Annotated in this window: 56 protein-coding genes and 2 pseudogenes (1 of these 58 running past the window's edge); 32 read left to right on the plus strand and 26 right to left on the minus strand. The window is 69.4% G+C overall.

Features of this window, described 5'->3' with window-relative positions:
* Window positions 1-75 precede the first annotated feature (75 nt).
* The 3 genes and pseudogenes from AC1DMQ_RS15820 to AC1DMQ_RS15830 all read left to right on the plus strand — a co-directional run.
* Window positions 76-161, plus strand: a pseudogene (locus tag AC1DMQ_RS15820) (hypothetical protein); the annotation flags it as partial.
* 242 nt (window positions 162-403) lie between these two features.
* A complete protein-coding gene (locus AC1DMQ_RS15825) occupies window positions 404-1624 on the plus strand; it encodes a glycosyl hydrolase 53 family protein (RefSeq protein ID WP_477034511.1) in 1221 nt (406 codons plus the stop codon).
* 37 nt (window positions 1625-1661) lie between these two features.
* Window positions 1662-2843 carry a glycoside hydrolase family protein gene (locus tag AC1DMQ_RS15830; RefSeq protein ID WP_477034512.1) on the plus strand — a complete coding sequence of 394 codons (1182 nt, stop codon included), beginning with the start codon at window positions 1662-1664 and terminating at the stop codon, window positions 2841-2843.
* A gap of 15 nt (window positions 2844-2858) precedes the next feature.
* On the opposite strand, the gene AC1DMQ_RS15835 is transcribed toward AC1DMQ_RS15830, so the two are convergent.
* From AC1DMQ_RS15835 to AC1DMQ_RS15845, 3 genes are all read right to left on the minus strand, one after another.
* Window positions 2859-3578 (minus strand): M48 family metallopeptidase, encoded by a 720-nt coding sequence (locus tag AC1DMQ_RS15835; protein WP_477034513.1) that lies wholly within the window; start codon window positions 3576-3578, stop codon window positions 2859-2861.
* Window positions 3579-3639: 61 nt separating this feature from the next.
* The gene (locus AC1DMQ_RS15840) at window positions 3640-4893 is read right to left on the minus strand and encodes a polyhydroxyalkanoate depolymerase (protein WP_477034514.1); all 1254 of its coding nucleotides are present in this window, start codon (window positions 4891-4893) and stop codon (window positions 3640-3642) included.
* 95 nt (window positions 4894-4988) lie between these two features.
* A complete protein-coding gene (locus tag AC1DMQ_RS15845) occupies window positions 4989-5585 on the minus strand; it encodes an SCO family protein (protein WP_477034515.1) in 597 nt (198 codons plus the stop codon).
* Window positions 5586-5640: 55 nt separating this feature from the next.
* On the opposite strand from AC1DMQ_RS15845, the gene AC1DMQ_RS15850 reads away from it, so the two are divergent.
* Both AC1DMQ_RS15850 and AC1DMQ_RS15855 read left to right on the plus strand, forming a co-directional pair.
* On the plus strand, window positions 5641-7050 hold the full coding sequence (locus AC1DMQ_RS15850) for an ActS/PrrB/RegB family redox-sensitive histidine kinase (RefSeq protein ID WP_477034516.1): 1410 nt from the start codon (window positions 5641-5643) through the stop codon (window positions 7048-7050).
* 88 nt (window positions 7051-7138) lie between these two features.
* Window positions 7139-7696 (plus strand): ActR/PrrA/RegA family redox response regulator transcription factor, encoded by a 558-nt coding sequence (locus tag AC1DMQ_RS15855; RefSeq protein ID WP_477034517.1) that lies wholly within the window; start codon window positions 7139-7141, stop codon window positions 7694-7696.
* Window positions 7697-7851: 155 nt separating this feature from the next.
* Here AC1DMQ_RS15855 and AC1DMQ_RS15860 read toward each other — a convergent pair whose 3' ends face one another.
* From AC1DMQ_RS15860 to AC1DMQ_RS15875, 4 genes and pseudogenes are all read right to left on the minus strand, one after another.
* A complete protein-coding gene (locus tag AC1DMQ_RS15860) occupies window positions 7852-8637 on the minus strand; it encodes an SDR family oxidoreductase (protein WP_477034518.1) in 786 nt (261 codons plus the stop codon).
* 24 nt (window positions 8638-8661) lie between these two features.
* Window positions 8662-8819: pseudogene (locus tag AC1DMQ_RS15865) on the minus strand (hypothetical protein); the annotation flags it as partial.
* The gene (locus tag AC1DMQ_RS15870) at window positions 8820-9104 is read right to left on the minus strand and encodes a 4a-hydroxytetrahydrobiopterin dehydratase (RefSeq protein ID WP_477034519.1); all 285 of its coding nucleotides are present in this window, start codon (window positions 9102-9104) and stop codon (window positions 8820-8822) included. It abuts the pseudogene before it with no gap.
* A gap of 28 nt (window positions 9105-9132) precedes the next feature.
* Entirely contained in the window at window positions 9133-9774 is a 642-nt protein-coding gene (locus AC1DMQ_RS15875) for an HAD-IA family hydrolase (protein WP_477034520.1), read from the minus strand.
* 152 nt (window positions 9775-9926) lie between these two features.
* Here AC1DMQ_RS15875 and AC1DMQ_RS15880 point away from each other — a divergent pair, with 152 nt between their 5' ends.
* From AC1DMQ_RS15880 to AC1DMQ_RS15890, 3 genes are all read left to right on the plus strand, one after another.
* A complete protein-coding gene (locus tag AC1DMQ_RS15880) occupies window positions 9927-10301 on the plus strand; it encodes a hypothetical protein (RefSeq protein ID WP_477034521.1) in 375 nt (124 codons plus the stop codon).
* A 346-nt stretch (window positions 10302-10647) separates the two neighbouring features.
* Window positions 10648-12639 (plus strand): AsmA family protein, encoded by a 1992-nt coding sequence (locus tag AC1DMQ_RS15885; RefSeq protein ID WP_477034643.1) that lies wholly within the window; start codon window positions 10648-10650, stop codon window positions 12637-12639.
* Window positions 12640-12964: 325 nt separating this feature from the next.
* The gene (locus AC1DMQ_RS15890; protein WP_477034522.1) at window positions 12965-13240 is read left to right on the plus strand and encodes a YjhX family toxin; all 276 of its coding nucleotides are present in this window, start codon (window positions 12965-12967) and stop codon (window positions 13238-13240) included.
* Here the strand turns inward: AC1DMQ_RS15890 and rsmD are convergent, their stop codons facing one another.
* On the minus strand, window positions 13241-13804 hold the full coding sequence (rsmD, locus tag AC1DMQ_RS15895) for a 16S rRNA (guanine(966)-N(2))-methyltransferase RsmD (RefSeq protein ID WP_477034523.1): 564 nt from the start codon (window positions 13802-13804) through the stop codon (window positions 13241-13243).
* A gap of 2 nt (window positions 13805-13806) precedes the next feature.
* Window positions 13807-14451, minus strand: a complete 645-nt coding sequence (locus AC1DMQ_RS15900; RefSeq protein WP_477034524.1) for a TMEM175 family protein — start codon at window positions 14449-14451, stop codon at window positions 13807-13809.
* A 141-nt stretch (window positions 14452-14592) separates the two neighbouring features.
* Between AC1DMQ_RS15900 and AC1DMQ_RS15905 the strand changes: the two genes are divergently transcribed.
* Window positions 14593-15555, plus strand: a complete 963-nt coding sequence (locus tag AC1DMQ_RS15905) for a lysostaphin resistance A-like protein (protein WP_477034525.1) — start codon at window positions 14593-14595, stop codon at window positions 15553-15555.
* A gap of 4 nt (window positions 15556-15559) precedes the next feature.
* On the opposite strand, the gene AC1DMQ_RS15910 is transcribed toward AC1DMQ_RS15905, so the two are convergent.
* Window positions 15560-16198 carry a lysophospholipid acyltransferase family protein gene (locus AC1DMQ_RS15910; protein WP_477034526.1) on the minus strand — a complete coding sequence of 213 codons (639 nt, stop codon included), beginning with the start codon at window positions 16196-16198 and terminating at the stop codon, window positions 15560-15562.
* 2 nt (window positions 16199-16200) lie between these two features.
* Window positions 16201-17175, minus strand: a complete 975-nt coding sequence (locus AC1DMQ_RS15915) for a phosphatidate cytidylyltransferase (protein ID WP_477034527.1) — start codon at window positions 17173-17175, stop codon at window positions 16201-16203.
* 71 nt (window positions 17176-17246) lie between these two features.
* Between AC1DMQ_RS15915 and AC1DMQ_RS15920 the strand changes: the two genes are divergently transcribed.
* Complete coding sequence (locus AC1DMQ_RS15920; protein ID WP_477034528.1) at window positions 17247-17909, plus strand: CDP-alcohol phosphatidyltransferase family protein; 663 nt, start codon at window positions 17247-17249, stop codon at window positions 17907-17909.
* A gap of 8 nt (window positions 17910-17917) precedes the next feature.
* Here the strand turns inward: AC1DMQ_RS15920 and AC1DMQ_RS15925 are convergent, their stop codons facing one another.
* Window positions 17918-19408, minus strand: a complete 1491-nt coding sequence (locus tag AC1DMQ_RS15925) for a pseudouridine synthase (protein WP_477034529.1) — start codon at window positions 19406-19408, stop codon at window positions 17918-17920.
* Between the two features lie 133 nt (window positions 19409-19541).
* Between AC1DMQ_RS15925 and AC1DMQ_RS15930 the strand changes: the two genes are divergently transcribed.
* Genes AC1DMQ_RS15930 through tadA form a run of 3 tightly spaced genes read left to right on the plus strand, consistent with a single transcriptional unit; the run spans window position 19542 to window position 20954 of the window.
* On the plus strand, window positions 19542-20063 hold the full coding sequence (locus AC1DMQ_RS15930) for a DUF7662 domain-containing protein (RefSeq protein ID WP_477034530.1): 522 nt from the start codon (window positions 19542-19544) through the stop codon (window positions 20061-20063).
* The gene (locus AC1DMQ_RS15935) at window positions 20041-20478 is read left to right on the plus strand and encodes a type II toxin-antitoxin system VapC family toxin (protein ID WP_477034531.1); all 438 of its coding nucleotides are present in this window, start codon (window positions 20041-20043) and stop codon (window positions 20476-20478) included. Before AC1DMQ_RS15930 ends, AC1DMQ_RS15935 begins: the two co-directional genes overlap by 23 nt.
* Complete coding sequence (gene tadA / locus AC1DMQ_RS15940) at window positions 20475-20954, plus strand: tRNA adenosine(34) deaminase TadA (RefSeq protein WP_477034644.1); 480 nt, start codon at window positions 20475-20477, stop codon at window positions 20952-20954. The genes AC1DMQ_RS15935 and tadA overlap by 4 nt, the downstream gene beginning before the upstream one ends.
* A gap of 16 nt (window positions 20955-20970) precedes the next feature.
* Here tadA and AC1DMQ_RS15945 read toward each other — a convergent pair whose 3' ends face one another.
* Complete coding sequence (locus AC1DMQ_RS15945; RefSeq protein ID WP_477034532.1) at window positions 20971-21378, minus strand: hypothetical protein; 408 nt, start codon at window positions 21376-21378, stop codon at window positions 20971-20973.
* Window positions 21379-21506: 128 nt separating this feature from the next.
* Here AC1DMQ_RS15945 and pseB point away from each other — a divergent pair, with 128 nt between their 5' ends.
* From pseB to AC1DMQ_RS15960, 3 genes are read left to right on the plus strand one after another with little or no spacing between them, the layout of a single operon-like run.
* Entirely contained in the window at window positions 21507-22541 is a 1035-nt protein-coding gene (gene pseB, locus AC1DMQ_RS15950; protein WP_477034533.1) for a UDP-N-acetylglucosamine 4,6-dehydratase (inverting), read from the plus strand.
* Window positions 22541-23707, plus strand: coding sequence for a UDP-4-amino-4,6-dideoxy-N-acetyl-beta-L-altrosamine transaminase (gene pseC, locus AC1DMQ_RS15955; RefSeq protein WP_477034534.1), 1167 nt, complete (start codon window positions 22541-22543; stop codon window positions 23705-23707). The genes pseB and pseC overlap by 1 nt, the downstream gene beginning before the upstream one ends.
* On the plus strand, window positions 23708-23920 hold the full coding sequence (locus tag AC1DMQ_RS15960) for a hypothetical protein (RefSeq protein ID WP_477034535.1): 213 nt from the start codon (window positions 23708-23710) through the stop codon (window positions 23918-23920).
* On the opposite strand, the gene AC1DMQ_RS15965 is transcribed toward AC1DMQ_RS15960, so the two are convergent.
* Window positions 23917-25638, minus strand: a complete 1722-nt coding sequence (locus tag AC1DMQ_RS15965; protein ID WP_477034536.1) for a hypothetical protein — start codon at window positions 25636-25638, stop codon at window positions 23917-23919. The two genes, AC1DMQ_RS15960 and AC1DMQ_RS15965, sit on opposite strands and share 4 nt — an antisense overlap.
* Window positions 25639-25868: 230 nt before the next feature.
* Here AC1DMQ_RS15965 and AC1DMQ_RS15970 point away from each other — a divergent pair, with 230 nt between their 5' ends.
* The 5 genes from AC1DMQ_RS15970 (at window position 25869) to AC1DMQ_RS15990 (ending at window position 29479) form a co-directional block, all read left to right on the plus strand.
* Complete coding sequence (locus AC1DMQ_RS15970) at window positions 25869-26576, plus strand: response regulator transcription factor (protein ID WP_165190936.1); 708 nt, start codon at window positions 25869-25871, stop codon at window positions 26574-26576.
* Window positions 26577-26619: 43 nt separating this feature from the next.
* Window positions 26620-28290, plus strand: coding sequence for a sensor histidine kinase (locus AC1DMQ_RS15975; protein ID WP_477034537.1), 1671 nt, complete (start codon window positions 26620-26622; stop codon window positions 28288-28290).
* A complete protein-coding gene (locus AC1DMQ_RS15980) occupies window positions 28287-28721 on the plus strand; it encodes an HPr kinase/phosphorylase (RefSeq protein ID WP_477034538.1) in 435 nt (144 codons plus the stop codon). The genes AC1DMQ_RS15975 and AC1DMQ_RS15980 overlap by 4 nt, the downstream gene beginning before the upstream one ends.
* Window positions 28722-28796: 75 nt before the next feature.
* Window positions 28797-29204: a PTS sugar transporter subunit IIA gene (locus tag AC1DMQ_RS15985; protein WP_029909326.1), complete on the plus strand. Its 408-nt coding sequence runs from the start codon at window positions 28797-28799 to the stop codon at window positions 29202-29204.
* A complete protein-coding gene (locus AC1DMQ_RS15990) occupies window positions 29201-29479 on the plus strand; it encodes an HPr family phosphocarrier protein (protein WP_165190933.1) in 279 nt (92 codons plus the stop codon). Before AC1DMQ_RS15985 ends, AC1DMQ_RS15990 begins: the two co-directional genes overlap by 4 nt.
* Before the next feature lie 16 nt (window positions 29480-29495).
* On the opposite strand, the gene AC1DMQ_RS15995 is transcribed toward AC1DMQ_RS15990, so the two are convergent.
* Together AC1DMQ_RS15995 and AC1DMQ_RS16000 are read right to left on the minus strand one after the other, a co-directional pair.
* A complete protein-coding gene (locus AC1DMQ_RS15995) occupies window positions 29496-30407 on the minus strand; it encodes a diiron oxygenase (protein WP_477034539.1) in 912 nt (303 codons plus the stop codon).
* A gap of 66 nt (window positions 30408-30473) precedes the next feature.
* A complete protein-coding gene (locus AC1DMQ_RS16000; protein ID WP_477034540.1) occupies window positions 30474-30758 on the minus strand; it encodes a DUF4242 domain-containing protein in 285 nt (94 codons plus the stop codon).
* A 107-nt stretch (window positions 30759-30865) separates the two neighbouring features.
* On the opposite strand from AC1DMQ_RS16000, the gene AC1DMQ_RS16005 reads away from it, so the two are divergent.
* On the plus strand, window positions 30866-31801 hold the full coding sequence (locus AC1DMQ_RS16005) for a LysR substrate-binding domain-containing protein (RefSeq protein WP_477034541.1): 936 nt from the start codon (window positions 30866-30868) through the stop codon (window positions 31799-31801).
* A 7-nt stretch (window positions 31802-31808) separates the two neighbouring features.
* Here the strand turns inward: AC1DMQ_RS16005 and bioB are convergent, their stop codons facing one another.
* Complete coding sequence (gene bioB, locus AC1DMQ_RS16010) at window positions 31809-32819, minus strand: biotin synthase BioB (RefSeq protein WP_477034542.1); 1011 nt, start codon at window positions 32817-32819, stop codon at window positions 31809-31811.
* 109 nt (window positions 32820-32928) lie between these two features.
* Between bioB and AC1DMQ_RS16015 the strand changes: the two genes are divergently transcribed.
* The 4 genes from AC1DMQ_RS16015 to AC1DMQ_RS16030 all read left to right on the plus strand — a co-directional run bounded on the left by AC1DMQ_RS16015 (window position 32929) and on the right by AC1DMQ_RS16030 (window position 38033).
* Window positions 32929-34467 carry a CYTH and CHAD domain-containing protein gene (locus AC1DMQ_RS16015; RefSeq protein ID WP_477034543.1) on the plus strand — a complete coding sequence of 513 codons (1539 nt, stop codon included), beginning with the start codon at window positions 32929-32931 and terminating at the stop codon, window positions 34465-34467.
* Window positions 34468-34492: 25 nt separating this feature from the next.
* Window positions 34493-35515 carry a DUF1176 domain-containing protein gene (locus AC1DMQ_RS16020; protein ID WP_477034544.1) on the plus strand — a complete coding sequence of 341 codons (1023 nt, stop codon included), beginning with the start codon at window positions 34493-34495 and terminating at the stop codon, window positions 35513-35515.
* A gap of 100 nt (window positions 35516-35615) precedes the next feature.
* Entirely contained in the window at window positions 35616-37007 is a 1392-nt protein-coding gene (gene ahcY / locus AC1DMQ_RS16025) for an adenosylhomocysteinase (protein WP_477034545.1), read from the plus strand.
* A 177-nt stretch (window positions 37008-37184) separates the two neighbouring features.
* Entirely contained in the window at window positions 37185-38033 is an 849-nt protein-coding gene (locus tag AC1DMQ_RS16030; protein ID WP_477034546.1) for a pyridoxal kinase, read from the plus strand.
* On the opposite strand, the gene AC1DMQ_RS16035 is transcribed toward AC1DMQ_RS16030, so the two are convergent.
* Window positions 38030-38947 carry a 2-hydroxyacid dehydrogenase gene (locus AC1DMQ_RS16035; RefSeq protein WP_477034547.1) on the minus strand — a complete coding sequence of 306 codons (918 nt, stop codon included), beginning with the start codon at window positions 38945-38947 and terminating at the stop codon, window positions 38030-38032. The genes AC1DMQ_RS16030 and AC1DMQ_RS16035 overlap by 4 nt on opposite strands.
* 68 nt (window positions 38948-39015) lie before the next feature.
* Between AC1DMQ_RS16035 and AC1DMQ_RS16040 the strand changes: the two genes are divergently transcribed.
* Window positions 39016-40143, plus strand: a complete 1128-nt coding sequence (locus tag AC1DMQ_RS16040; protein WP_477034548.1) for a serine hydrolase domain-containing protein — start codon at window positions 39016-39018, stop codon at window positions 40141-40143.
* Between the two features lie 17 nt (window positions 40144-40160).
* Window positions 40161-40976, plus strand: coding sequence for a transporter (locus tag AC1DMQ_RS16045; RefSeq protein WP_477034549.1), 816 nt, complete (start codon window positions 40161-40163; stop codon window positions 40974-40976).
* Here AC1DMQ_RS16045 and AC1DMQ_RS16050 read toward each other — a convergent pair.
* From AC1DMQ_RS16050 to AC1DMQ_RS16070, 5 genes are all read right to left on the minus strand, one after another.
* Complete coding sequence (locus AC1DMQ_RS16050) at window positions 40973-42400, minus strand: MFS transporter (protein WP_477034550.1); 1428 nt, start codon at window positions 42398-42400, stop codon at window positions 40973-40975. The genes AC1DMQ_RS16045 and AC1DMQ_RS16050 overlap by 4 nt on opposite strands.
* Before the next feature lie 46 nt (window positions 42401-42446).
* Window positions 42447-43739: a serine hydrolase domain-containing protein gene (locus AC1DMQ_RS16055; protein ID WP_477034551.1), complete on the minus strand. Its 1293-nt coding sequence runs from the start codon at window positions 43737-43739 to the stop codon at window positions 42447-42449.
* An 85-nt stretch (window positions 43740-43824) separates the two neighbouring features.
* Complete coding sequence (rarD, locus tag AC1DMQ_RS16060; protein ID WP_477034552.1) at window positions 43825-44739, minus strand: EamA family transporter RarD; 915 nt, start codon at window positions 44737-44739, stop codon at window positions 43825-43827.
* Window positions 44740-44835: 96 nt separating this feature from the next.
* Complete coding sequence (locus AC1DMQ_RS16065; RefSeq protein ID WP_477034553.1) at window positions 44836-45864, minus strand: aspartate-semialdehyde dehydrogenase; 1029 nt, start codon at window positions 45862-45864, stop codon at window positions 44836-44838.
* Between the two features lie 170 nt (window positions 45865-46034).
* Window positions 46035-46928: a LysR family transcriptional regulator gene (locus AC1DMQ_RS16070; RefSeq protein WP_477034554.1), complete on the minus strand. Its 894-nt coding sequence runs from the start codon at window positions 46926-46928 to the stop codon at window positions 46035-46037.
* Between the two features lie 106 nt (window positions 46929-47034).
* On the opposite strand from AC1DMQ_RS16070, the gene AC1DMQ_RS16075 reads away from it, so the two are divergent.
* The 4 genes from AC1DMQ_RS16075 (at window position 47035) to AC1DMQ_RS16090 (ending at window position 52028) form a co-directional block, all read left to right on the plus strand.
* Window positions 47035-48030 carry an aldo/keto reductase gene (locus tag AC1DMQ_RS16075; protein WP_477034555.1) on the plus strand — a complete coding sequence of 332 codons (996 nt, stop codon included), beginning with the start codon at window positions 47035-47037 and terminating at the stop codon, window positions 48028-48030.
* A gap of 87 nt (window positions 48031-48117) precedes the next feature.
* On the plus strand, window positions 48118-49302 hold the full coding sequence (locus AC1DMQ_RS16080; RefSeq protein WP_477034556.1) for a class I SAM-dependent methyltransferase: 1185 nt from the start codon (window positions 48118-48120) through the stop codon (window positions 49300-49302).
* Between the two features lie 90 nt (window positions 49303-49392).
* Window positions 49393-50445 (plus strand): alpha/beta hydrolase-fold protein, encoded by a 1053-nt coding sequence (locus tag AC1DMQ_RS16085; protein ID WP_477034557.1) that lies wholly within the window; start codon window positions 49393-49395, stop codon window positions 50443-50445.
* 155 nt (window positions 50446-50600) lie between these two features.
* Complete coding sequence (locus AC1DMQ_RS16090) at window positions 50601-52028, plus strand: APC family permease (protein WP_477034558.1); 1428 nt, start codon at window positions 50601-50603, stop codon at window positions 52026-52028.
* Here the strand turns inward: AC1DMQ_RS16090 and AC1DMQ_RS16095 are convergent.
* The 3 genes from AC1DMQ_RS16095 to glmS all read right to left on the minus strand — a co-directional run.
* On the minus strand, window positions 52025-53035 hold the full coding sequence (locus AC1DMQ_RS16095; RefSeq protein ID WP_477034559.1) for a DUF1176 domain-containing protein: 1011 nt from the start codon (window positions 53033-53035) through the stop codon (window positions 52025-52027). The genes AC1DMQ_RS16090 and AC1DMQ_RS16095 overlap by 4 nt on opposite strands.
* The gene (locus AC1DMQ_RS16100; protein WP_477034560.1) at window positions 53032-54006 is read right to left on the minus strand and encodes a DUF1176 domain-containing protein; all 975 of its coding nucleotides are present in this window, start codon (window positions 54004-54006) and stop codon (window positions 53032-53034) included. Before AC1DMQ_RS16100 ends, AC1DMQ_RS16095 begins: the two co-directional genes overlap by 4 nt.
* Window positions 54007-54072: 66 nt before the next feature.
* Window positions 54073-54362: the 3' end of a glutamine--fructose-6-phosphate transaminase (isomerizing) gene (gene glmS, locus AC1DMQ_RS16105; protein WP_477034561.1), read on the minus strand. 1531 nt of this gene lie beyond the right edge of the window; only the last 290 of its 1821 coding nucleotides appear in the window; the start codon falls outside the window, past its right edge; it ends in the stop codon at window positions 54073-54075.

Raw genomic sequence — 54362 nt, forward strand, 5'->3', positions numbered from 1 at the left:
AATACACGCGCTTTGTCCCCGTTCGACGCCGACGGCGGGCGGGGCCTGCAACGCCAGGCTCCCCGGACACGCTGAAGTAACCCCCTCCAGCCCAGTCCCGCTCGATCGCCCCCCGCCGCCGCATCGGTCGCTGGCCTTGCGCCCTTTCCCTGCAACGAGGTGAGATCAGGATACGGGCGCCGCGAAAGGGTGAGGACCAAATCGGGTCGAGAAAGTTCAGAGCGTTGAAATCGCGGGGCTTCATCCGCTGGACGCCGAGCATGGACGCCTCTTGAACCCACCCTCTCCCTATGGAGAAGGGCCAAGGAAGGCGCCGCCACGGGCATCAAATCCCTAGAAAATGGGACCACATCCCATATGATGATTTCCGGCGCCGCGAGAGCGCGATACGGAGGAGACCGTCATGCGCCATGGGATCGATCGACGCGCCCTGGGCGCCGGGTTGCTGGCCCTGCCGCTGGCGGGCGTCGCCCACGCCGCCGTCCCGGCGTCCGGCGCTCGTCCCGGCCCCTTCCTGATCGGCGCGGACATCACCTGGGTCCCGCAGGACGAGGCTGACGGCGCGACCTATTTCGCCGGCGGTCGCCGGCGGGACATCCTGGCCATCCTGGGCCAGGCCGGGTTCAACGCCGTCAAGCTGCGGGTCTTCGTCAATCCGGAGAACGGCTATTCGAAGGGCCGCTCCGACGCCTTCGGCGCGCCCTGGGCCGGCCTGGAGCAGACCGTGCGCATGGCCAGGCGGGTCAAGGCGGCGGGCATGCACCTGACGATCAGCTTCCACTACAGCGACAACTGGGCCGACCCCCAGAAGCAGGCCAGACCGGCGGCCTGGGCGGGCCTGCCCCTGTCCGGCCTGGCCAAGGCCGTGGAGGACCACACCCGCCAGGTGCTGACCGCCCTGAACAAGGCCGGAGCGCCCGCCGACATGGTGATCGTCGGCAACGAGATCACCTTCGGCCTGCTGTGGCCCGACGGCCGCGTGCCCGCGGCCGCCCCGACCGGCAATCCCGCCACCGACGCGGTCCACCTGAACGTTCCCGACGCCGGCGGGTGGGACAATCTGGCGGTGCTGCTGAAGGCGGGGCTGGCCGGCGCCCGCGAGGCCGCGCCCACGGCCAGGACCTCGCTGCACAACCACCTGGGCCGCCACTGGGCGATTGTCGAAGGCTGGATGGACAACCTGCTCAGCCGGGGCCTGATCTTCGACGCCACGGGCTTCTCCTGCTATCAGCAGGCCGCCGAGGGCGACTGGGAACGCACGTTCACGAACTTCGCCCGACGCTATCCGGACCACGGCCTGTTCGCCGCCGAATATTCCAGCCGCAAGCGCTATGTGAACGACCTGGTCCACGCCGTGCCCGGCCGGCGCGGCTGGGGAACCTTCATCTGGGAGCCCACGCGCCACCAGGAGGCCCTGTTCGACCAGGACGGCCATAACGCCGGCGAGGGGCCCAAGCCCAACCTGCTGTCCCAGGGGATCAACGCCGCCGAGGCGCCCGGCGCGACGATCCCCGGCGCGGCGCCCCCGCCGCCCAGGCGCGAGCCCGAGCACCACGGCGGACGCTACGACGCCAACGCGCTGGTGGACCTCTATCCGGCGATGGCCCGGGACTACGGGCGCTAGGCGAGCACAACCCCAGACAGTTCGGTGGAGGAAGCGCATGGCTTCACATTCAAGCAAGTTCGCCGCGGCGGCCGCCCTGTGTCTTCTCTTCCATCAAGCCTTTCCTAGCGAGGCGAAGGCGCAAGGCGCCGCTGTCGCGGTCGCCGGACTCGACGTCGTGCCGACGCTCGGGCCCAAGCCCTTCATCGACTATTTCAAGCCGATGCCGCGCGGCGAACTTTCCACGACGGCCTGGGGAACAAGGGAGGTCGGCCCGCGCGACCAGGGCAATGGTCTCGAAGATACGAAGATGGCTCGGTGGAATTATTGGGACGGCCAGATCCTGAAGGGCCCCGACGGCAAGTACCGGATGTTCGCGAGCCGGTGGGACCAGGCGCTCGGCCACAAGGCCTGGGGGGAATCCCTGGCGGTCAGCGCGGTCAGCGACACGCTGTTCGGACCGTATCGCGACCAAGGTCTGACCTGGCCCGACAATCAGGGCGGCCGGGGCCACAACGTCGTCGCCCTGCGAATGCACGACGGACGGTACGCCGTCGTGGTGAGCGAGACGCGCGGCGGCGACGTCTTCGTTTCGGACTCGATCGACGGACCCTGGCGGCAACTGGGCGCGATCGCCCTTGATCAGAGCCGCTTCCAGCTGGTGAAGACGCCGGGCGACGTCGCCGTGAGGGACGATCCGGCGGCGAAGCCCGCGCGTCCCGCCAATTTCAGCGTCATGCTGCGTCCGGACGGCGCCTATCAGATCGTTCCGCGATCAGGGCAGATCCTGATCAGCAAGAGCGGCGTTCTCGGCCCCTACGCCGTGATGGGAGACAGCGTCTATCGGGGTCTGGGAGGGATGCCCCAGGGCGACATGCGCGCTTTTGAAGATCCCGTCGTGTGGTTCAGCGGAGGCTGGTATCACATCGTCGTCAATCACTGGCGCGAGCGCCGCGCCTACCATCTGATCTCGCGCGATGGGATCACGGGGTGGAAGGTCCAGGGACTGGCCTACGAACCCGGCGCCGATTTCATTCGATATGCCGATGGTGCGCTGAACCACTGGAACAAGCTGGAGCGGCCGGGCGTGGTCATCGACAAGGGCCATGTCGTGGCCATGACGTTCGCCGTGGTCGATACGCCCAAGGACGATCAGACGGGCGACAACGGGCATGGAAGCAAGATCATCGTCGTGCCGTTCGACGGTGCGGCGCTGGATCGGGATCTCGCCAAGTTCTAGGGAAACCTGTGCGCGCTACGCCGAGATCGCGTGCAGCTCCGCCGCGTGGGCCCGCAGCCAGCGCCGGTGCGGCGCGGGATCGCCCGACAGCTTTTCGCACAGGGCCCAGAAGCGAGGGCCGTGATTGGCCTCGATCAGGTGGGCGCATTCGTGGGCGACCACGTAGTCGGCGACGTCGAACGGGGCCAGCACCAGCCGCCAGCTGTAGCGGATCGCCGCCGGATGGCCGGGGCGGGCCGGGCGGCACGAGCCCCAGCGAGCCTTGGGGTCGGCGATGGCCACCGAGGGCATGGGACGGCCCAGGGCGGCGGCGTGGTGGGCGGTGCGCTCGGTCAGGCGGGTCAGGGCCTCGCGCTTGGCCAGGCGGATGATCTTCAGGGACCATGTGCTGTCGTCGGGCGCGATCAGCGCGTCGTCCGTCATCTTGGGCCGGCCGGCGCCGACCTCCAGCCGGTAGGGCTTGCCCAGCAGGCGCAGGATGCCGCCGGGGGCGATGACCTGGCGGTTGGGCAGGGCGGCCAGCTGGCCCGCGATCCACTCGGCCTTCTCGTGGGCGAAGGCGACGGCTTCGGACAGCCGGCGCGGGGTGGGGGCCAGGGCCACCACCTCGGACTTGGCCCGGTCGACCCGCAGCGAGATCCGCCGCGCCCGGCCGTCGACCTTCAGCCGCACCGCGCAGCCGCGCACGTCCAGCCGGTCACCGTCGGCGTAGCGCTGCGGGCGGAAGAGGTTCATGTCCTCTAGATCGCCCTTGGCCGGGAGTCGCGCAAGGTCCTCCCCCCGCGGGGGAGGCGCGCTAGCCGAAGTTCGGGTCGCTCTTGAGGATGAAGTCGCGGACCCGCGGATAGATCTCCTCGCGGAACCGGCGGCCGTTGAACACCCCGTAATGGCCGACGTTCGGCTGGACGTAGTCTTCCTTCATCGCCTCGGGGATGGCCGAGCACAGGCCGTGGGCGGCCTGGGTCTGGCCGATGCCGGAGATGTCGTCGTTCTCGCCCTCCACCGTCATCAGGCCGATGTCGGTGATCAGGTCGGGTCGCACCAACTGGCCGCGATGGGTCAGCTCGCCCTTGGGCAGCAGGTGCTGCTGGAAGACGATGTCGATGGTCTGGAGGTAGAATTCCTCGGTCAGGTCCAGCACCGACAGGTACTCGTCGTAGAACTCCAGGTGCTTGTCGGCGCTGTCGCCGTCGCCCTTCACCAGGTCCTGGAAGTAGCGCTGGTGCGCGTCCTGGTGCTTCTGGGCGTTCATGCTCATGAAGCTGGCCAGCTGGACGAAGCCCGGATAGACGCGCCGGCCCATGCCCGGATAGGGCGGGGGCACGGTGTAGATCATGTTCGACTGGAACCAGGCGAAGGGCTTTTCCTCGGCCAGGTTGTTGGTCACGGTCGGCGACAGGCGCGCGTCGATCGGCGAGCCCATGAAGGTCATGCTGGCGGGACGCGACGGGTCGCCGTCTTCGGCCATCAGGGCGGCGGCGGCCAGGACCGGCGGGCCGGGCTGGCAGACGGCCACCACGTTGGGACGCGGACCCAGCACCCGCAGCATGTCGCGGATGTGGTCGATATAGTCGTGGAAATCGAAGCGGCCCTGCAGGACCGAGACCTCGCGGGCGTTGATCCAGTCGACGACGAACACGGCGTGGTCGGGCAGGAAGGCCTCGACCGTGCCGCGCAGCAGGGTCGCGTAGTGACCCGAAAGGGGCGCGACGATCAGCACGGCGGGATCCAGCTGGAACTTGCCGGCCCGGCGCATGTCGGCCATGTCGCGGTCGAACTGGATCAGCCGCGCCCACGGGCTTTCCCAGACCACGGTCGGGCGCACCCGCACGTCGACCTGGCCGACCTTGACCGTGTCGATGCGCCAGTCCGGCTTGCCGTAGCGGCGGGTGACGTTCGAGAACAGGTCGGCGCCGGCGTGGATGCGTCGGCCAAGATCGCTCTCGGCCGCCGGATTCAGGGGCGAGCCCCAGAAGTCGCGGGCCGCGCGGGCGGCGAGGCGCAGGGGGGTCGAGGCGTAAAAGCTTGCCTCATGCAGGGCGTACAGCATGGCGCATCCAGTATGTTGCGATGCAGCATAACACGCCAAGCCCTAACAAGGTACAGACTTCCGGTAGCGGTGCAGCGTCGCGGCCGCCCCTCCGCCTAGCGCCGGCCTTCCATCGAATCCTTGATCTGCCGGGCGATCTCCTCGGGCGGCAGGTTGTAGGCGATGACCTTGTCGAACCGGCCCTTGGGATCCATCAGATAGATCGCCGTCGAGTGGTCGACGCTGTAGTCCGGCCCGTCGCCGACCTGCTTGTAATAGGCCCGGTAGGACTTGGCGGCGGCCGCCACCTGCTGCGGCGTGCCGGTCAGGCCGACGATGTTCTTGGGCAGGGTCGGGCCCGACAGGAAGGTCTTCAGCTGTTCGGGATTGTCGCGGCCGGGGTCGACCGAGATGAAGACGATCTTCAGATCCTTGGCCTTGGGACCAAGCTGGTCGCTGGCGGCGGCCAGGGCCTGCAGCGTGCCGGGGCAGACGTCAGGGCAATAGGTGAAGCCGAAGAACACCGCGTTCCACTGGCCCTTCAGCGTCGCCTCGGTGGTCGGCTTGCCGTTCTGGTCGACCAGCTGGAAGGGTCCGCCCACCAGGGACGGCGGCGGGGCCTTGTCGAAGACCCCCGCCCTGAAGATCAGCACGCCGGCCACCAGCACGGCCAGGATACCGGCCAGAATCGCGAACAACCGATGACGCGGCATGGGCGTTGAACCTTTCGCTCTCGCCAGGGGGGAATTTCTGGCCTTAAGGTGCGACATGGCTGACGCGTCTCTGAAGAATGCGCCGCATAGTTCGCCTCGAACGGGGCTCGATAAGCCTGACGTCGAGGCGGCGCAAGACGAGGACTGGTCCTGGGCGGGTCCCGGGCTGCGTCGCGGACGCTTAAGGGTTCGCACCCTGATCGCCCAGCGCTGGCTGATGGTGGTCGGCCAGACGGTCGCCGTGCTGGTCGCCGGCCTGGTCCTGGACCTGAAGATTCCCTACGCCCTGTGCTTTTCCCTGATCGCCATGTCGGCGTGGCTGAACGTGTTGATCGGCCTGGCGTTCGGCGGGCAGCGGATGGCGCGCGAGGGCGAGGCCACGGCCCAGATCGCCTTCGACACCCTGCAGCTGGCGGGGATGCTCTACCTGACCGGCGGGATCATCAACCCGTTCTCCCTGCTGCTGATCGCCCCCGTCACCCTGGCCGCCGCCACCCTGCCCGCCCGGTTCGCCGCGGGGATCGGGGCCCTGGCCGTGGCGGCCTGCCTGGTCCTGGCCTTCTTCAACCTGCCCTTGCCCTACCGGCTGTCGGCGGGACCGGGGCCCGTGCCCGGCGGCCTGACCCTGATGACGATCATCCTGTCGCGGGTGCTGGGCATCGCCCTGACCGGCGCCTACGCCTGGCAGGCGGCGACGGAATCGGCGCGGATGGAGCTGGCGCTGAACGTCACCGAGACGGTGCTGGCCCGCGAGCAGCGGCTCTCGGCCCTGGGCGCCCTGGCCGCCGCCGCCGCCCACGAGCTGGGCACGCCCCTGGCCACCATCTCGGTCGTGGCCCGCGAGATGGTCCGCAACGCCCCCGACGAGCAGACCCGCGAGGACGCCGAGCTGATGATCGGCCAGGCGGCGCGCTGCCGCGAGATCCTGGCCCGGCTGACCGAGATGCCCGAGGCCAAGGACGCGGTGCACGAGCGCATCAGCCTGGTGCAGCTGGTCCACGAGGTCATCGAGCCGCACATGATCCACGGCGTCCGGGTCGAGGCGGTGGTCAACGGTCCGCCCGGCGATTCCGCGCCCGACATCTGGCGGCGGGCCGAGATCCTCCACGCCCTGACGACGATCGTCGAGAACGCCGTCGACTTCGCCCGCGCCGAGGTGATCGTCGTCGCCCGCTTCGACACCCGCGCCGTGGTGATCGAGGTCCGGGACGACGGGCCGGGCTTCTCGCCCGAGATCCTGGCCAAGCTGGGCGAGCCCTATGTCACCTCGCGTCCGGGGGCAGAGGGCTCCAGGACGGGCCACATCGGCATGGGCCTGGGCTTCTTCATCGCCAAGACCCTGTTGGAACGGACTGGGGCCACGGTGGATTTCAGGAACGGACGGCGTGGCGGCGCGGTGGTCGCGGCGCGCTGGCCGAGGTCGGCGCTGGAGGCGCCGGCCATCATCGGAGCAAGCGAGCTGTAATGAAACACTTGCGACACTCGGCAATTGGGCAACAAGATGGCTCGCTCGTGGCCCGGTTGAGTGTCGGCGTTGGGAGGCGCTGAATTTCATGGCGGATATCGGTGAAATGGTCGCGGCCTTGCCCGACAAATCCCTGCTGCTTCTCGACGACGACGCGCCCTTGCGCACGCGCCTGGGTCGAGCGCTCGAACAGCGCGGATTTGCGGTGACGCTCTGCGCCTCGGTCGCCGAGGCGATGAGCGCCCTGCGAACCTCAGCCCCCGCCCACGCCGTGCTGGACATGCGGCTGGAGGACGGCACCGGCCTGAAGGTCGTCGAGGCCGTGCGCGACGTCCGACCGGACGCCAAGGTCATCATGCTGACCGGCTACGGCAACATCGCCACCGCCGTCGCGGCGGTGAAGGCCGGGGTGATCGACTATCTCTCCAAGCCGGCCGACGCCGACGACGTGGCCCGCGCCCTGCTGGCCGCCAAGGGCGACGCCCCGACCCCGCCCGAAAATCCGATGAGCGCCGACCGGGTCCGCTGGGAGCATATCCAGCGGGTCTACGAGATGTGCGGCCACAACGTGTCCGAGACGGCCCGGCGGCTGAACATGCACCGGCGGACCCTGCAGCGGATCCTGGCCAAGCGCGCGCCGCGGTAGACGCACAGGCCCTCCCCCTGTGGGGGAGGCGATCGCGAAGCGATCGGTGGGGGGAGTCTTAGGATCGTCGATCCTGGAGCTGGCCGCCCGCCGATCAGTCCCCCCACCGTCGGCCTGCGGCCGCCACCTCCCCCACGGGGGGAGGTCGGCTCGTTTCACATCGCCGAAATGCCGCCGTCCAGCTTCAGCTCCGCGCCGGTCATGAACTTGCTCTCGTCGCTGGCGAGGTACAGCACGGCGTTGGCGATGTCGTTGGGTTCGCCGATGTGGCCCAGCGGGATCTGGCGGCCCAGCTTGGCGTGGGCCTCCTCCTTGCCCAGGCGCTGGCTCAGCGGGTCGAGGATCGGCGTGTCGATGAAGGTCGGGTGGATCGAGTTGGAGCGGATATCCAGCCCCATCTTGGCGCAGTACAGCGCGATGTTCTTGCTCAGCAGCCAGACGCCGGCCTTGGAGGCGTTGTAGGCCGGCGAATTGTGGTTGGCGATCAGGCCGGCGATCGAGCTGATGTTGACGATCGAGCCCGGCTGGTGGGCTCGCATGTATTTCAGCGCGTGCTTGGCCCCCAGGAAGACGCTGTCGACATTGATCGACATGATCTTCTTCCAGAGGTCGAACTCCATCTGCTCCAGCGGCCTGTCGCCCGCCACGCCGGCGTTGTTGAGCAGGACCGAGATGCCGCCCATGGCCGCGTCGGCCTTTTCCAGCGCCTCGATCCACTGGTCTTCCTGGGTGACGTCCAGGGCGAAGGCGAAGGCCGTGCCCGCACCGTGGGCGGCGTTGATCTCGTCGGCCACGGCCTGGGCCCCGGCGACGTTGATGTCGGCCAGGCTGACCTTGGCGCCTTCCTCGGCCAGCCGCCGCGCGGCCGCCGCGCCCAGGCCCTGGGCCCCGCCGGTGATGAAAGCCTTCTTGCCGGCGACCCGGCCCGTGCTCTGCGCCATTTGCGGCGTCCTCCCGATTATAATTCAAACGATAGTTTGAACCGGAAGGGCGGCGGGCGGAAGGGGGAAACGCCGTGCGTCCTTCGAGGCCCGCTGTGCGGGCGCCTCAGGATGAGGAGATCAGTGCTGAATTCCTCATCCTGAGGCGCGAGGCGGAGCCGAGCCTCGAAGGACGCACGGCGCTAGGCGATCTCGTCCATGAACTTCGCCATCTCCACGTCCAGCGCGCTGACCCCGTCCGCGTCATGCGTCGTCAGCACCACCTCGACCCGGTTGTAGACGTTGAACCACTCCGGATGGTGGTCGAGCTTGTCGGCCTTCAGGGCCACGCGGGTCATGAAGCCGAAGGCGGCGTTGAAGTCGGCGAACTTGAAGGTCTTGCCGATCGCGTCCTTCTCGGACACGGCGGCCCAGCCTTCGAGTTGCGAGAGGGCGGCGACGGCGCCGATCTTGGCGGGGCGGGACATGGACGGCTCCTGCGAGGGATTTCCCCAGTCAGAACGCCAAACCGGTCGCCGCCGCAAGGTCCTCCAGCGCCTGGTCCTCGGTGGCGACCTTGATGGCGGTCATGCCCAGGGCCGCGGCCGGCTTGCAGTTGACCCCCAGGTCGTCGAGGTAGACGCAGTTCTCCGGGGCGACCGCCAGCAGCTCGCACATCATCTGGTAGATGCGCGGATCGGGCTTGCGGACCCCGGCCTTGGAGCTTTCGAGCACCGCCTCGAACTGGGCGAAGATGTCGGCGATCGCCTCGGCCTTCTCCGCCGAGCCGGCCATGCCCGTGCCGTGGCCGGTGACGACGTTGTTGGTGATGCAGCCGACCTTGAACCGCGCCTTGCAGGCCTTCAGCGCCGCCACCACGCGGGGCCGCACGTCGCCCGACAGCAGGGGCAGCACCTCGGCGCCGCGCAGCGGATGTCCTAGCCGGGTCGCCTCCTCCAGGAACATCGCGTCGAAGGCCGCCGCGTCGATCTCGTTGCGCTCGAACAGCGCCCAGGCGTTGGCGTCGGGATCGGCGGCGTTGACCCGGCGGATGAAGTCCTGGGGCAGGCCGCGCTGGGCCTCGAACCGCCGGAAGGCCTCGAACGGCGAGGTGGTGAACACCCCGCCGAAATCCCAGATCACCGCCTCGATCGCCATGTCCGCCTCAAACAACTGTTTGATCGAGGCTAGGCGGCGGGCGCGATCCTGGCAATCGCCTGATGAATCTTCATGGCCAAGCTCGCGTTGAAGATGAAAGCGGGCGAAACCGTGCGGGGGCTCTGGTTTGTTAACCTTCTGGAGTTCTCGCCATGATCCGCCGTCTGTTTCCGCTGCTCGTCCTGGCCGCCGTCGCGTGCGGCGCGGGAACCGCGTCGGCCCAAGCCTGGCCGGGCGAGTGCGTGACGCGACGGGTCACCGGCCCGGGCGGCGCCTATCGTTGGGACCGCGTCGAATGCGAAGCGGTGACCGGCTGGAGCCACGACCCCAGGGCGCTGGAGGTGGTGGACGGCCCGTTTCGCGGCGATCGCTACGGCGGCTGGAGCGTTGCCATTTCGAACCCAGGCTACTCGGGCCGCGACGCGGGGCCGTCCCAGGACGGCCCGCACGGCGCGCCCTATCCGGCTTATCGCGTAGCGGGTCGCGACGCGGGCGGCTTCCTGGTTTGGCCAGGCAAGCTGCCGTAACGACTCATGTTTTGGCCCGAGGATTGCGTCTGGGGGGACCGTACGCATCATTTCGGGACGGGGGACTTTCACTATGCGCCAACCGAGCAAACCGCTCTTCAAGACCTATGAGATCGTGGCGATCGTCGCTTTCGTCGTCGCCGCGATCGGCGTCGGCAGCCTGCGGCTGGTCTACTAGCCGCCCCGCCCCTCGGGGCGAACTGACCGACTTCGGAACATAAGGACCCCGTCCGCGCGTTGTGGACGGGTATCCGGAGGTTCCACCCTGACGACGCTCGCGCCTAATCCGCCCCCCAGCCTCGCCGCGCGCCTGCGCGGCCTGCCGCCGCGCGCGCGTTGGGGGATCATTGGGGCGATCCTGCTGACGGTCGCCATCGTCGTCTTCCTGGTCCTGTTCGACTGGAACTGGTTCCGCGGTCCGCTGGGCCGGTTCGCCTCGGCGCGCCTGGACCGCGAGGTGGTGATCACCGGCGACCTGCGCGTCCATCCCTGGTCGTTCTCGCCGAAGGTTGAGGCCTATGGCATCCGGGTCGCCCAGCCGGACTGGGCCGCCAAGGCCGATCCCAAGGGCTCGCCGGCCGGTTCTCCGATGGCCAAGGTCGATCGCATCGCGGTGCAGATCAAGCTCCTGCCCCTGCTGAAGGGCGACGTGATCCTGCCGCTGCTGGCCGTGGACCGTCCCGACGTGCGCCTGCTGCGCGAAGGCTCGGGCCGCGCCAACTGGACGTTCGGCGACCCCAACGCGCCCAAGAAGCCGCTGAAGCTGCCGGCCATCCAGCACTTCGTCATCAATGACGGCCAACTTCGCTACGCCGACCAGCAGCGCGACATCTTCTTCCTGGGCACGGTCAGTTCCAACGAACACGCCAGCAGCGACGGTCGCGGCAAGTTCGTGCTGGAGGGCAAGGGCCAGCTGAACCGGTCGCCGTTCACCGCCCTGGTCACCGGCGGTCCGCTGCTGAACATCTCGCCCAACCGGCCCTATCCGTTCGACGCCCGCGTCGACGCCGGCTCGACCCACGTGACGGCCAAGGGCGACATCACCAAGCCGTTCGACCTGGGCCGGTTCGAGACCCAGGTCAACGTGTCGGGCACGGACCTGAACCGGCTCTACGCCCTGACCGGCCTGACCCTGCCCAACACCCCGCTCTACAAGATCAGCGGCCATCTGAGCCGCCGGGGCGAGCGGTTCGACTTCAAGAAGCTGAGCGGCCGGATCGGCGACAGCGACGTCTCGGGCGACCTGTTCGTGCTGGCCCGCGAGCGGCCCTATCTGGAGGCCGACCTGCAGTCCAAGCGCCTGGACTTCGACGACCTGGGCAGCATCTTCGGCGCGGCGCCGGCCACCGGCAGGGGCGAGACCGCCTCGGCCGGCCAGAAGGTCGAGGCCGCCCAGCGCGACGCCACCAAGCGCCTGCTGCCCGACGCCACCCTGCAGGTCGAGCGCGTCAAGGCGATGGACGCCAAGGTCAAGTACCGCGCCCTGACGGTCAACGCGCCCAACCTGCCGCTGCGGAAGGTCCGCGCCGACCTGGTCCTGGAAAAGGGCGTGCTGACCGTCGATCCGCTGGCCTTCACCTTCTCGCGTGGCGAGCTGGCTGGAAAGGTGCGGCTGGACGCCAACCCCAAGGTTCCGCGCACCGACCTCGACATGCGCCTGACCAACGCCAAGCTGGAAGACTTCATCTCGATCAAGAACAGCAATGGCCAGCCGGCCATCGAAGGCGGCGTGATGGCCCGGGCCAAGCTGACCGGCTACGGCAACTCGGTGCACCGCGCCGCTTCCAGCGCCAACGGCCAGGTGACGCTGGTCTCGCCCAAGGGGCAGATCCGCCAGGCCTTCGCCGAACTGCTGGGCGTCAACGCCTCCAAGGGCCTGTTGCTGCTGATGAGCAAGGACAACCGCGAGACCAGCGTCCGCTGCGCCGTGGCCGACTTCACCGTCAAGGACGGGATCATGACGTCCAACCAGATCGTCGCCGACACGGGCGTGGTGCTGGCCAAGGGCAAGGGCACGATCGATCTGCAGAACGAGCGCATGAACCTGCGCATCGACGGCGACAGCAAGAAGCCGCGCCTGGTGCGCCTGTTCATCCCGATCACCATCAAGGGCCCGTTCATGGCGCCGAAGGTCGGGCTGGACGCCAGCGGCGCGGTGGCCCAGGGCGGCATCGCCGCGGCGCTGGGCGCCTTCGTCACGCCCCTGGCCGCCATCCTGCCCTTCGTCACCGGCGGCGAGGCCAAGGACGCCGACTGCGCCGGCATCGTCGCCGACGCGCGCAAGGACGGCGCGCCGGTCAAGGTGGCCCAGACGACTCCCGCCAAGCCCAAGAAGTAGCAACCCTCCCCCTGTGGGGAGGTGTCGGCGAAGCCGACGGAGGGGGGAGTGATCGGACGTCGACCGTCCAGCCAATCCCCCCACCGATCGCTATGCGATCGCCTCCCCCACAGGGGGAGGGCCTAACGCGACAAGAAGGATGACGGCCCGGCGTGAGGTGCGCTAGGCTCAGCGCATCCGAAACCCAGTGTGGTTCATGTCCGAGATTGTATTCGAGGCCCGGGCCTAAGGCTCCGAACCTCCGTTCGTAAGCTGATCAGGCCCCGATCCGTCCGCTCGCCCGTGACGGCGAGCGTGTTCACGCCTCGATCCTCGGACCACTTCCTTGAACATTTCCAAGCCGCAGCAACGCACGCTGCACGCGCTGGCGCAGGGCGCCCGCATCGAACTCCTGCGCGACGACAACGGCCGCGTCGTCGACGCCGACTGCATCACCGGCGAGGGCTGGCGCCTGAGCGACTGCACGCTGGGGGTCTTCAAGACCCTCAAGCGGCGCCGCTTCATCGCCAGCGCCGACGGCGGTCCCTACCGGATCACCCGTCTTGGCGCGGTGAACTTGCGCAGCCAGCTGGACAACCGCGTCACGGCGCGGGGCTGGTAGCTAGGTGAGTCGATAGAAGAAGACGCGCGCGGCGCCGTAGTCGCGCGCGTCGAGCCGCTCGAACCCGGCCGGGGCTGGATCGGGCTCGTCGCGGCCGCGCTCGAACATCACGATCGCGCCCGGGGCAAGCCAGTCGCCGGCCACCAGCGCGTCCAGGGCCTTTTCGCCCAGGCCCCTGGCGTAGGGCGGGTCGAGGAAGGCGATGTCGAACGGCGCGCCGATGCTGCCGGGGCGCGTGCCCGGATCGGTGGCGTCGCGCCGATGCACCCGGGCCTGGCCGAACAGGCCGAAGGCTTCCATGTTCTCGCGGATCGCGCCGCGCGCCGTGTCGTCGGTCTCGACGAACAGGCAGAAGGCGGCCCCGCGCGACATCGCCTCCAGGCCCAGGGCCCCCGAGCCGGCGAACACGTCGATCACGCGGGCCCCATGCAGCTCCGGCGCCCAAGCGGCATGCTCGAGGATGTTGAACACGGCCTGCCGGGCCCGGTCGGACGTGGGGCGGGTGGTGTCGCCCGGCGGGGTGACGATGGCCTTGCCGCGATACTGGCCCGAGACGATGCGCATGCTCAGGCCGCCTCTGGCTCTGGCTCTGGCTCTGGCTCCGGCTTGGGCTGCAGGCGACGGCCGACGACGCTCAGGCCCGCCGCGATCGCGCCGATGGCGACGAAGCCCCAGGGCGTATGGGTCAGCACGCTGACGAACGACAGGCCGCAGAACAGGCCCGGCAACAGCGAGACCCGCGCCAGGATGAACAGCCGCGTCGGCAGGTCGATCGGCTCGGCCAGCTTGCCGATGAAGGCCGCATAGCCCCAGGCCAGGCCCTGGGCGACCCCGACGCCGGCCACCAGGCCGACATAGATGACCAGCGCGCCCATGCTGTTGGCTTCCCACAGCAGCTCGGTGCCCAGGGGCAGCAGCGCCACCAGGCCCAGCATCAGGAAGTTCAGCACGTCCAGCACGCCGTCGGCTTTCCGCAGGCGGGAAAAGGTGCGGCGGTGGCTGATCCACAGCACGCCGATCGCGGCGAAGCTGACGGCGTAGGCGATCAGCTTGTTGGCCATCAGGTGGAAAAACGACCCCACGTCGCCATGCCAGCCCTCGGGCGGATGGATCTCGATGGCCAGCAGGGTGATGGCGATCGCGAACACCGCGTCCGAGAACAGGATCAGGCGATGAAGGTGTTGTGCTTCCTTGTCGGTGATGTCGGTCATGCGCGCCCCGCTCTTGCCCTGCCCCGTTTCTGCCCCGATGTGTGCCGCGCGCCGGCCATCGCGGCAAGTCGCGTGTCGCGCGGCTTGCGTCGCGCGCGGCGAACGCCTAGCGATGATCCAGGGCCAGGATCGGAAACAGTGGTGCTAGCGGAACTTCGACGGTCGCCGTTTCTGGACGATCTGACGCCGAACGACCGGCGCGTCGTCCCGCTCCTGCTGACCCTGCCGATCGGCACGATCGCGGCCTTGCTGGCGGCGATCATCTGCGGCATCGCGGTCTTCCTGGCCTTCGCGGCCGGCGGCGGCGGGGTCGAGGCGGCCGAGCGGCTGATGACCATGATCGGCGGCGGTGAAACGCCGGCCGGCCTAACGCAGACCGCCTTCGTCCTCAACCTGCTGGCCTGGGTGAACGGCGGCATGGCCCTGGCCTTCGTGAGCGTCGCGGCGCTCCTGCAGCGCCGCCGGCTGGCCTCCTATTTCACGGCCGCGTCACCGTTCCGCTGGCGGCTGATGCTGCTGGGCCTGGGTCTGTTCGCGGTGACGATCGGACCCTTGCTGCTGGCGTCGGCGGCGCTGGACGCCAAGGCGCCGGCCATGCCGATCCTGACGGTCAGCCCGGACCTCGCCGGCCGGCTGATCTACGCGGTCATGGTCGTGTCGCTGCTGGTGATCGCCGCCGCCGCCGAGGAGCTTGTCTTCCGGGGCTGGCTGATCAAGGTGGTCGGCGCCTGGTTTCCCGACCCGCGGGTGGTGCTGGTGCTCAGCGGTCTGCTGTTCTCGGCCATCCACTTCGATCCCAATCTCGACGCCTTCCTGATGCGGTTGGCCATGGGCGTGGGTCTGGCTTGGATGGCCCTGCGGCTGGGCGGGATCGAGTTCGCCATCGGAGCCCACGCGGCCAACAACATCATGATCCTGCTGTTCATCCAGCCCATGACTCTGAAGCCCGAGGGGCCGCACGCCTTTCCGCCCGAAATCCTGCTGATCGCGCCCTTGATGCTGGCCGGCTACGTGGCCCTGGCCGAGTTCGCCGCCCGGTGGTCGCCGCTGCGGCGGTGGGTGCGGATCCCGGTCGGCGCGGATCCCCTGACGGTTTTCGACTAGGTCGTCACGACCAGCGCAAGGGCGGCGCCTCGGCCTTCAGGGCCAGCAGCGCCGCGCGCAGCCGCGCCATGAAGGCGTGCCGGTCGCCGTTCCAGCTCAAGGACTCGCCGACCAGCACCGCGCAGTTCAGCGGGGCGGGGATCGCCTCGCCCTTGGGCAGGACCCGGCCGGCCCCCTGGATCCAGACCGGCGTCACCGGCGCCTCCGGGAAGGCCTCGGCCAGGCGGGCGACACCGCTTTTCAGCTGGCCCAGCTCGTCGCCGTCGCCGCGCGTGCCCTCGGGAAAGACCACCACGATCTCGCCGGCCGCCAGGGCCGCGCGGGCCGGCGCCAGGACGTCCTCGCCAGCGCCGGCCTTCAGCCGCGCCACCGGCACGATGCCGATCACGTGGCGCGAGAACCAGCCGATCACCGGATCCTTCAGGAAGTAGTCGGCCGCCGCCACCGGCCGCACGCGGCCCACGGCGCGCGACGGGAAGATCGCCAGGAGCAGCAGGGTGTCGACATGGCTGGAATGGTTGGCCGCGACGATGGCCGGCCCTTTCAGGGGCAGGCGTTCGCGGCCGGTGACGTCGGCCCCGGTCAGGAACAGGGCCATGGGCCGGGCCACCAGCACCAGCAGCAGGAAGCGCAGCCAGCCCACGGTCAGAACTTCTGGAGCGCGAACAGCGCCAGCAGGTGGAAATAGAGCGGGGCGGTGAAGGTCAGGCTGTCGGCGCGGTCCAGCACCCCGCCGTGGCCGGGAATGGCGTGCGAGGTGTCCTTGACCCCGATGTCGCGCTTGACCGCGCTCATGGTCACGTCGCCGGCGAAACCCGCCACGGGCAGGGCCAGGGCGACGACCAGCAGGCCGTGGCCGGCCAGCGGCGTGAACACCGGTCCCGCGAACCAGATCAGCAGGCCCGTCGCCAGCCAGCCGCCCAGGAAGCCCTCCCAGGTCTTGTTGGGGCTGACGGTGGGCGCGATCTTGTGACGGCCCAGCAGCTTGCCGAACACGTACTGGGCCACGTCGTTGAACTCGGTGACCAGCAGCAGGAAGAACACCAGTCCCGCCGCCCCGGCCGGCAGGCGGTCGGTGTCCGGCGTCCGCATCAGGAAGGCCGCGAAACCCAGGTTGTAGACGCAGGTCACCAGCCCCCAATGGAAGGTGGCGGCGGTCGTGAGGAAGCCGCGCGTCTGGCCCAGCATCGCCATCAGGAACGGCAGGCCCAGGAACGTCCAGACCGGGATGAACACCAGATAGAACATGTAGCGGTCGGCGGCGATGAAGCCGTAGGCGGCCAGCAGGATCAGATAGGCCGCCAGGATCGCGGGGCGATCCTCCTTGCGGATCGGAGCCAGGGAGAGGAACTCGCGCAGGGCCATGAACGAGATCAGGGCGAAGACGAGCACCGTCGCCTGCCAGCCCAGCAGCAGGGCCCCGGCCAGCAGGGCCACCATCACCCACCAGCTGGCGATCCGCTGGCGCAGCTCGCGATAGGCGTCGCCCGGCTTGAGCGCCGTCAGCACCGTGGCGATCGCCCCGGCCACGCTCAGCAGGGCTGTCACCCCGGCCAGGCCGATCAGCAGGACCGGCGGCTGGGCGGCGAAGAAGGCGCGAACGGTCGAGACGATGTCCATGCGGCTCCCGCCAAACACCCCTGGAGGTGAACCGGTTTAGCTATAGCCTAGTTCTCGACTTGGAGGAGCACATGACCCAGGACCTGGACAACCGCCGCCCGTTGAAGGTCCGCGACGCCGCCTTTGCCCGGCGGATGGCCCAGCGCCTGGCCGAGGCCAAGGTCAGTCCCGACGCCGTGTCGGCGGCCGGCGTCGCCTTCGCCGCCCTGGGCGGATCGCTGCTGATGACCGCCGGCGGGCTGGAAGGCTGGCTCGCGCGGGCGGTGGTCCTGGTGCTGGCGGCGGTCTCCATCCAGGCGCGGCTGCTGTGCAACCTGCTGGACGGCCTGGTGGCGGTCGAGCACGGAAGGGGCGGAACCGCCGGGCCGATCTGGAACGAGCTGCCCGACCGGATCGCCGACGTCCTGCTGCTGGCCGGGGCCGGCTATGGCGTCCAGACGGCGGGCCTGGACGGCGGCGCGGCGGTCGGCTGGATCGCGGCGGTGCTGGCGGTGCTGACGGCCTACATCCGCGAACTGGGCCGGGGGCTGGGACAGCCCGCCGACTTCTCCGGCCCGATGGCCAAGCCACAGCGCATGGCCGTTCTGACCGCGTTCTGCCTGATCTCGGTGTTCGAACCGCTATGGCGCGGCCACGGCCAGATGCTGCTGTGCGGCCTGCTGGTGATCGCGGCGGGAACGCTGATCACCGTGGTGAGGCGGACCAGGAACTTGGCGCGGGGGCTGCGCGGTTAGCGGCGTCGCTAGCGCTTACCGCGCGGCGCGGCCGACCCGCCCGGACGCGGCCCGCTCGGTTTGCCGCCCGCGCGCGGCGGACCCTTGGGGCCGTCCGGTCGAGCGCCGGCCTTGGCCATCCCCGGCTTGGACCACACCTTGCCGGCTTCGCCAGGCTTGCCCGCGCCGGTCGCCTTGACCGCGCTGGGCTTGCCGCCCGGACGCGCGCCGCCGGGCTTTCCGCCGGTCTTGGCCGGACCGTCGCCCAGAGGCTTGTAGCCATTGGCCCGCAGCGCGCCGAGCTTGGGTTTGGACGACTCCTGGCCGCCGGTCTTGGCCGGCCGCGCATCCTTGCCCTGGGCCGCGCGCTTGTCCGCCGCGTTCTTCTCGGCCATCTCCCTGTCGCGGATCCGCTTGGCGGCGGCGTCGCGGTAGGTCAGCGGCTTGGGGCCGATCATCTTGCTCTCGATCGACTTCTTGGCGTGCGCGACCGGCGCGCGGCCAGCGATCGCCGGCTTCTTCTTCGGCTTGGCCCAGCCTGGCTTGCGGACGAACTTCTCTTCCTCGACCCTTTCGTCGGGGATCAGGATCGAGGTCTGGACCGCCTTGTTGGTGCGCGGCACGCCGCGCCGCTGCATGTCGCCGCCGCCCGCGGTGCCCACCGCCTTCAGAGGGTCGGCCACGCCGATGAACTGCGGCTTGTCGCCCTTGGGCATGTTCTCTTCGGCGACGATGCCTTCCAGCAGCTCGCGGATCACCCGGGGGCCGACCTCCTCGACCTGGCCCGGCAGCAGGGTGCCCAGGGCGAACGGGCCGTAAGACAGGCGGATCAGGCGGTTGACCTTCAGGCCGATGGACTCCAGCACCCGCCGCACTTCGCGGTTCTTGCCTTCGCTCAGCGACAGGGTGATCCAGATGTTCTTGCCGCCGCCGGCCTTTTCCTGGGCCTTGTCCAGGCGCGCCTCGATCGGGCCGTAGCGGACCCCCTCGACCGTGCAGCCGTCCTTCAGCCGATCCAGCTTGGCCTGGGTGGTGTCGCCGAAGGCGCGGGCGCGGTAGCGGCGGACCCAGGCGTTGTTCGGCATTTCCAACGCGCGCGACAGGGCGCCGTCGTTGGTCAGCAGCAGCAGGCCCTCGGAGTTGAGGTCCAGACGTCCGACCGAGATCAGGCGCGGCAGGTCGCGCGGCAGGGCCGAGAACACCGTCGGGCGCTGCTTGGGATCGTTGTGGGTGGTCATCAGCCCGGTGGGCTTGTGATAGCGGAAGACCCGCGTCGCCTCGGGCGCGTCGATCATCTTGCCGTCGACGGTCAGGATGTCGTCGGGGCGGACCTTGATGGCGGGGGTGGTCAGGACTTCGCCGTTCAGGGCGACCCGGCCGTCCTCGATCAGCCGCTCGACCGCCCGCCGCGAGGCCACGCCGGCCCGGGCCAGCATCTTGGCGACCCGCGCGCCGTCTCCGTCGTCGTCTTGACCCGGAATGGCGTTGTCATGCAGGTGGGGCTGGTATTTGTCGGTCACGGCGTCGGTCCTTCAAGGGCTGGGCGCATCTCACGATGGGCGGTTTTCTAATGCGCACCGAACTGGGCGGGGATCAAGGTGGACGCCATTCAGAAATAGTATATACTAAGTATGTCATACCATGGAGCGCGCGATGAAGTACGAGCCGCTGAAGCGTCATCTCGACGGCATGTTCCAGCACGGCGAAGTGCGCCTCGGCTTCGCGGAGATCGAGCGGATCCTGGGGTTTGACCTGCCGCGCTCGGCCTACGACCACCCGGCTTGGTGGTCGAACACGCGCGCTGGGCATTCGCATGCCGCAGCCTGGCTGGACGCCGGTTGGAAGACGGTCGCGCTCGATCGCGAGGCGCGGGAGGTCGGTTTCATCAAGGCGGGCGGCCCCGCCAGGGGCGTCGCCGAGGAGCGCACGCCGTTCCTGCGAGACGAGCCGTCCGTCGTGGCCTTTCCGCTGGACGCGCTCGGCGAGCGCGCCGTGCGGATGCTTGATGGACATGTGAAGGCTCACGGCGGCGACCGGACCAGCGCCTGCATCGCTCTGCTCGACCAGTTGGCCAATGATCGGCTGGCGGCGATGGTCGATTGGTTCCAGAAGGCTTCGCCGCCATCCACCGTGGACGCTGTCGATTTGATCCGTGAAGACCGCGATGCGCGATGAGGTCGTCCTGGACGCTTCGGTGGCGACCGATTGGCTTCTTCCAGGACCACGTTCCACGACGGCGCCGGCGTCAGTGCGATCCGGCGCGCGGAGGATCGCGCCGGATCTGATCTTTGCCGAGTTTGTCTCCGTCGCCGCCAGGTTCGTCAGGCGCGGCATAGTCTCGAAGTGGGTCGCGCGTGAAGCGGTCGAGCAGCTTCCTCAGTTGATCGACGAGGTCGCGCCGTTGAGCGAGTTGGCCGGACCCGCCTACGATCTGGCGACGGACCATGGGTTCTCCGCCTACGACTCCGTCTATCTGGCCTTGGCTCGACAACGTGGGGCGCCGCTGGTCACGGCGGATGCAAAGCTTGTTAGAAGGGCCATCGACATCGGCATGGCCAACCATGTCCGCCTATTGATCCCGGAGTCCTGATCATCGCCGCCGCCCCGCTCACCGACGAAGCCGCCATGGCCCTGGCCCTGGACGAGGCTCGCGCCGCCGCCGAGGCGGGCGAGACGCCGGTCGGGGCGGTGATCCTCGATCCGGCGACCGGCGAGGTGATCGCCCGGGCCGGCAACGGGCCGATCGGCGCCCATGACCCGACGGCCCACGCCGAGATCGCCGCCATGCGGATCGCCGCCGCCAAGCTAGGGAACTACCGGCTGACCGACCTGACCCTGGTGGTGACGCTGGAGCCCTGCGCCATGTGTGCGGGGGCGATCAGCCATGCGCGGATCGGGCGGGTGGTGTTCGGCGCCGAGGATCCCAAGGGCGGGGCGGTGATGCACGGCCCGAAGTTCTTCGCCCAGCCCACCTGTCATTGGCGACCGGAAGTCACGGGCGGAGTGATGGCCCAGGAGAGCGCCGACCTGCTGCGGGGGTTCTTCCGCGAGCGGCGGAAAAAGTAGCCCAAACGCCCGAGGGCTAGTTCACCATCGCCGAGCCGAGCAGCACCTTGGAGCCCTTGCGGCCCAGCACCTTGTCGGCGGCTTCCTGCATCTTGCCCCCCAGATAGTTCAGGTCCGGCGCCGAACCGCGCGGCATGCCGGCGGTGTAGGTCATCAGCACCTGGGCGAAGGCGGCGCGCAGGCGGGGCTCCGACTGCTGGGCGCGCTCCATCAGGGCCGGATCCAGCGCCTGCACCCCGGCCTCCAGGGTCATGACCCCCCGGCGGCCGTCGCGGCGGATCGTGGTCGCCGTCAGCGGCTGCAGGGCGAAATAGGTCACGGGCGCCTTCTTCTCCTCCTTGCCGTGGCCGGCGAAGGCGGGCGGGGCGGCCAGGCTGGCGGCGGCCAGCAGCGACAGGACGGAGAGGGCGAGAGCGCGACGCATGAGGCCTTGTGACACGACGTGGTTGACGTCCTCTTTACGTCTGACGGGCACAAAGGGGCGTTAACCATGAATCGTCCCGCGCGCGGCGGATCACGTGCAGTTCGCGGCGGGGACGTAGGAGACTGAAATTGGGGCGCTTTTCACCGAAAAAGCTCGATCTGGACGGCAAGGTCATCCTGGTGACCGGCGGCACCGGTTCGTTTGGCCGTCGCTTCATCGAAACCGTCCTGCGACGTTCGGACCCGCGGAAGGTGATCGTCTATTCCCGCGACGAATTGAAGCAGAGCGACATGCAGCTGGAGCTGCGCGAGCAGTTCGACGAGGCGACCTACGGAAAGATGCGCTTCTTCCTGGGTGACGTGCGCGACCGTGAGCGCCTGACCCTGGCCCTGCGCGGCGTCGACATCGTCATCCACGCCGCGGCGCTGAAGCAGGTGCCGGCCGCCGAGTACAACCCCTCGGAATGCATCCACACTAACATCATGGGCGCCGAGAACGTGGTCTGGGCCAGCCTCAACAACCACGTCAAGCAGGTGGTGGCCCTGTCGACCGACAAGGCTTGCAACCCGATCAACCTGTACGGCGCGACCAAGCTGGCCTCGGACAAGACCTTCGTGGCCGCCAACAACCTGTCGGGCGACATCGGCACGCGCTTCGCGGTGGTCCGCTACGGCAACGTCGTGGGCTCGCGCGGCAGCGTGGTGCCGCTCTACAAGCGCCTGCTGAGCCAGGGCGCGACCGAGCTGCCGGTCACCGACGCGCGGATGACCCGCTTCTGGATCACGCTGAACGAAGGCGTGGAGTTCGTGCTGTCGTCGCTGGAGATCATGCGCGGCGGCGAGATCTTCGTGCCCAAGATCCCGTCGATGACCATGCCCGACCTGGTCAAGGCCATGTCGCCGGACGTCGGCATGAAGATCGTCGGCATCCGCCCGGGCGAGAAGCTGCACGAGATGATGATCAGCGCCGACGACGCCCGCGCGACCGTCGAACTGGACGACCGCTACGTGATCGAGCCGACCTTCGTGGAGTATCCGCGCAAGCCGTTCCGGGGCGAGGCGAAGGCCAAGGACGTGGCCGAGGGCTTCAGCTACAGCAGCGACAACAACGACGACTGGCTCAGCGAGGACGGCCTGAACGCCATGCTGGCCGAGAAGGCCTGATGAGCAACCCGCTGTTCCTGCCGTACGGCCGTCAGACCATCGAGGACGACGACGTGGCGGCGGTGGCGGCGGCCCTGCGCGCCGATTTCCTGACGACGGGGCCGACCGTCGAGGCCTTCGAGAGCGCCTTCAAGGCCAAGGTCGGGGCCGAGCACGCCATCGCCGTGGCCAACGGCACCGCCACCCTGCACCTGGCGATGCTGGCTCTGGGCGTCGGCGAGGGCGACGTCTGCATCGCGCCCTCGGTCACCTTCCTGGCGACGGCCAACTGCGCCCGCTACGTGGGGGCCGAGGTGGTGTTCGCCGACGTCGATCCCGACAGCGGCCTGATGACGCCCGAAACCCTGGCAGAAGCTCTGACCCGCGCGCCTGGTCGCCGGGTGAAGGCCGTCCTGCCAGTGCATCTGCGCGGCGACGTCTGCGACCTGCCGGTGCTGCGCGAACTGGCGGCCGGAGCCGGCGCGGCGCTGGTCGAGGACGCGCCCCACGCCCTGGGCTCGGTCGCCACCTTCGATGGCGTCGCCCATCCCGTCGGCGACGGCGCCTATTCGGCCTTCGCCAGCTTCTCGTTCCACCCGGTCAAGACCCTTGCCACGGGCGAAGGCGGCATGCTGACCACCAACGACGCCGCCCTGGCGGCGCGCGCCCGCAGTCTGCGCGGCCACGGCATGGTCCGCCCGGCCGGCGCCGAGCCTTGGGTCTACGAGATGCCGGAGCTGGGCTTCAACTACCGCATCCCCGACGTGCTCTGCGCCCTGGGGATCTCGCAGCTGTCCAAGCTCGACCGCTTCGTCGCCCGTCGCCGGACCCTGGCCGCGCTCTACGCCGAAAAGCTGGCCGCCCTGGCCCCGACCGTGCGCTTGGCCGAGAGCCCCGCCTGGTCAGACCCGGCCCTGCACCTGCTGACCGTGCTGATCGATTTCGAAGCCGCCGGAACCACCCGCCGCGCGGTGGTCGAGGCGCTAAAGGCGCAAGGCGTCGGCAGCCAGGTCCACTACATCCCGGTGCACACCCAGCCCTACTACCAGGCCCGCTACGGCGCCCTGGACCTGCCCGGCGCCGATGCCTGGTACGCCCGCTGCCTGACCCTGCCGCTGTATCCGACGATGGAAGACGGCGATGTCGATCGGGTGGTCGAGGCGCTGGCGGCGGCGCTGGGGTGCTAGATGCCCAAGTACCGCCACCGGTATCACTTCCCGGAGCGGACGATCGACGGTTTGGGCGTCCTGACCTACGCCGATGACGACGCGGCGATCCACGCGCTGGCGGCGCTCGACACTGAACGTGTTCCGGTTGAACTCTGGCGTCAGGAGCGAAAGCCGAGGCTTCTGGCGACCAAGGCCGAGGACGGCTCGGTCACCCGCGCCTCAGTGGCCTAGGCCGCCGCCTTCTGCTGAACCATGCCCTTGAGCAGGTCCATCGTCTCCGGAGAAGCCGCCAGTTCCTCGCGGGCTTCGGGGGCGCGGGCCAGTTTCATGACCTCGACCTTGGCCTTGTCGGCGACGGGGCCCGTGGGTCCGGCCTCGCCCATGGCCAGCTTGATCAGCACCGACATCTTCTGAGCCAGGGGCGCGGGCGCGCGGACCAGCATGGTGACCAGGCGGGCGTCGACCTCGATCATGCCGCCGACCTCGCCCAGCCGGGCGCACAGCGGTTCGTAGTCCTCGACCACCAGGCCCGAACGGACCAGGGCGCGTTGCAGGCCGGCCAGGGCGGCCAGCTTGGCGGCCGCCGAGTCGGGTCCCTGGCGCAGTTCGCGTTCGAAGCGCAGGGCCAGGACGTTGGCCGACAGCCAGCGGGCGGCGGTGCGCTTGTTGACCGCGCCCATGACGTTCTCGGCCAGGCGGATCAGCATCTGCACCTCCTCGCGCGACGAGCGGTCGCGGCCGAGCAGGGCTTCGATGAACTCGCCGTTCAGCAGGGTCTTGGAGCGGGTGGTGAAGGCGCTGGTGATGTCTTCCGGCGGCAGGATGCGGCCCGCGGCGGCCGTCAGGCTCATGGCCAGGGCGCGCAGGAACTCGATCTCGGCCTCGGCGTCGGCGGGCTTGAGGCGACGCACGCCGTTCAGCTCCTTGAGCACCCGCTGGGCGATCGACATGCGCACGGCGGGAAATTCCTCGCCGCTGAGCCATTCGCACAGGCGCTTGGCCGTGCCGTTCAGCTCGGGCATGCAGTTGCGCACCCCGGCCTCGACGCGGATCAGGCCTTCGACCTGGGCGCCGCCCGCCAGGCGGGTCATGGCCGCCAGGGTGGTGCCGAGGTCGGCTTCGCCGCCCTCCTTGTTGCTGCCCAGCAGGTCGGCCATGCCGGCCTTGGAGCCGATGATCTCGGCCAGGGGCGTCTCGATGGCGGCCAGCGCGGCGGCGCGGGCCTTGGGATCGGTGGGCGCGGCGTCGGCCAGGTCGAGCAGGCGGGCCAGCTTCTCGGACCAGTTCTTGCCGGGCGCGATCGAGGCGGCGACGCCGGCCCCCAGCAGGAAGGCGCGGTCGGGATCGATGGCCAGCCGCTCGGCGGCGCGGGCGAAGCCTTCCTTGTCCAGGTCGGGCAGGTCGCCCTTCTTGAACGCCTTCATCAGGTTGGCGACGGTGCGTTCGACCAGGCCCTGGAAGGTGCGGATCAGTTCGTGGACCGACATGCCCCGGGCTTCGGCCTCGGGAATGGCGATCTTCTGCAGGGCGTGCTGCAGGTCGGTGCCGGAGGCTTCCAGCTTCTCGACCAGGTCGGGACGGTGCAGCAGCTCGAACGGCGTGGCGTGGTGACGCTCCAGGAAGCCTTCCAGCAGCCGGCCGATGCGGTCGCGCGCGTGGGCGGTGTAGAGGTCGGACGGCTGGACGCAGAGCGGTTCCAGGTCCTCCTGCACCTTCTTGGGCTTGCCGCCGTCGACCTGGCCCTTGGTGAAGATCGAGATCGACTTGTATTCGCGGGTGTCGGGGTCGAGGGTTTCCTTGCTGACGCGCACGGCGACGGCCCGGCCCTGCTCCAGCGCCTCCTCGGCGGTCTGCAGGGCGTGGGTCCGGATCTCGGTCGCCATGTCGAGCGTCCACTGCGCGCCGACCTTGCGGCGCACGAACAGCTCGTAATGGACTTGGTCGCTCATCAGCAAAAGGCTCCCCGAGACTCCGTTATGGGATACAAGACCTTAAGGTGAGGTTGCCGCCCGAAACGCCTTGTGCGCGGCCCGCCAGGCCCCTTCGGGACGTACGCGCCGTAATCGCGCCACGCTGGGGCCGCAAAAGACCGGGAAAGCTTAGCCGCTCCGCGCGTTGTAGCGGGCGACGCCGATCGATAGTATCGGCAGGAAATCCGCGAAAGGACCCATAGGGCTCGATGGCCGATATTACTCTTATCGACGATGACGAGAACATCGTCGCCTCGGTTTCGCTGGCGCTGGAAAGCCATGGCCACGTGGTGAAGGCTTATTACGACGGCGCGTCGGGGCTCGACGCGGTCGAGAGCCAGGCGCCCGACCTGGTGATCCTGGACGTCAAGATGCCGCGCATGGACGGCATGGAAGTGCTGCGCCGCCTGCGCCAGACCACCGAAATCCCGGTGATCATGCTGACCTCCAAGGACGACGAGATCGACGAGATCCTCGGCTTCAACCTCGGGGCCGACGACTACATCCACAAGCCGTTCAGCCAGCGCCTGCTGCTGGAGCGGGTCAAGGCCGTGCTGCGCCGGGCCCGTCCCGAAGAGGACGAGCCCGGCGTCGCGCCGGGCGCGGCCAATTCCAAGATCATGAAGCGCGGCAAGCTGACGCTGGACTCCGCGCGTCACGACAGCCTGTGGGACGGCCGGCCGGTGCGCCTGACGGTCACCGAGTTCCTGCTGCTGCAGTCGCTGGCCCAGCGCCCGGGCTTCGTGAAGAGCCGCGACAACCTGATGGACGCCGCCTACGACGATCAGGTCTATGTCGACGACCGCACCATCGACAGCCACATCAAGCGGATGCGCAAGAAGTTCCGCCAGGTCGATCCGGAATTCGATTCCATCGAGACCCTGTACGGCGTCGGCTACCGCTATCGCGAATCCTGATCCCGCCGTGGGATCGGAGGCCGCAGCCAAGCCGAAACGGCGGATGACCTGGCCCAGACCGGCTTGGCCCAAGCTTGCCTGGCCCCCTAAACTCGCCTGGCCCAGGGGTTCGCGCCTGGGCCGGCTGATCATCGGGCTCAACCTGCTGGCCTTGGCCGTGCTGCTGGGCGGGGCGCTGGTGCTGAACGAGCTGCGCAGCGGCCTGATCAACACCCGCATCGACAGCCTGACCACCCAGGGCGAGCTGATCGCCAACGTGATCGACCTGGCCGCGACCGTCGGCGATCCGGAACCGCGCCTGGTGCCCGACCAGGCCAGCGACATCCTGCAGAGCCTGTTCATCCCGCGCTCGCAGCGCGCGCGGCTGTTCGACGCCCAGGGCAACCAGCTGGCCGATTCCTACGTGGTCGCCGACCGGGTGGAGTCCAAGGTCCTGCCGCCGGCCCGCAAGCCCGGCCAGCCGGCGTTCGGCCTGCCCGCCCAGGACACCGACGCCAAGCCGGAGGTGGCGCGCGCGGCGCGGGCCGCCCTGGCCGCGGAGATCGCCCAGGCCAAGCTGGGCGAGCCGGTGGCCGGCACCCGCATCGACGAGATGGGCGAGCGCGTGGTGTCGGTGTCGATCCCGATCCAGCACGTGCGCGCCGTCTTGGGCGTGCTGACCCTGGAAGCCGGCGACATCGACCAGATCATCGCCGCCGAGCGCAAGGCCCTGCTGCCCTTCGCCCTGATCGCCATCGCCACCACCCTGATCTCGTCGTTCCTGCTCAACCGCCTGATCGCCCAGCCGGTGCTGCGCATGGCCAGCGCCGCCGACCGCGTGCGGCTGGACGGGGCCCGGGCCATCTCGCTGCCCGACATCTCCGACCGCAAGGACGAGCTGGGCGACCTGTCGCGGGCCCTGGAGGAGATGACCGACTCGATGTCGGAGCGGATGGACGCCATCGAGCGCTTCGCCGCCGACGTCGCCCACGAGATCAAGAACCCCCTGACCTCGATCCGCTCGGCGATCGAGACCCTGGACCTGGTCACCGACCCGGCGGCCCGGGCCCGGCTGCTGGGCATACTGCAGCAGGACGTCACCCGCCTGGACCGGCTGGTCACCGACATCTCCAACGCCTCCAGGCTGGACGCGGAGCTGTCGCGCGAGGCGCCGCGGGCCTTCGAGCTGAACCTGCTGCTAGCCGAGGTGATCCATCTGTACGAGGCGCAGCTGCGTCCGGGCGAGGCGCCGGGCAGCGTGCGGGTGACCTTCGACGCCAAGGCCGCCCCGCAGCACGCCCGGATCGTGGCGCGCGAGACCCCGATGGGCCAGGTGTTCCGCAACCTGATCGACAACGCCCGCTCGTTCAGCGCCGCCGACGGCGAGGTGCGGGTGACGCTGAAGCGCGATCCGGGACTGCGCGATCATCACAACCGCTTGATCGTCACGGTCGACGACGACGGTCCCGGCATTCCGCCCGACAACCTCGAGACCATCTTCGAGCGGTTCTACACCTCGCGGCCGAAGGGCAAGGCGTTCGGCGGCAATTCGGGCCTGGGCCTGTCGATCGCCCGCCAGATCGTCGAGGCGCACGGCGGGACCATGCGGGCCGAGAACCGCAAGACCGCCGAGGGCAAGGTGATCGGCGCGCGGTTCCGGGTCGACCTGCCCGAGGCCGGCGCCCACAACGCCCACCATCACGGCGGCTCGCGCGACGGGGGTTCGCGCGAATGATCCGCCATGCGGGGCTGATCGCCCGCCGGATCGCCGGCGAATGGCGCGGCGCGCTGATCGAAGGCCCATCGGGCGTCGGCAAGAGCGACCTGGCGCTGCGGGCCCTGGACCAGGGCTTCGTGCTGGTCGCCGACGACCGCACCCTGGTGTTCGCTTCCGGCGGCAAGCTCTATGGCCGCGCGCCCGACGCCCTGGCCGGACTGATCGAGGCGCGAGGCCTGGGCGTGCTGCCCCAGCCCTATCGGCCGTTCTGCCGGATCGATCTTCTGGTGCGCTGCGTGGATCGGCCGCAGGCGGTCGAGCGGCTGCCCGATCCCGCGTTCGAGGCCGTCGAAGGCGTTTCCACGCGGGTTCTGCACCTGTGGCCTCTGGAACCCGCCGCGCCGGGGAAAATCCGACGGATGTTTGAGCATCTTGGAGTCCCCGACTAACAAGCGTATCAAGGCGGCCCGCGCGGCCCTCCCTGGCCGCCACGGGTTATGGGGATCCCGTTTGAGAGATCAGGCATGATCGGGCTCGTGATAGTCACGCACGGGCGGCTGGCGGAGGAGTTCGTCTCCGCCATGGAGCATGTGGTCGGACCGCAGAGCGCGGTGAAGGCCATCTGCATCGGCCCGGAAGACGACATGGAGCGTCGCCGGTCGGACATTCTGAAGGCGTGCGCCGCTGTCGACCAGGACGGCGACGGCGTGATTCTGCTGACCGACATGTTCGGCGGCACGCCGTCGAATCTGGCCATCTCGGTGATGGAGCAGACCAAGGCCGAGGTGATCGCCGGTCTGAACCTGCCGATGCTGATCAAGCTGGCCAGCGTGCGCCAGCGCGAAAACCTGCAGGCCTGCGTCGCCCACGCCCAAGAGGCTGGACGCAAATATATCTCCGTGGCCTCCTACGTGCTCGCTGGGGAAAAGTGAGTCGCATGGCGGCGCGCACGGTCGAGATCGTCAACGAGCGGGGCCTGCACGCCCGCGCCTCGGCCAAGTTCGTCAAGCTGGCCTCGGGTTTCGACGCCGAGGTCACGGTCGCCCGCGACGGGACCAGCGTCGACGCCCGCTCGATCATGGGCCTGATGATGCTGGCCGCCGGCATCGGCTCGACCATCGACATCGAGGCCGAGGGCCCCGAGGCCGACGCGGCCGTCGAGGCCCTCACCGAGCTGGTGTCCAACCGCTTCGACGAGGAGCGGTAGGGCTCAGCAGAGGGGCTCAGCAGAAGATTGGCGCGACGCTCTCCAGACGGGCGCGGGCGGCCGGGCTGACCTCGCCGACGGTCTTCAGGAACCCTTCGTTGCGCAGCGCCGAGCCGATGAAGGTCCAGCGCATCGCCTGGTGCTGGACCTCGCCGAAGGTCTTCTTCTCGGCGTCCGACAGCGAACGGCCCGTGGCGGCCTCCAGCGCCGAGCGGTCCAGCTCGACCTGCTGGGCCAGGCCGCCGTCGATGAAGGCGCCGATGTCCAGGAAGTCGTCGACCGCCTTGTCGACCTGTTCCGGTGTGGCCCGGGCGGCCAGTTCGAGGAAGACCAGGGCGTCCAGCTTGGCGTGCTGGGACTCCTCGATCCAGTGGTGCTTGAGCAGGCTCTTGAACTGCGGGTCGAGATCCTGGTCGTCCTGGACGCTTTCGACATAGTGGCGCTGGGTCGCCCATTCGATGCCGAGGACGAACAGCGCCAGCCCAAGGCGGCTATGGTCGCGGACCGCCGCGCCGATCGCATCGGCCGGCCCGATGAAGCCGCAGGGCGTGTCGAAACCGTCCTCGAACGCCTGCCGGAAACGGACGAACAGCTCGATATGCTTGGCCTCCTCGACCGCGAACTGGGTCAGGGCCGGCGTCCGGTGCGGATCCTGGCCCGGCTTGGACGGGGCCAGGTCCTCGATCAGCGGCAGGATGCAGCGCTCCACCAGCTCGAACATCGCCAGATAGACGAAGCCGCGGATCTGGTTGAGCTTCAGGCGTTCGGCCGGGCTCAGGAAGTCGAGCGCCGCCGTGCGGGCGAAGGTCTCCGGCATGAACGGCTTGGAAAAGTCCATCGGCTTGTCGAGGCCGATGATGTCCTCGATGCGCCAGTTCACGCGCTTGGAGGTTTCGAGCAGGCGCTCGTAGTTCAGGTCCTGGATCATGGGTCGTCTCCTCGCGCGGCGAGGCGCCCCCTCGGGCGCATGCCGCGACGGTGAGCTCGCCGCCGGCTAGTTGTTGGCGGTGGTCGGGTCGATGATCTGCGGGATCTCGGTGATCGAGGTCACCGGAAAGCCGCTCAGCTCGGCATGGGCGTGGATCACGTCCTCGCCGTCCGCGAGATAGATGCAGAAGGTCCGATCACCAGCGACATAGCTGTGCTGCCACTGGATGTTCCGGCCTATCTTTTCGATCGCCTGGTTCGAGGCGCGAGCAGCCCCACAGAGCTCGATGATCGACATGCCGCCGATCCCGGGGATTTCGCGTTCGACCAGGTAACGCTTGAGATGGCCCATGGCGCCGCCCCGCATCACCCTTGGAATGACCACAGCATCGCGCCGTCGCGCGCCGGGCACAATCCAAACCTTGTGGCGCTGGCTAAAGGTTTTGCTTATGATACGGCATGCCGGCGCCCCCTTATCTCCGATCCCTGCAGGCGTTGGAGCTGGCCGTGCGCCACGGCTCCTTCGTCGGGGCCGCCGTCGATCTGGGCGTCACCCCCGCCGCGGTGGGCCAGAGGGTGAAGGCGCTGGAGGACTATCTGGGCGTCGAGCTGCTGGTCCGAGGACGCGCGGGCGTCAGCGCGACCCCGGCCCTGAGCTCGGCCTTGCCGCGTTTGCGCGAAGCGTTCCAGGCGCTGGAGGCGGCGGCCGAGGAACTGGAGCTGCAGCGCGGCCGTGAACTGCACATCGCCGCGGCGTCCGACGTCGCGGAGCTCTGGCTCAAGCCCCGCCTCGAGCGCTTCCGGGCCCTGCATCCCAACATCCTTTTCACCGTCAACGGCGAGGGCGACGCGCCGCGACGGCTGGGGCGGGTCGACTGCGAGATCAGCTTCGCAAGCGCCGGCGAGGATCCCACGCGGCGGCTGCTGTTCCGGGACTACGTGGTTCCGGTGGCCTCGCCCGAAAACGTCGCCCGCACCGCGCATATCGACCTGAAGACCCGGCTCGAGGGCTTCCCGATCCTGCACCTGGACTTCTACAAGGACGATCCGGCCGGTCTTTCCTGGCCGGACTGGGTCGCGGCCAACGGCGTTTCACGGGCCTTTCCGGAGCGCGGGATGCGCTTCCAGCGCATCGGCTCGGCCCTCGACGCGGTGGCGGCCAATGCGGGGGTGACCCTTTGCGGCCTGGCCCTGATCACCGAGCAACTGGACGCCGGCGTCGTCGCCCTGCCGTTCCCGATCGAGACCGGACGCTGGAGCGAGCACGGTTTCGTGGCCCGTTTCAGGTCGGACCTCGCGGGTCAGAGACACGTCGAGCGCTTCCGCGCCTGGCTGCTCGAGGAGGCGCGGCTCACCGCCGACAGGCTGGCCGCGATCGTCGACAGCCGGCTCTAGCGGACGGCTACTCCGCCGCCACGCTTTCCAGCGCGACGGTCTTCACGCCCATCGGACGCAGGTCCAGGTCCCGGAACAGCGCGCTGTCCTCGTCCTGGCCGGGCAGGGGCGTGGTCAGCAGCTTGCCGCCGACGAAGATCGAGTTGGCGCCGGCCAGGAAGCACAGGGCCTGCAGCTCGCGGTTCATCTCGTCGCGGCCGGCCGACAGGCGGACCATCGATTTGGGGCAGACGATGCGGGCCACGGCGACCGTGCGGACGAACTCGATCGAGTCGATCTGGCCTTCCTTCAGCACCTTGTCGCCCAGCGGCGTGCCGCTGACCGGCACCAGGCCGTTGATCGGCAGGCTGTCGGGGTGGGCCGGCAGGGTGGCCAGCTGGTGCAGCAGGCTGGCGCGGTCGCGGCGGGTCTCGCCCATGCCGACGATGCCGCCGCAGCAGGTGCTCATGCCCGCGTCGCGCACATAGGCCAGGGTGTCGAGGCGCTCCTGGTAGGTGCGGGTCGAGACCACGTCGCCATAGTACTCGGGGCCGGTGTCGAGGTTGTGGTTGTAGTAGTCCAGGCCGGCGTCCTTGAGCTCCTTGGCCTGCTGCGGCGTCAGCATGCCCAGGGTCGCGCAGGTCTCCAGGCCCAGCGCCTTCACGCCGCCGATCATCGCCGCCAGCTTGGGCAGGTCGCGGTCCTTCAGCTCGCGCCAGGCCGCGCCCATGCAGAAGCGTTGGGCTCCGCCGTCGCGCGCCTCGCGGGCCTTGGCGATCACGACCTCGGCGTCCATCAGCTTCTCGGCCTTCAGGCCGGTCTTGAAGTGGGCCGACTGGCTGCAATAGCCGCAGTTCTCGGCGCAGCCGCCGGTCTTGACCGACAGCAGCTGCGACAGCTGCACTTCCGACGGATCGAACCATGCCCGGTGCACGGTCGCGGCCTGGAACATCAGCTCCATGAACGGCTGGTCGAACAGGGCCTGGACCTGGTCGAGGGTCCAATCGTGACGGGGCTGGGCGGCGTTGATCTGGCTCATGGCGCGCAGGTTTGGACTCGGTCACTTCGATTGGCAAGCACGTCCCGCGTGCGAAGGCTGGTAATAGCCCGATGCAGCCAAAGTCGGTTCGCGAGGTTATAAGGTGCGCATGGATCACGAAATCGAGCTGAAGTTCCTGATCGCACCAGAGGCTTCGAACGCGGTCCTGGCCCGGCTCGAGGGGCGGGAAGCGGTTCGGCAGCTCGACGCCACCTATTTCGACACCATCGACCACGCCCTGCGCAAGGCGGGCTTCGGTCTGCGCATCCGCGACGGCGAGAACGGCCGCAAGCAGACCCTGAAGTCGGCCTCGTCGGGCGGGGTGTTCGCCCGCGGCGAATGGGAGAGCGCCGTGGAGGGAGCCGAGCCCGACCGCGACCTGCTGGCCAAGACCCCGGCCGCCAAGGCAATCAACGGCGACACTCTGGTTGCGGTGTTCACCACCAACGTCAAGCGCGTGACCCGGCTGATCGAACGCGACGGCGCGACCATCGAGGCGGCCCTCGACCAGGGCGAACTGCTGGCCGACGACCGCCGCGCGGCGGTCAGCGAGCTCGAGCTGGAACTGAAGACCGGCGCGCCGAGCGTGCTGTTCGACCTGGCGCGCGACCTGGCCGCCCACGCGCCGCTGCGGCTGTCGCTGGTCAGCAAGGCCGAGCGTGGCTACGCCCTGGCGCTCAACGAAACGGACGGACCCCGCCCCGACGCGCCGCTGGATCCCGGCGCGACGACCGGAGAGGCGTTGCAGGCGCTCGGCCGGACGGCCCTGTGCCGCCTGTGCGCCGCCGCCGAAGCCCTGCACGCCCGCCCCGGTCCCGAACGGGTGCACAAGCTGCGGGTGGCGGCGCGACGGTTCCGGGCCCTGCTGTCGACCTTCAAGGCCCTGGCCGGCGCTCCGGACGCCGCTCACGTCAAGGCCGAGCTGAAATGGCTGGCCGACGAACTGGGCGAGGCGCGGAACCTGGACGTGTTCATCGCCGACGTCTGGCGGCCGGCCGCCGAAAGCCAGGCTGCGGGGGATCCGGCCGCGCAGGACCAGCCCGACGCGGCGGCCCAGGAGGAGGCGCAGGCCCTGGCGGCGTTCGGCAAGGCGCTGCTGTCGGCCCAGACCGACGCCTACGCCAAGGCCGACGCGGCCGTGGACAGCGCTCGCTTCCGCGCCCTGGCCATCGACGCCGCCGCCTGGCTGGAGGCCGGGGCCTGGACCACCGACAAGGCTCTCGAGAAGCGCCGCGACAAGCCCGCCGCCGACTTCGCCGCCAAGGCGTTGGACAAGCGCCGCCGCCGCATCCGCAACGACGGCCGCGACCTGGCCGCCCTCGGCCCCGAGAACCGTCACCACCTGCGCATTCGCGGCAAGAAGCTGCGCTACGCGGTCGAGGACCTAGGCGGGTTGTTCCCCGACCATCCCAAGCGCCTGGCCCGCTTCGTCGAGGCGACCAAGGATCTGCAGGACGTCCTGGGCGTGCTCAACGACCTGGCCGCCCGCGAGGCCCTGGCCCGTGAGGTGGCGCTGTCCTGCGAGGACCCCCAGGCCGCCTTCGCCGCCGGTCGCCTGACGGCGGGCCGAGCCGAGCGCGAGGCCGAGCTGTTGGCCGAGGCCCAGGGCGCCTACGTCACCTTCGCCGAAGCCAAGCGGTTCTGGTGACCGCCCCTCATTCCGGAAGCGCCGCATGAAAGTCGAGATCTCGATCCTGACCTTGGCGGCCGTCCTCGCCCTCGTGCCCGGCGTGGCCGGAGCCGACGGCGTGAGCAGCTTCAAGGACTGGACGGTGGTCTGCGACAACCTGCGAAACTGCCAGGTCGCCGGCTTCTCGGCTGACGACAGCGAACTGCCCGCGGTGCTGCGCCTGAGCCGAGCGGGCGGGGCGGGCGCGCCGGCCAAGGTCGAGATCGACCTGCTGGGCGAGACCGGCTTCGAGGGCAAGACCCCGACCCTGGCCGTCGACGGACGGGTCGTGATGACGGGCAAGACGGTGACTTCGCGCGACAGCGCGGACTTCACGGTCGTGCTCGACGACGCCCAGGTGGGACCGCTGCTGGGCGCGGCCCGCAACGGGACGCTTCTGTCGATCCGGTCCGGCGACAAGGACCTGGGGCAGGTGTCCCTGGCCGGCATGGTCGCGGCCCTGCGCTACGCCGACGACCAGCAGAAGCGGGTCGGCACGGTGACGGCCATGGTCGCCAAGGGCGCGGCGCCGGCCTCCAGCGTCCCCCCGCCGCCGCCCGCGCCGCTCCTGCACGCCGCTCCGGCGGTCGCCCAGACCGGCCTGCCGACCAGGCCGCCGGCGGCGACCAAGGCGCTGGTCGGCAAGGCCGAATGCGATGTCGAGCCGGGCTCCGAGGGCGAACCCGAAGCCTGGCGGCTGTCGGCCGACAAGGTGCTCTGGCGAATGCCCTGCGGCGGCGGGGCCTATAATTTCAGCGGCCTGTTCGTGGTGGTCGACAAGGCTGGCCGCGCCAGCCTGGCGCCGCTGGAAGGCGTCGACGACGGCCTTGCCACCAATGCCGGCTACGATCCCAAGACCCGCATCCTGTCGTCCTACGACAAGGGGCGCGGGGTCGGCGATTGCGGCGGCTCGAGCGAGTGGGTGTGGACCGGCGAGGTCTTCGCCCTGTCCCAGGCGGCGACCATGCCGGTCTGCCGGGGTTATGGCGGCGATTGGCCGATCGTGTTCCGCGCCGAGGTCCGGTAGCGGGGCGGCATATAAAGAAATCCTTATGCCTTAATTGCGAGAACTGGCGGGGCGCGGTATAGACCGCGCAAGACCATCCCCCGACCGCAGGAGCCCGACCGTGGCCGACTACATCGTCAAGGACATCTCGCTCGCCGATTACGGCCGCAAGGAAATCGCCATCGCCGAGACCGAAATGCCCGGTCTGATGGCCACCCGCGCCGAATACGGCCCGGCCCAGGTCCTGAAGGGCGCCCGCATCGCCGGCAGCCTGCACATGACCATCCAGACCGCCGTTCTGATCGAGACCCTCACCGCTCTGGGCGCCGACGTCCGCTGGGCCTCGTGCAACATCTTCTCGACCCAGGACCACGCCGCGGCCGCCATCGCCGCCGCCGGCGTCCCGGTGTTCGCCTTCAAGGGCGAGAACCTGGTCGAGTACTGGGAATACGCCCACAAGATCTTCGAATGGTCGGACGGCGGCTATCCGAACCTGATCCTCGACGACGGCGGCGACGCGACCCTGCTCTGCGTGCTGGGTCCGAAGGCCGAGAAGGATCCCTCGATCCTCAACAACCCGACCAACGAGGAAGAAGAAGCGCTCTACACCGTGATGAAGCGCTACCTGGCCGAAAAGCCGGGCTTCTACTCGGCGATCCGCGACGCCATCGGCGGCGTGTCGGAAGAAACCACCACGGGCGTGCACCGCCTGTACCAGATGGCTCAGAAGGGCGAACTGCCGTTCCCCGCCATCAACGTCAACGACAGCGTCACCAAGAGCAAGTTCGACAACCTGTACGGCTGCCGGGAATCGCTGGTCGACGCCATCCGTCGCGGCACCGACGTCATGCTCTCGGGCAAGGTCGCGGTGGTCTGCGGCTACGGCGACGTGGGCAAGGGCTCGGCGGCTTCGCTGCGTCAGGGCGGCGCCCGCGTGATCGTCACCGAAATCGATCCGATCTGCGCCCTGCAGGCGGCGATGGAAGGCTATGAAGTCCAGACCCTGGACGACTGCGCCGGCCGCGCCGACATCTTCGTCACCGCCACGGGCAACAAGGACGTCATCACCGTCGATCACATGCGGCAGATGCGCAACAACGCCATCGTCTGCAACATCGGCCACTTCGACTCGGAAATTCAGGTCGCCGGCCTGAAGAACTTCAAGTGGGACGAGATCAAGCCGCAGGTCCACCACATCGAGTTCCCGGACGGCAAGAAGATCATCCTGCTGTCGGAAGGCCGCCTGGTGAACCTGGGCAACGCCACCGGCCACCCGAGCTTCGTGATGTCGGCTTCGTTCACCAACCAGACGCTGGCCCAGATCGAACTGTGGACCAACAAGACGGCCTACAAGAACGACGTCTACACCCTGCCCAAGCACCTGGACGAAAAGGTCGCCCTGCTCCACCTGGAGAAGCTGGGCGCCAAGCTGTCGACCCTGCGCAAGGACCAGGCCGACTACATCGGCGTACCGGAAAAGGGCCCGTTCAAGCCGGACCACTACCGCTACTAGGCCTGGCTCCAAGCCAAGCCGGAAGGGCCCGTCGCGGAAACGCGGCGGGCTTTTTATTGGACGCTGAAGCAATTTTGGCATGCTCGTCGCGCGGATAACGATGTTCGATGACGTATGCGCCACTCATGGCCGTGCTTGCCCTATTCAAGTCCGCAATGCTCGGCTAAGCCGCTTGTCATGCCGCTTGCTCTGATCATCTCCAGCCATGTCGCCGGCAGCCGGGTCGGCGCGTCGGCCCAGGCCGCCGCCCTCGTGCAGTTCCGCATCGACTCGATGATCGTGCCGACCGTGCTGTACGGCCGCCATCCCGGCTGGGGCATTCCCGGGGGCGCGCCGGCCCCCATCGAGGTGATGGAAGGCATGCTCGACGGCATCGAGGCCAACGGCCTGTTCGGCCTGACCGACGTGGTCATCACCGGCTATTTCGCCAGCGCCGCCCAGGTGCGCGCCGCGGCCCGCACCATCGACGCCGTGCGCGCCGCGCCGCGCGACGGCGCCGCCGCCCGCAAGCCGACCGTGATCATCGACCCGACCATGGGCGACGCCGGCAAGGGCCTGTACGTCCCGGCCGAGGTGGCCGAGGCCATCGCCGCCGACCTGATCCCCCGCGCCGACATCGTGGCCTGCAACGCCTGGGAGCTTCAACGCCTGACCGGCACGGACTCGCGCGATCCGCAAGCCGCTGTGCGGGCGGGGCGTCTGCTGAACAAGCCGACCCTGGTGTCGTCCGTGCAGAGAGGGAACGAGATCGGCGTCGTCTATGTCGACCGCAAGGAAGCCTGGCTGGCGGCCCACGCCAAGGCCGAGCGCTCGCCCAGCGGCACCGGCGACCTGCTGACCGCCCTCTACGCCGCCTCGATCCTGGAAGGCCAGACCATCTCGTACGGCCTGGCCCGCGCCGTCGGCGGCGTGGCCGAGACGGTGACGGCGGCCAACATCTGGAACGCCCCCGAACTGCCGATCGTGGCCATGGCCGCGCGCATCAAGCAGACCTCGCCGACCGTGCGGATCGAGCGGCTGGCTTAATCGCCGAAGTGCGCCGCTAGGTTCGTCAGCACCAGGTCTGCCATGGCCTTGCGGCCCTCTATCGTCGCGCTGCCGGTGTGGGGTTGCAGCACCACGTCGTCGCGATCCAACAAGGCGGCGGGAACGTGCGGCTCGTCCGCGAAGACGTCCAGCGCCGCTCCGGCGATGACGCCGGCTGCCAGCGCCGCGATCAGGGCCGCCTCGTCGACCACCGAACCCCGTGAGACATTGATCAGCAGGCCGCGCGGACCCAGGGCTTCCAGCACGGCGGCGTCGACAAGGGCCTGCGTGCCCGACCCGCCGGCGGTGGCCACGAACAGCACCTCGACGTCGCGCGCCAGGTCCAGCGGGCTGGCGGCATAGGCGTAGGGCGCGTCGTCCACGGGCCGACGGCTGTGATAGGCGACCTGGGCGGCGAAGGGCGCGACGCGCGCGGCGATGGCCCGGCCGATCTGGCCCAGCCCCAGCACCCCGACGCGCCGGCCGCTGGCGCGCGAGGCCAGGGGCGGGTTCGCACCCGGCGTCCATTGGCCCGCGCGCACGAAGCGGTCCCCGACCATCATCCGCCGCGACAGGGCCAGCCACAGGCCGACGGCCAGGTCGGCGACGTCGTCGGTGAGCACGCCGGGCGTGGTCGTCACCGCCACCCCGCGCGCGGCGGCGATGTCGAGGTCGACGGCGTCCAGGCCGACGCCGTTGACCGCCACGATCTCCAGCGCCGGCAGCCGGGCCCAGAGATCGGCCGGAACGCCGGTTCCGCCGCCGGTGACGACCCCGCGCACCTTGGGGCCGACCGACTCAAGCAGGGCCTCGGGATCGGCGGCGCGGTGCAGACGGTGGACGGCGTAGCGGGCGTCCAGGCCGGCTTCCAGAGTTTCCGAGAACGACTGCAGCGACAGCAGGTCGACGGCCATGGGCGGACTCCGGGCGGGACGTTATCCTCCGATGGCAAACCCGGCCGGCCTGGGCTAGACGAAATCGCATGACCGTCGACATCACCGGCTTCTGCCCCGACCGCTTTTCCGCCGTCCGCGACGCGTTCGCGGCCAATTTCGAGAACGCGGGCGAGCTGGGCGCGCGGTTCAGCCTGGCCATCCATGGCGAGGTCGTCGTCGACCTGATGGGCGGCTTCGCGGACCGCAAGCGCGAGGTCGCGTTCGGGCCCGACACGCTGACGCCGCTGTTCTCGACCACCAAGGCCGTCGCGGCCCTGCTGATCGCTCGGCTCGTCGACCAGGGCAAGCTGACCTACGACCAGACGGTGGCCTCGGTCTGGCCGGAGTTCGCGCAGAACGGCAAGCAGGACGTCACGGTCGGCCAGGTGATGTCGCACCAGGACGGGCTGTCGGGCTTCCCGGACGAGACCGACCCGTCGATCTGGTTCGACTGGCAGGCCACGACCGCCAAGCTGGCCGCCATGGCCCCGCTGTGGCCGGTCGGCTCGGCCAGCGGCTACCACCCGGTGACCTTCGGCTTCACGGCCGGCGAAATCTTCCGCCGGGTCGACGGCCGGACCATGGGGACCGCCCTGCGCGAGGACCTGGCCGAACCTCTGGACCTGGACATCTGGATCGGCCTGCCCGACAGCGAGCACGCCCGCTGCGCCGAACTGATGCGGCCCACGGCGCTGCCGAAGTTCGGCGAGATCAACGAGGCGGTGAAGGCCGCCTTCATGACCAAGTGGGCGGCGCCCGGCGGACGCGGCACGGCGGACTGGCGGCGGGCCGAAATCCCGTCGGCCAACGGCCACGCCACCGCCCCGGCCCTGGCCCGTCTGATGGGCGCCCTGGCGTCCGGCGGCGAGCTGGACGGCGTCCAGGTGCTGTCGCCGGCCCTGATCGCCCAGGCGAGCGCCGAGCGGATCGTCGGCCAGGACCTGGTCCTGCCCTATGTGATCAGCTGGGGCGCCGGCTTCATGCGCAACACGCCCAACTTCTTCTACGGTCCGAATCCGGACGCCTTCGGCCACAGCGGCTGGGGCGGCTCGTGCGCCTTCGCCGATCCGGCGCGCGGCGTGTCGGGGGCCTATGTGATGAACAAGCAGGGGACCGAGCTGATCGGCGACCCGCGCGCCGTGCGTCTGATCCAGGCGGCCTACACCGCGCTCTAACGGCTTCGGAGACCAGCATGGGCAAGGCCGGGATCGCGAGCGTCGTCGGACTGGCCGGCCTGGGCTGGATTTCTACCGCCCACGCCCAGGACGCCGCCCGCGACTTCTGCGCCGACCGGCCGGGCAAGGGCTCGCCGCCCTGCGTGCTCGACGCCGGACGCTTCCAGGCCGAGCTGGGCGTGGCCGACGGGGCCTGGAGCCGGGGCGGCGGGGTCTCGACCGACGACGAAACCTACGGGGCGCTCGAGCTGCGGCTGGGCCTGACCCCGATGCTGGAAGGCCAGCTGGCCTGGAGCGCCCACGAACGGGTTCGCCAAGAGGATCGGGCCACGGGCGAGGCTTCCACGGCGAAGGGGGAGGGCGACCTGACCCTCAGCCTGCGCTGGTCGCTGCGCAATCCCGGCGGCGACGGCGTCTCGGTCGCCTTGCAGCCCTTCGTCTCCGCCCCGACGGGAACGGGCGGGATCGGCGATCGCGTATGGCTGGGCGGGGTGATCGCGCCCGTCTCGCTGCCGCTGAACGCCGACTGGTCGCTGGCCCTGTCGCCCGAGCTGAGCGCGCGGCCGGACGCCGACGGTTCGGGACGTCACGCCGGGTTCGGCGGCGCGGTCGGGGTGGGGCGTTCGTTCGGTCCGCTGGCCCTGGGCGCCGAGCTGTGGGCCGACCGCGACGAGGATCCGTCGGGCGGCGTCACCTCGGCCAGCTTCGACCTGACGGCCGCCTGGACCCTGCGGTCGGTCAAGGACCTGCAACTGGACGCCTCGGCCTATGTCGGGCTGAACCGCGCCACGCCGGACCTCGAACTGGCGGTGGGCGTGGCCAAGCGGTTCTAGGTTTCGGCGCGCGGCTTGGGCGCGATCATCAGCCACCCCACGACGCCGGCCGCCACGGCCATCGTGGCGCTGATCGCCATCACCCACGGATAGCCGTGGGGGCCCGGCGCGAAATAGATCAGGCCCAGCACGGCCACGGCCAGCAGGCCGGCGATGCGGGCGACGGCGTTGTTGACGCCCGAGGCGACGCCGGCGTGGCTGGCGGCCACCGCGCTCATCACCGTGTTGGTCAGGGGCGCCACCGCGACGGTCATGCCCAGGGCGACCACCAGCAGGCCGGGCAGGACGCCGGTCCAGAAGCCCGAGGCGATCCACGGCGCGCCCAGCAGGCCGAAGCCGATCCCGGCCAGGATCGGCCCGACCGTCAGCATCGGCCGCGCCCCGAACCGGTCGGCCAGCCGGCCCGCCAGGCCTGACAGGCTGCCCATGATCAGCGAGAACGGCAGCAGGGTCGCCCCGGCCTTGGCGGCCGAATAGCCGTGGCGGGCGATCAGCTCGTAGGGCAGGAAGAACAGGGCGCCGGTCAGGCCGAAATACAGCGCCAGGGTCAGCAGGTTGGCGCCGCTGAAGGTCCGCGAGCGATAGAGCGCCAGCGGCATCATCGGGTGTTTCTCGCGTGCCTGGCTGACCAGGAAGCCCGCCAGCAGGGCCGCGCCGGCCGCCAGCGCGGCCCACACCGCGCCGCTGGTCCAGCCGCGTTCGCCCGCCGCCGTCAGGCCCCAGGTCACCGCGCCCAGGCCGGCGGCGGCCAGGACCGCGCCGCGCCAGTCCAGGTGCTCGACCTCCGGGTCGCGGCTCTCGCGCACCGCCGCCAGGGCCAGGCCGATGGTGGCGGCGGCCAGTGGGATGTTGATCAGGAAGATGGCGCGCCACGAGACGTGGTCGACCAGCCAGCCGCCCAGCACCGGGCCGATCGCCGTGGTCACGGCCCCGAACCCGGCCCAGGCCCCGATCGCCGCGCCGCGCTCGTCGTCGTCGAAGGTCGAGCCCAGGATCGCCAGACTGGCGGGCACCAGCATGGCCGCGGCGATCCCCTGCACGGCGCGGGCGGCGATCAGCCAGCCGGCGTCGGGGGCCAGGGCGCAGCCCAGCGAAGCCGCCGCGAACAGCAGGACGCCGATCACGAACACCCGTCGTCGCCCGAAGCGGTCGCCGGCCGAGCCGCCGATCAGCACCAAGGCGCCCAGCAGCAGCAGGTAGGCGTTGACGATCCACTGCACCTGGGCGGCGTCGGCCTTCAAGGCGGTCCGCATGGCGGGCAGGGCGACATTGACCACCGAGCCGTCGATGAAGGCCATGCTCGAGCCCAGCACCGTGGCCGCCAGGGCAAGGCGCTTGCGGGGCGTCGAGCCGTCTGGACTGGCGGCGCGGATGACGCCTTCGTCGCAGGGAGAATGTTGCGGACCGGCCATGGGCGCGAGCATGGCCCAAGGCCGCCCCCCGCGCCAAGTCTTGACCCGAGGACTGCTGTCAGGCTCTGGCCAGCAACGCGGCCATCGCTTCTTCCTGGCGGGTCAGCATCGAGCGGCCCTTGTTGCGCTTCAGCGGCGCGGCCTGGCCGGTCAGCAGATAGGCCAGGCCCCGGCCGCTCGTTGGATTGACCCATAGGCCCGAGGTCAGGCCGTAGGCGTCTCCGGCGTGGCCGATCCAGCCCTCGCAGCCGTCGAACGGATTGTCGAAGCCCTCGACCCCGGTCAGGGTCTGGACGCCCAGGCCGTAGGCGCGGATCAGGCCGCCATAGCCTTCGCCGTTGGGGTGGGCCGGGTCGAACCGCCAGGTCGGCGTGCTCATGGCTTCGAAGGTCTCGGGCTTCAGGATCGGGGCGCCGCGCCGGGCCAGCAGTCGGCCGATCGCATCCAGGTCGTTGATCGAGGCCCGCAGGCCGCCCTGCGGCGCGAACACGAAGCCGTTCTCGCCGGGGACGTAGTCGTCGAGCGAACGCCCCGCCGCCTCGGCGCCGACGCGGACGGCGGCCTGGGGCGCGGGCGGCAGGGTCTGGTCCAACTGGGCGACCCAGGGTCCGGCGGCGTCCCACGGCCCGTCGTCGGACGGAGCCTTGCGATAGAGCACGGCGCGCCGGTCACGGACCGCCTGCGAGACCCCGCTCCAGTTGAAGCCGCCCTTCAGGTCCAGAGGCTCCAACACCCGGGCGGCCATGAACCGGTCGAAGCGTTGGCCCGACAGGCGCTCGATCAGCTGGGCGACCACGGCGTAGTTGACGTCGGCATAGGCGAACCAGTCGCCCGGCGCTTCTTCGGCCGGACCGAACCAGGCGCCGTCGTCCCACTGGACGCCGCCGGGCGTCAGGGCCGCGCTCAGCGGGCGGCCGAAGACCACCGGATAGCTGGGGCCGTTGCGCAGGCCGCTGGTGTGCGACATCAGCCGGCGCGGGGTGATCGCCGCCTGGGGGAAGCGCGGATGGCGCAGGGACCAGCCGAGGATGTCGGAGACGTCGTCGTCCAGTCCGACCTTTCCGGCCTCGACCAGGGTCATGAAGCCGATCGCCGTGACCAGCTTGGAGATCGAGGCGATGCGGGCCGGCGACTCCTCGGTCATGGCGCGGCCGGTCGCGATGTCGGCCAGGCCGCGCGTGACGGCGACCGTGGCGGGCCTCGGCGGACCGCTGAAGCGGGCGCCCGCCAGGCCGGGAAMGGCGGCCAGCGGGTCGCCCGCGCCGGTCAGCAGGTCGTCGAACGGGTCGCGCGCCGCGCCGGTCATGGCCAGGGCGCCGGCGGCGGCGAGCAGGGAGCGTCGGGTCGGCATGCGGCGGCTCTCGTGAGAGGGCCAGCCTAGCCGTTGTTCGAAACCGTCGTCATCCCCCGAAGGGCACGAGGGATGACGCGGCTCGTCAGGCGACCGCCACAGCCCGCGCGCGCTTCCACGCCCCGTAGGCGAACACCGCCACGCCCAGCCAGATGAACACGAACGACAGGGCCCGCATCGGCGTGAACGCCTCGCCCAGGACGACGCCGATCAGGAACTGGATGGTCGGGGCGATGAACTGCAGGAAGCCCATGGCGCTGAGCGGCATGCGGCGCGCCGACCAGGCGAACAGGGCCAGGGGCACGACCGTGGCCGGTCCGGCGATCAGTAGCAGGGTGGTGACCCCGGCCCCCGTCGCGAAGTGGCCGACGCCGGTCGCCTGCAGGTGCAGCACGTACAGCAGGCCCGGCACGGCCAGATAGGCGCATTCGATGAACAGGCCCGTCTGGGCGTCGGCCTTCACCTGCTTCCGCAGGATGGCGTAGGCGCAGAAGCTGAAGGCCACGCCCAGCGAGATGATCGGCAGGTGGCCCAGGGCTGCGGTCTGGATCGCCACGCCGATCACGGCCAGGCCGATGGCGATCGCGCCCTCGCGGCTGATCCGCTCACGGAACAGGATGGCCCCGGCCGCCATGTTCATCAGCGGGTTGATGTAATAGCCCAGGCTGGTCTCGATCACGTGGCCGGCGTTGACCGCGAACACGTAGATCGACCAGTTGGTGAAGATCGCGGCCGTCGAACAGGCCAGCACCAGCATGGTCTTGGGCTGGCGCAGCACGGCCATCACCTGCCCGCCCTGCCGGGCCAGCAGGACGGCCAGGAACGCCCAGGGCGCGGCCCACAGGGTGCGGTGGGCGATCATTTCCCAGGAGCCGACGCCCAGATTGGCCAGCAGGTGGAAGTACAGCGGCAGGAAGCCCCACAGCAGGTAGCAGCCCACCCCGGCGATCAATGCGGTCCGGGCTTCGTCCGGGCTCTTGGTCGTCAAGTCCGCCGACATGGCGTCGTCCCCTCGAATCGGAAAAGAAAAGGGCTCCCGGGACCTTAAGTCCCGGGAGCCCCTGAAATCGTCCACCCGCTTGTTGCGGAGGGCGGTTTAGGCCGGGAGTTTCTGCTTGATGAGACCCTTCTCATGCAGCAGCTGCGCGATCTGCACGGCGTTCAGCGCCGCGCCCTTGCGCAGGTTGTCGGCCACGCACCAGAGCGCGATGCCGTTCTCCACGGTCGGGTCGGTGCGGATGCGCGAGACATAGACCGGGAACTCGCCGGCCGATTCCTTCGGCGTCATGTAGCCGCCGTCCTCGCGCTTATCGACCACCTGCACGCCGTCGGCGTCGCGCAGGATCTCGCGGACGTCGTCCTCGTCCAGCGGGGTCTCGAACTCGATGTTCACGGACTCGGCGTGGCCGACCATGACCGGCACGCGCACGCAGGTGGCGGTCAGCTTGATGGACGGATCCAAGATCTTCTTGGTCTCCATCATCATCTTCCACTCTTCCTTGGTGAAGCCGTCTTCCATGAAGACGTCGATGTGGGGGATGACGTTGAAGGCGATCTGCTTGGTGAACTTCTTGGGGGCCGGGGCGCCCAGGACGAACACGCCCTTGGTCTGCTCCCACAGCTCGTCCATGCCTTCCTTGCCCGCGCCCGAGACCGACTGGTAGGTCGAGACGACCACCCGCTTGATCTTGGCTTCGGCGTGCAGGGGCGCCAGCACCACCACCAGCTGCGCGGTCGAGCAGTTCGGATTGGCGATGATGTTCTTGGGCAGCTTGTTGACGGCGTCGGGGTTCACTTCCGGCACCACCAGCGGCACGTCCGGATCCATCCGGAAGTGGGAGCTGTTGTCGATGACGATCGGACCGGCCGCGCCGATCTTCTCGCCCCAGGCCTTGGAGATGGCGCCGCCGGCGCTCATCAGCACGATGTCGACCTTGGAGAAGTCGAATTGCTCCAGGTCTTCGCAGTGCAGGGTCTGGCTGCCGAACGAGACTTCCACGCCGATGGATTTGCGCGAGGCGATGGCATGCATCTTGTCCACGGGGAACTTCAGTTCCTCGAGGATATTGAACATCTCACGGCCCACATTGCCCGTGGCGCCGACCACGGCGACCCGGTAACCCATCGCAGCCTCCAATTCGTATCTGAAACCCGCCAGGCGCGGCGGGAGCGGACCCGTTACGCCCCGGAAGGCGAGGAAGCAAGAACAGGCTTTCTAATGCGACGCTTAGCGCAGGGCGTCGGGGGAAGATTTCACCCCGCCTGCGTGGATTCTGCATCGGGTAGGGGAAAAGGCTACCGCTTCTCCGCCTTCAGGAAGTCCACGAACGCCCGCAGCGGCGCGGGCATGTGGCGGCGGCTGGGATAGTAGAGATACGGCCCGCTGAACGGCGGCAGCCAGTCGTCCAGCACGGTCTCCAGTCGCCCGGCGGCGATGGAATAGGCGACGAAGCCCTCGAAGGTGGCCAGCAGGCCCAGTCCCGCCTCGACGGCGGCCAGTTCCAGCTCGCCGCTGTTGGTGATCAGCGGTCCGTCGGGCTGGACCTTGATCACTTCGCCGTCCTTCTCGAACTCCCAGGCGTAGCTGGACCCGCTGGGGAAGCGGTGGCGGATGCAGGGGTGGTTCAGCACCTCGCGCGGATGGGTCGGGCGGCCGTGCTTCTCGAAATAGGCCGGAGAGCCGACCACCACGAAACGCTGCGGCCCGGCCAGGGGCACGGCGATCATGTCCTTCTCCAGCCGCTCGTCATAGCGCGCTCCGGCGTCGAAGCCCGCGGCCAGCACGTCGACGAAGGCCTCCTCGACGCTGACCTCGACCCGGATTCCCGGATGAGCGGCCAGGAAGCGGGGGATCAGGTCGGGGAAGACGATCCGCGACACCGCGCCCGGCACGTTCAGCTTCAAGACGCCGATCGGGCTGTCGCGGAAGGCGTTGATCTCGTCCAGGGCCAGGCCGACGTCGGCCAGGGCGGGGGTCAGGCGGGCCAGCAGCCGCTCGCCGGCCTCGGTCGGGGTGACGCTGCGGGTGGTGCGGTTCAGCAATCGCACGCCCAGGTCGGCCTCCAGCCGGCGCAGGGCTTCCGACAGCGACGAGGCCGAGACCCCGCGCTGGGCGGCCGCGCCCCGGAAGCTGCGGGCCCGGGCCACGGCTGTGAAGGCGTCTAGATCGGCGAGGTCGGGCTGGGCCATTGTGCTATTTTCCGAACGGCTCGTGCGGCAATGACCGGATTATCGCACGCGAGGCGGCGGCGCATAGTCCCCGCCATCGAACACGCACGCTTTCGGAGACTCCCCCATGCAAACCCGTCAACTCGGCAAGACCGGTCCCGTCGTCTCGGCCTTGGGCCTCGGCGCCATGGGCATGTCGGGCATGTACGGTCCGGCCGACCGCGCCGAGAGCCTGGCCACGATCGACGCGGCCCTGGAGGTCGGGATCACCTTGATCGACACCGGCGACTTCTACGGCATGGGCCACAACGAGATGCTGATCGGCGAGGCCTTGCGCGGTGGCAAACGCGACAAGGCGATCCTCAGCGTCAAGTTCGGCGCCCAGCGCGATCCCGGGGCCGGCTGGATCGGCTTCGACGGCCGCCCGGCGGCGGTGAAGACCTCGCTGGCCTATACGCTGCAGCGCCTGGGCGTCGACCACATCGACATCTATCGCCCCGCCCGCCTGGACCCCGTCGTGCCGATCGAGGACACGGTCGGGGCCATCGCCGACATGGTCAAGGCCGGCTATGTGCGCCACATCGGCCTGTCGGAGGTGGGCGCCGAGACCATCCGCAAGGCCCACGCCGTGCATCCGATCGTCGACCTGCAGATCGAATATGCGTTGATCACCCGCGGGGTCGAGGACAAGATCCTGCCGGTCCTGCGCGAACTGGGGATCGGCATGACCGCCTACGGCGTGCTGTCGCGCGGCCTGATCAGCGGCCACTGGGACAAAGGCCAGGGCAAGGCCAAGGGCGACTTCCGGGCCGGCGGTCCGCGCTTCCAGGGCGAGAATGTCGACAAGAACCTGGCCCTGGTCGAGGCGCTGCGGAAGATCGCCGACGCCAAGGGCGTCAGCGTCGCCCAGATCGCCATCGCCTGGGTGGCCGCCCAAGGGGACGACATCGTGCCGCTGGTCGGGGCCCGGACCCGCGCACGCCTCTCCGAGTCGCTGGGCGCGCTGGACGTGACCCTGTCGGCCGGCGACCTGGCCGCGATCGAGCAGGCCGTGCCCAAGGACGCGGCGGCCGGCACGCGCTATGCCGAGGCCCAGATGGCCCACCTCGACAGCGAGCACTGACTGGTTCGCCGGCTCCCGTTTTCAAGGGTGGGCGGATGAAAATTTCGGTCTGTTAAAGGCCGCGAAGCTGGGTTTAGCTTCGCGGCCATGATCGAAGCTCTGCTGAAAAAGATGGTCAAGGTCGGCGACCTGACGGTCCACCTGCCCAACGGTTCGACGACCAAGGCCGGCGACGGCTCGGGTCCGCCGGTGACGATGCGCGTCAACGGCCGCGGCCTGCGCCGCCTGGTCGCCAATCCCAGCCTGGGCCTCGGCGAGGCCTATATGGAAGGCGACCTGAAGATCGAGCAGGGCACGCTGTGGGACCTGCTGGAGATCGTCGGCAAGAGCGGCGGGCGCACGCCCAAGCGCGGCACGCCGCTGAAGCGGGCCCAGAAGGCGATCAAGCGCTCGGTGCAGTCGGTCAACGACCGCATCGCCTCGCGCCGCAACGTCGCCCACCACTACGACGTCTCCAACGAGCTCTATAAGCGCTTCCTCGACGAGGACATGCAGTACAGCTGCGCCTATTTCGCGCGGCCCGACATGACCCTGGAAGAGGCCCAGGCCGCCAAGAAGGCCCACATCGGCGCCAAGCTGAACATCACGCCGGGCATGAAGGTGCTGGACATCGGCTCGGGCTGGGGCGGCATGTCCCTGACCCTGGCGGCCGCCCACGGGGCGAAGATGACCGGCGTCACCCTGTCGACCGAACAGCTGGCGCTGGCCAGGGAGCGGGCGCAGAAGGCCGGCCTGTCCGACCAGGTCGAGTTCCGCCTCACCGACTATCGCGACCTGGATGAGACCTTCGACCGCATCGTCTCGGTCGGCATGCTGGAGCACGTCGGCGCGCCGAACTTCCAGACCTATTTCGACACCGTCAAACGCCTGCTGGCCGACGACGGCAGCGCGGTGATCCACTCGATCGGCCGGATGAGCGGCCCCGGCGCGACCAACGCCTTCACCGCCAAGTACATCTTCCCGGGCGGCTACATCCCGGGCCTGTCGGAGATCGTCAAGGCGGTCGAGGCGGCGGGCCTGTGGATCACCGACATCGAGATCCTGCGCCTGCACTATGCCGAGACCTGCAAGCACTGGCGCATGCGCTTCCTGGCCGATCCGGACATCCCCACGATGTTCGACGAGCGGTTCCGGCGGATGTGGGAGTTCTACCTGTGCGGGGCCGAGCTGGGCTTCCGCTACGGCGGCCACATGGTGTTCCAGATCCAAGTGGCCAAGAAGGTCGGGGCCCTGCCGATCACCCGGGACTACATGTTCGACGGCGAAAGATAGCGGCGCCGTACTTGCGCCCAAATGCGGGGCGCTGATGATCTTCAGTTGAGTGGCGTGGCGTTCTCCCTGGGTGTGACACGGAGAGTCCCGATGATCCGGTTCGGCCTGCTGCTCGCGGCCTTCATGATGCTGCTGGCGGCCCCGCCCGCCCTGGCTCAGAGCCAGGTGCGCGACTTCGAGGTCGCGTCGAAGGCCTTCGACGGGAACAAGCTCGGGATCAGCGGCCAGCGGCGCGTGCGGGTCTATCTGCCCGACGGCTACGAGGCCTCGGGTCGGCGCTACCCGGTGATCTACTACCTGCACAACATCTTCGAGGACGAGCGCGGGGCCTTCGACCAGCACGATCTGCGAGGCCTGCTGGACCGGGCGATCAAGGCGGGGACGATCCCGCCGGTGATCGTGGTCGCCGCCGACTTCAGCACGCCGCTGGGCGGATCGATCTACGCCAACTCGCCGGTCACGGGGAACTGGCGCGACTTCATGGTCAAGGATCTGGTCCCGTGGACCGACGGCCGGTTCCGCACCCTGGCCAGCCGCGACTCGCGGGGCCTGGCCGGCGACCGGATGGGCGGGCACGGGGCCATCGCCTTCGGCATGCGCCATCCGGACGTGTTCGGCGCGGTCTACGCCCTGCATCCGGTCGGCACGGGCCTGGGCCTGCAGACCATGTCCTCGCGCCCGAACTTCGACCTTCTGCAGGGAGCCAAGTCGCTGGACGACCTGAAGGCCGATCCGTTCTCCCAGCTGTTCACCGCCATCTACCAAGCCCACCTGCCCAATCCGGCCAAGCCGCCGCTCTATGCCGACCTGCCGGCGCGCAAGGTGGACGGCAAGCTGATCATCGACGCGGCCCTGACCGAGAAGCTGATCGACAGTTTCGCGCTCGAACGCTCGGTGGGACGCTACGCCGACAACCTCAGGACCCTGCGCGGCTTCAAGTTCGACTGGACGCGGGGCGATCCCAATCCCGACCACGTGGTCTCCAACCAGGCCTTCTCGCGCCTGCTGACCGAATACGGCGTGCCGCACGAGGCCGAGGAATATGTCGGCGGCTGGGGCGACCGCACCTGGGGCGAGACGGGGCGGGTCCGGACGGATTTGCTGCCGTTCTTCGCCCAGACGCTGGTGTTCGAGGGAAGCTAGGCCCTCCCCCATGGGGGAGGCGATCGCGCGGCGATCGGTGGGAGGATATTGTCGAGCGATCGAACCTGTGCGACCAGCGCCCGATCACGCCCCCTCCGTCGGCTTCGCCGACACCTCCCCCACAGGGGGAGGGCCGTCAGCCTCAAGGACTCCCCATGGGCCAGTTTCGCGCGGCCGATCTTCTTCGCCGCAAGCCCGTGGGCCGGGTCGTCGCCGAGGGCGGCGAGCATCTTCCCGAAGATCACGCCATTGGGGGCCTGCACCGCACCATCGGCCTGTTCCAGCTGACCATGCTGGGGGTAGGGGCCACGATCGGCACCGGCATCTTCGTGGCCCTGACCACGGCCGTTCCGGCCGCCGGACCCGCCGTCATCGTCTCGTTCGTGATCGCCGGGATCACCGCGGCCCTGACGGCCCTGTGCTACGCCGAGCTGGCCTCGACCATCCCGGTGTCGGGATCGTCCTACAGCTACGCCTACGCCACCCTGGGCGAGTTCGTCGCCTTCCTCGTCGGCGCCTGCCTGCTGCTGGAATACGCGGTGTCGGCCTCGGCCATCGCCGTGGGCTGGGGGCAGTACCTGAACGAGATGTTCTCCGACCTGATCGGCTGGCGCATGCCCGACGCCATCGCCAAGGCTCCCGGCGCGGGCGGGGTGTTCAACCTGCCGGCCGTGGTGCTGGTCGGCGCTTGCCTGATCCTGCTGCTGCGCGGGGTGAAGGAGTCGGTGACGGTCAACGCCGTGCTGGTGGTGTTGAAGCTGCTGGTGCTGCTGTTCTTCGTGGTCATCGCCTTCAGCGGTTTCCACGCGGGCAACCTGACGCCGTTCGCGCCGATGGGCATGGCCGGGATCGGGGCGGCGGCCTCGTCGATCTTCTTCTCCTATATCGGCATCGACGCGGTCTCGACGGCCGGCGACGAGGTCAAGGACCCGCGCCGCACCCTGCCGCTGGGCATCATCCTGTCCCTGCTGATCGTCACCGGCGTCTACATCCTGGTGGCCCTGGCCGCCGTCGGGGCCCAGCCCTGGACGGCCTTCGCGGGGCAGGAAGCGGGGCTGGCGGTGATCCTGCGCAACCTGACCGGCCAGGCCTGGACCTCGCTGATCCTGTGCGTCGGGGCCATCGTCTCGATCTTCTCGATCACCCTGGTGGTCATGTACGGCCAGACCCGCATCCTCTACGCCATGAGCCGCGACGGCCTGCTGCCCAAGCTGTTCCAGCGGGTGAACCCGAAGACCCAGAGCCCGGACCTCAACACCTGGATCGTCGCGGCCTTCATCGCCCTGCTGGCCGCCTTCGTGCCGCTGGACACCCTGGTCAACCTGACCAGCATGGGCACGCTGATCGCCTTCGCCATCGTCTCGCTGGGGGTGATCATCCTGCGGCGGACCCAGCCGGACCTGCCACGCGGCTACCGCGTGCCGCTCTATCCGGTCGTGCCGATCGTCAGCGTGGCCTTCTGCGGCTACCTGATCATCGGCCTGCCGCTGGACACCTGGATCCTGTTCGCGGTGTGGGTGGCCGCGGCGTGCCTGATCTATTTCGGCTATTCGGCCCGGAACTCGAAGCTGGCGCGGGGTTAGCGGTCGACGATCCGGGCGCGATATGAGACCGGCCAGTCGACCTCGCTCATGCCTTCGCATTCTTCCATGCGCGATCGGCTGGAGAACCTGAACAGCGTCCCGTCCCAGACCCACCGATAGGCGTCGCCACAGGTCCGGGTCGAATTGCCGTAGACGGTCGCGGCCAGCACCTGGTTCGCGGGGTCGAACGCGAAATTCTGACCCACCTCGACCCCGGGAGGCGTCTCGATGGCGGGCGTTTCCAACAGGCGACCCCGTTCGTCGACGAGCCGCAGGATCGAGTCGTTATTGTAGCCGATCTCGCAGGTGGCGATCCAAAGCACCTTGCCCGGCGCCAGACGCGCCGCCTTGACCGTCGCCTTTTCCGAGGGACACGCCGCTTCGTGCTCCGAAGGCTCCCAACGCGGTCGTGACCTGGGCAGTCGGGCCTGTGAAACCGGCGGCGCGCGGCGGATGACCGGCGCCGCGGCGTCCACGCCGTCGTGACTGCGCGCCCACAGAAGGGCGGCGGCGCTGCCGTTCAACGAGACGACCGTGGCCGGCTCGGCCTTGCCGTCGACGCGCAATCGCGCCTCTCGGCCGACAGCCAGGGCCTGCAGGGCGCGATCCACCTCAGCGGGCTTCGTCATCCGAGCCCAAAGCCAGATCCTGGACTCGTCGCGCCCGGGGAAGGGCCTCGACCAGATCACATGGCCGTGGTCGTCGACGATCTCCAGGGTGAACAGCAGGGGCGCATGCAGGGGCCGCCCGTGGTTGGTGTCATAGGCGCCAAGGGTGATGACGCGGCGACCGTCCGCCCCGGTGGCGAGGATGATGTAGCCGGGCGACGCCCAGGACGTGCCCATGCCCCAGCTTGAACACCCGCCCTGGCCGTCGCAGGCCGCGCCCCAGTTTCCGAACCAGACGGGATGTCGCGCGAGCCCGGTTCCCGGCGCCAGCTCGGCCCGGGCCTGGCTCGCGCCCGACCACAGGCCAAGGGCCAACAGGACGCCCAAGGTCCTTCTCATGGCCTGCCGCCCTTGCCCGGGCCGTCGATCACGCGCACCCGACGCGTTGACGGCCAGAGGTCCCGGGGAATGCCCACGCAGTCCACCATCTGGGTCTGGCGGGCTACGCGAAATTGCTCCCCGTCCCAAATCCATTCGGTGCTCATGCCGCACGACCCGAGCCGGTATTCGCCATCCTGGAACCCTGACAATGTACGGGTCTGGGAGTCGTAGGTCGCGCTGGCCAGCCCGTAGTCGTCCTCTTCGGCGTAACCCTCAATCTTGGGGCCGGGTAGGCGATGGCCACGTTCGTCGAGCAACGCCATGCTCGTAAAGCTTTCACTCTTGTCCGCGAATTGGCGACAGGAGGTGTCGGCCAGGATCTTGCCGGGCGACAGGCGCGTCAGGAAAGGCCCTTCGCAAAGGGTGCCCGCCGACGGCGCCACCTTCGGCAGACGTGCCTGGCTCACAGTGGGTGCGCGTCGGATCGCAAGAGGGTGTGGATCGGGCCCTCGAGCTTGTATCCACAACAGGGCCGCGGCGCTTCCTTGCAGCGATATCGTCTTGAGCGGATCGAGCCGGCCGTCCGAATAAGTCTCAAGGGTCAGTCCCTGGGCGATGGTGGCCCGGAGGGCGGCGACATCGGCGGAGATCGATATCGTGGTCCGCCGCATCGATCGGTCGTCAGGCGCGGAAGCGATGCGGTGCGCCCAGGTCGCCTTGCCGACGGGACCGATCACCTTCAGCTCGACCGCCTTGGGCTCGCTCCCGGAGGTGGAGACGCCGAAATGCGCCGACCATTGGCCGCCGGCGGACCGTCGAAGCAGGAGATAGCTCGGCTCGGCCGATCCGCCAGCGCTGGCCCAGGCCGAGCATTCGCCGACGTCGTCACAGACGGCCGACCAGCGGTCGAAGTTCGCCGAACCGGCCTGGGCGCGCGCCTCGCCGCAGCCGAGCGCCGCGATCAGCAGCGCACCCCATATCGCCCGCACAGCCGGCCCCCATCGTTGCGAGGCGAAGCTTCCGGGCTATGCAGCCTAAGGTCAAGCGGCGGGGCGCTACTCCACCGTCACCGACTTGGCCAGGTTGCGCGGCTGGTCGACGTCGGCCCCCTTCACCACGGCGACGTGGTAGGCCAAGAGCTGGATCGGAGCCGACATCACCAGGGTCGAGACCAGCGGGTCGCTGGCCGGTGCGGTGACCACCACGCGGGCGCCGGCCGGGGCGTGCTTGGCGCCTTCGGGGTCGGTGATGAACACCACCTGGCCGCCGCGCGCCATCACCTCGCTCATGTTCGAGGCCGACTTCTCGAAATAGCTGTCATAGGGGGCCAGGATGATGATCGGGG

It is taken from the genome of Caulobacter sp. 05L422 (assembly GCF_056397765.1).

Bases quoted from the DNA above. Each gene is read 5' to 3' on its own strand.
- AC1DMQ_RS15825 (WP_477034511.1), top strand. From the start codon at position 404: ATGCGCCATGGGATCGATCGACGCGCCCTGGGCGCCGGGTTGCTGGCC.
- AC1DMQ_RS15830 (WP_477034512.1), top strand. From the start codon at position 1,662: ATGGCTTCACATTCAAGCAAGTTCGCCGCGGCGGCCGCCCTGTGTCTT.
- AC1DMQ_RS15835 (WP_477034513.1), bottom strand. From the start codon at position 3,578: ATGAACCTCTTCCGCCCGCAGCGCTACGCCGACGGTGACCGGCTGGAC.
- AC1DMQ_RS15840 (WP_477034514.1), bottom strand. From the start codon at position 4,893: ATGCTGTACGCCCTGCATGAGGCAAGCTTTTACGCCTCGACCCCCCTG.
- AC1DMQ_RS15845 (WP_477034515.1), bottom strand. From the start codon at position 5,585: ATGCCGCGTCATCGGTTGTTCGCGATTCTGGCCGGTATCCTGGCCGTG.
- AC1DMQ_RS15850 (WP_477034516.1), top strand. From the start codon at position 5,641: ATGGCTGACGCGTCTCTGAAGAATGCGCCGCATAGTTCGCCTCGAACG.
- AC1DMQ_RS15855 (WP_477034517.1), top strand. From the start codon at position 7,139: ATGGCGGATATCGGTGAAATGGTCGCGGCCTTGCCCGACAAATCCCTG.
- AC1DMQ_RS15860 (WP_477034518.1), bottom strand. From the start codon at position 8,637: ATGGCGCAGAGCACGGGCCGGGTCGCCGGCAAGAAGGCTTTCATCACC.
- AC1DMQ_RS15870 (WP_477034519.1), bottom strand. From the start codon at position 9,104: ATGTCCCGCCCCGCCAAGATCGGCGCCGTCGCCGCCCTCTCGCAACTC.
- AC1DMQ_RS15875 (WP_477034520.1), bottom strand. From the start codon at position 9,774: ATGGCGATCGAGGCGGTGATCTGGGATTTCGGCGGGGTGTTCACCACC.
- AC1DMQ_RS15880 (WP_477034521.1), top strand. From the start codon at position 9,927: ATGATCCGCCGTCTGTTTCCGCTGCTCGTCCTGGCCGCCGTCGCGTGC.
- rsmD (WP_477034523.1), bottom strand. From the start codon at position 13,804: ATGCGCATCGTCTCGGGCCAGTATCGCGGCAAGGCCATCGTCACCCCG.
- AC1DMQ_RS15900 (WP_477034524.1), bottom strand. From the start codon at position 14,451: ATGACCGACATCACCGACAAGGAAGCACAACACCTTCATCGCCTGATC.
- AC1DMQ_RS15915 (WP_477034527.1), bottom strand. From the start codon at position 17,175: ATGGACATCGTCTCGACCGTTCGCGCCTTCTTCGCCGCCCAGCCGCCG.
- AC1DMQ_RS15920 (WP_477034528.1), top strand. From the start codon at position 17,247: ATGACCCAGGACCTGGACAACCGCCGCCCGTTGAAGGTCCGCGACGCC.
- AC1DMQ_RS15930 (WP_477034530.1), top strand. From the start codon at position 19,542: ATGAAGTACGAGCCGCTGAAGCGTCATCTCGACGGCATGTTCCAGCAC.
- AC1DMQ_RS15945 (WP_477034532.1), bottom strand. From the start codon at position 21,378: ATGCGTCGCGCTCTCGCCCTCTCCGTCCTGTCGCTGCTGGCCGCCGCC.
- pseC (WP_477034534.1), top strand. From the start codon at position 22,541: ATGAGCAACCCGCTGTTCCTGCCGTACGGCCGTCAGACCATCGAGGAC.
- AC1DMQ_RS15960 (WP_477034535.1), top strand. From the start codon at position 23,708: ATGCCCAAGTACCGCCACCGGTATCACTTCCCGGAGCGGACGATCGAC.
- AC1DMQ_RS15965 (WP_477034536.1), bottom strand. From the start codon at position 25,638: ATGAGCGACCAAGTCCATTACGAGCTGTTCGTGCGCCGCAAGGTCGGC.
- AC1DMQ_RS15970 (WP_165190936.1), top strand. From the start codon at position 25,869: ATGGCCGATATTACTCTTATCGACGATGACGAGAACATCGTCGCCTCG.
- AC1DMQ_RS15975 (WP_477034537.1), top strand. From the start codon at position 26,620: ATGACCTGGCCCAGACCGGCTTGGCCCAAGCTTGCCTGGCCCCCTAAA.
- AC1DMQ_RS15980 (WP_477034538.1), top strand. From the start codon at position 28,287: ATGATCCGCCATGCGGGGCTGATCGCCCGCCGGATCGCCGGCGAATGG.
- AC1DMQ_RS15985 (WP_029909326.1), top strand. From the start codon at position 28,797: ATGATCGGGCTCGTGATAGTCACGCACGGGCGGCTGGCGGAGGAGTTC.
- AC1DMQ_RS15995 (WP_477034539.1), bottom strand. From the start codon at position 30,407: ATGATCCAGGACCTGAACTACGAGCGCCTGCTCGAAACCTCCAAGCGC.
- AC1DMQ_RS16000 (WP_477034540.1), bottom strand. From the start codon at position 30,758: ATGGGCCATCTCAAGCGTTACCTGGTCGAACGCGAAATCCCCGGGATC.
- AC1DMQ_RS16005 (WP_477034541.1), top strand. From the start codon at position 30,866: ATGCCGGCGCCCCCTTATCTCCGATCCCTGCAGGCGTTGGAGCTGGCC.
- bioB (WP_477034542.1), bottom strand. From the start codon at position 32,819: ATGAGCCAGATCAACGCCGCCCAGCCCCGTCACGATTGGACCCTCGAC.
- AC1DMQ_RS16015 (WP_477034543.1), top strand. From the start codon at position 32,929: ATGGATCACGAAATCGAGCTGAAGTTCCTGATCGCACCAGAGGCTTCG.
- AC1DMQ_RS16020 (WP_477034544.1), top strand. From the start codon at position 34,493: ATGAAAGTCGAGATCTCGATCCTGACCTTGGCGGCCGTCCTCGCCCTC.
- AC1DMQ_RS16030 (WP_477034546.1), top strand. From the start codon at position 37,185: ATGCCGCTTGCTCTGATCATCTCCAGCCATGTCGCCGGCAGCCGGGTC.
- AC1DMQ_RS16035 (WP_477034547.1), bottom strand. From the start codon at position 38,947: ATGGCCGTCGACCTGCTGTCGCTGCAGTCGTTCTCGGAAACTCTGGAA.
- AC1DMQ_RS16040 (WP_477034548.1), top strand. From the start codon at position 39,016: ATGACCGTCGACATCACCGGCTTCTGCCCCGACCGCTTTTCCGCCGTC.
- AC1DMQ_RS16045 (WP_477034549.1), top strand. From the start codon at position 40,161: ATGGGCAAGGCCGGGATCGCGAGCGTCGTCGGACTGGCCGGCCTGGGC.
- AC1DMQ_RS16050 (WP_477034550.1), bottom strand. From the start codon at position 42,400: ATGCTCGCGCCCATGGCCGGTCCGCAACATTCTCCCTGCGACGAAGGC.
- rarD (WP_477034552.1), bottom strand. From the start codon at position 44,739: ATGTCGGCGGACTTGACGACCAAGAGCCCGGACGAAGCCCGGACCGCA.
- AC1DMQ_RS16065 (WP_477034553.1), bottom strand. From the start codon at position 45,864: ATGGGTTACCGGGTCGCCGTGGTCGGCGCCACGGGCAATGTGGGCCGT.
- AC1DMQ_RS16070 (WP_477034554.1), bottom strand. From the start codon at position 46,928: ATGGCCCAGCCCGACCTCGCCGATCTAGACGCCTTCACAGCCGTGGCC.
- AC1DMQ_RS16075 (WP_477034555.1), top strand. From the start codon at position 47,035: ATGCAAACCCGTCAACTCGGCAAGACCGGTCCCGTCGTCTCGGCCTTG.
- AC1DMQ_RS16080 (WP_477034556.1), top strand. From the start codon at position 48,118: ATGATCGAAGCTCTGCTGAAAAAGATGGTCAAGGTCGGCGACCTGACG.
- AC1DMQ_RS16085 (WP_477034557.1), top strand. From the start codon at position 49,393: ATGATCCGGTTCGGCCTGCTGCTCGCGGCCTTCATGATGCTGCTGGCG.
- AC1DMQ_RS16090 (WP_477034558.1), top strand. From the start codon at position 50,601: ATGGGCCAGTTTCGCGCGGCCGATCTTCTTCGCCGCAAGCCCGTGGGC.
- AC1DMQ_RS16095 (WP_477034559.1), bottom strand. From the start codon at position 53,035: ATGAGAAGGACCTTGGGCGTCCTGTTGGCCCTTGGCCTGTGGTCGGGC.